The sequence below is a fragment of the Rhodococcus sp. YH1 genome (assembly GCF_009939605.1).
Classification (GTDB): Bacteria; Actinomycetota; Actinomycetes; order Mycobacteriales; family Mycobacteriaceae; genus Rhodococcus; species Rhodococcus aetherivorans.
Genome location: NZ_WVTE01000097.1, coordinates 1 through 56,156 on the forward strand (window position 1 = coordinate 1; position 56,156 = coordinate 56,156).

General features: G+C 71.2%; 57 protein-coding genes (1 of these 57 running past the window's edge). 41 read left to right on the plus strand and 16 right to left on the minus strand.

Features of this window, described 5'->3' with window-relative positions; genetic code table 11:
- From AIIKEEIJ_RS09195 to AIIKEEIJ_RS09205, 3 genes are all read left to right on the plus strand, one after another.
- The coding region (locus AIIKEEIJ_RS09195) for a glycosyltransferase family 2 protein (RefSeq protein WP_161995511.1) at positions 1-614 on the plus strand (614 nt) is incomplete at its 5' end.
- On the plus strand, positions 611-1,696 hold the full coding sequence (locus tag AIIKEEIJ_RS09200; RefSeq protein ID WP_006942634.1) for a sugar phosphate nucleotidyltransferase: 1,086 nt from the start codon (positions 611-613) through the stop codon (positions 1,694-1,696). The genes AIIKEEIJ_RS09195 and AIIKEEIJ_RS09200, both read left to right, overlap by 4 nt.
- Before the next feature lie 17 nt (positions 1,697-1,713).
- Entirely contained in the window at positions 1,714-2,469 is a 756-nt protein-coding gene (locus AIIKEEIJ_RS09205) for an SGNH/GDSL hydrolase family protein (RefSeq protein ID WP_006942636.1), read from the plus strand.
- Here the strand turns inward: AIIKEEIJ_RS09205 and AIIKEEIJ_RS09210 are convergent.
- Genes AIIKEEIJ_RS09210 through cofD form a run of 3 tightly spaced genes read right to left on the minus strand, consistent with a single transcriptional unit; the run spans position 2,466 to position 5,447 of the window.
- The gene (locus AIIKEEIJ_RS09210; RefSeq protein WP_161995512.1) at positions 2,466-3,077 is read right to left on the minus strand and encodes an NUDIX domain-containing protein; all 612 of its coding nucleotides are present in this window, start codon (positions 3,075-3,077) and stop codon (positions 2,466-2,468) included. The two genes, AIIKEEIJ_RS09205 and AIIKEEIJ_RS09210, sit on opposite strands and share 4 nt — an antisense overlap.
- A gap of 1 nt (position 3,078) precedes the next feature.
- Positions 3,079-4,455 (minus strand): coenzyme F420-0:L-glutamate ligase, encoded by a 1,377-nt coding sequence (locus AIIKEEIJ_RS09215; protein ID WP_037201795.1) that lies wholly within the window; start codon positions 4,453-4,455, stop codon positions 3,079-3,081.
- A 2-nt stretch (positions 4,456-4,457) separates the two neighbouring features.
- Positions 4,458-5,447, minus strand: a complete 990-nt coding sequence (cofD, locus tag AIIKEEIJ_RS09220; protein WP_161995513.1) for a 2-phospho-L-lactate transferase — start codon at positions 5,445-5,447, stop codon at positions 4,458-4,460.
- A gap of 403 nt (positions 5,448-5,850) precedes the next feature.
- Here cofD and AIIKEEIJ_RS09225 point away from each other — a divergent pair, with 403 nt between their 5' ends.
- Positions 5,851-6,114, plus strand: a complete 264-nt coding sequence (locus AIIKEEIJ_RS09225; RefSeq protein ID WP_338020928.1) for a WhiB family transcriptional regulator — start codon at positions 5,851-5,853, stop codon at positions 6,112-6,114.
- Between the two features lie 5 nt (positions 6,115-6,119).
- Here the strand turns inward: AIIKEEIJ_RS09225 and AIIKEEIJ_RS09230 are convergent, their stop codons facing one another.
- Positions 6,120-6,614 carry a metallopeptidase family protein gene (locus AIIKEEIJ_RS09230; RefSeq protein ID WP_037201001.1) on the minus strand — a complete coding sequence of 165 codons (495 nt, stop codon included), beginning with the start codon at positions 6,612-6,614 and terminating at the stop codon, positions 6,120-6,122.
- Positions 6,615-6,702: 88 nt separating this feature from the next.
- Between AIIKEEIJ_RS09230 and AIIKEEIJ_RS09235 the strand changes: the two genes are divergently transcribed.
- From AIIKEEIJ_RS09235 to secA, 14 genes are all read left to right on the plus strand, one after another.
- A complete protein-coding gene (locus AIIKEEIJ_RS09235; RefSeq protein WP_170914101.1) occupies positions 6,703-7,098 on the plus strand; it encodes a DUF3499 domain-containing protein in 396 nt (131 codons plus the stop codon).
- Between the two features lie 72 nt (positions 7,099-7,170).
- Positions 7,171-8,538, plus strand: coding sequence for a phosphomannomutase/phosphoglucomutase (locus AIIKEEIJ_RS09240; protein WP_065922401.1), 1,368 nt, complete (start codon positions 7,171-7,173; stop codon positions 8,536-8,538).
- 82 nt (positions 8,539-8,620) lie between these two features.
- The gene (locus AIIKEEIJ_RS09245; protein ID WP_043802402.1) at positions 8,621-9,706 is read left to right on the plus strand and encodes a hypothetical protein; all 1,086 of its coding nucleotides are present in this window, start codon (positions 8,621-8,623) and stop codon (positions 9,704-9,706) included.
- Complete coding sequence (manA, locus tag AIIKEEIJ_RS09250) at positions 9,706-10,977, plus strand: mannose-6-phosphate isomerase, class I (protein WP_006942657.1); 1,272 nt, start codon at positions 9,706-9,708, stop codon at positions 10,975-10,977. The genes AIIKEEIJ_RS09245 and manA overlap by 1 nt, the downstream gene beginning before the upstream one ends.
- 209 nt (positions 10,978-11,186) lie before the next feature.
- Positions 11,187-12,671 carry an amino acid permease gene (locus AIIKEEIJ_RS09255; RefSeq protein ID WP_161995515.1) on the plus strand — a complete coding sequence of 495 codons (1,485 nt, stop codon included), beginning with the start codon at positions 11,187-11,189 and terminating at the stop codon, positions 12,669-12,671.
- A gap of 46 nt (positions 12,672-12,717) precedes the next feature.
- Positions 12,718-13,380 (plus strand): TetR/AcrR family transcriptional regulator, encoded by a 663-nt coding sequence (locus AIIKEEIJ_RS09260; protein WP_029544617.1) that lies wholly within the window; start codon positions 12,718-12,720, stop codon positions 13,378-13,380.
- A gap of 58 nt (positions 13,381-13,438) precedes the next feature.
- Entirely contained in the window at positions 13,439-14,926 is a 1,488-nt protein-coding gene (ahcY, locus tag AIIKEEIJ_RS09265; RefSeq protein WP_006942661.1) for an adenosylhomocysteinase, read from the plus strand.
- 31 nt (positions 14,927-14,957) lie between these two features.
- A complete protein-coding gene (locus AIIKEEIJ_RS09270) occupies positions 14,958-15,623 on the plus strand; it encodes a dTMP kinase (protein ID WP_029544615.1) in 666 nt (221 codons plus the stop codon).
- A gap of 5 nt (positions 15,624-15,628) precedes the next feature.
- A complete protein-coding gene (gene mtrA / locus AIIKEEIJ_RS09275; protein ID WP_006942670.1) occupies positions 15,629-16,306 on the plus strand; it encodes an MtrAB system response regulator MtrA in 678 nt (225 codons plus the stop codon).
- The gene (mtrB, locus tag AIIKEEIJ_RS09280) at positions 16,303-18,054 is read left to right on the plus strand and encodes an MtrAB system histidine kinase MtrB (RefSeq protein WP_080688640.1); all 1,752 of its coding nucleotides are present in this window, start codon (positions 16,303-16,305) and stop codon (positions 18,052-18,054) included. Before mtrA ends, mtrB begins: the two co-directional genes overlap by 4 nt.
- Positions 18,051-19,823: an MtrAB system accessory lipoprotein LpqB gene (gene lpqB / locus AIIKEEIJ_RS09285; protein WP_065922405.1), complete on the plus strand. Its 1,773-nt coding sequence runs from the start codon at positions 18,051-18,053 to the stop codon at positions 19,821-19,823. The genes mtrB and lpqB overlap by 4 nt, the downstream gene beginning before the upstream one ends.
- A gap of 43 nt (positions 19,824-19,866) precedes the next feature.
- On the plus strand, positions 19,867-20,514 hold the full coding sequence (locus tag AIIKEEIJ_RS09290; protein WP_065922406.1) for a ComF family protein: 648 nt from the start codon (positions 19,867-19,869) through the stop codon (positions 20,512-20,514).
- Between the two features lie 255 nt (positions 20,515-20,769).
- Positions 20,770-21,444: a ribosome hibernation-promoting factor, HPF/YfiA family gene (gene hpf / locus AIIKEEIJ_RS09295; RefSeq protein ID WP_006942687.1), complete on the plus strand. Its 675-nt coding sequence runs from the start codon at positions 20,770-20,772 to the stop codon at positions 21,442-21,444.
- Between the two features lie 167 nt (positions 21,445-21,611).
- Complete coding sequence (gene secA, locus AIIKEEIJ_RS09300) at positions 21,612-24,443, plus strand: preprotein translocase subunit SecA (RefSeq protein WP_029544610.1); 2,832 nt, start codon at positions 21,612-21,614, stop codon at positions 24,441-24,443.
- 44 nt (positions 24,444-24,487) lie between these two features.
- Here secA and AIIKEEIJ_RS09305 read toward each other — a convergent pair whose 3' ends face one another.
- Positions 24,488-24,991: an Rv3235 family protein gene (locus AIIKEEIJ_RS09305; protein ID WP_037201793.1), complete on the minus strand. Its 504-nt coding sequence runs from the start codon at positions 24,989-24,991 to the stop codon at positions 24,488-24,490.
- Between the two features lie 196 nt (positions 24,992-25,187).
- Here AIIKEEIJ_RS09305 and AIIKEEIJ_RS09310 point away from each other — a divergent pair, with 196 nt between their 5' ends.
- The 6 genes from AIIKEEIJ_RS09310 (at position 25,188) to AIIKEEIJ_RS09335 (ending at position 31,364) form a co-directional block, all read left to right on the plus strand.
- Positions 25,188-25,637, plus strand: a complete 450-nt coding sequence (locus AIIKEEIJ_RS09310; protein ID WP_006942692.1) for an HAD-IA family hydrolase — start codon at positions 25,188-25,190, stop codon at positions 25,635-25,637.
- Positions 25,634-27,046 carry a WS/DGAT/MGAT family O-acyltransferase gene (locus AIIKEEIJ_RS09315; RefSeq protein WP_029544608.1) on the plus strand — a complete coding sequence of 471 codons (1,413 nt, stop codon included), beginning with the start codon at positions 25,634-25,636 and terminating at the stop codon, positions 27,044-27,046. The genes AIIKEEIJ_RS09310 and AIIKEEIJ_RS09315 overlap by 4 nt, the downstream gene beginning before the upstream one ends.
- 3 nt (positions 27,047-27,049) lie before the next feature.
- Complete coding sequence (locus tag AIIKEEIJ_RS09320; RefSeq protein ID WP_006942694.1) at positions 27,050-27,562, plus strand: DUF6912 family protein; 513 nt, start codon at positions 27,050-27,052, stop codon at positions 27,560-27,562.
- A gap of 106 nt (positions 27,563-27,668) precedes the next feature.
- Positions 27,669-28,799: a ferredoxin reductase gene (locus AIIKEEIJ_RS09325; RefSeq protein ID WP_050035462.1), complete on the plus strand. Its 1,131-nt coding sequence runs from the start codon at positions 27,669-27,671 to the stop codon at positions 28,797-28,799.
- A gap of 35 nt (positions 28,800-28,834) precedes the next feature.
- Entirely contained in the window at positions 28,835-30,067 is a 1,233-nt protein-coding gene (locus tag AIIKEEIJ_RS09330; protein WP_161995516.1) for a fatty acid desaturase family protein, read from the plus strand.
- 61 nt (positions 30,068-30,128) lie between these two features.
- On the plus strand, positions 30,129-31,364 hold the full coding sequence (locus tag AIIKEEIJ_RS09335) for a fatty acid desaturase family protein (protein WP_161995517.1): 1,236 nt from the start codon (positions 30,129-30,131) through the stop codon (positions 31,362-31,364).
- A 78-nt stretch (positions 31,365-31,442) separates the two neighbouring features.
- Here AIIKEEIJ_RS09335 and rsgA read toward each other — a convergent pair whose 3' ends face one another.
- Positions 31,443-32,462 carry a ribosome small subunit-dependent GTPase A gene (rsgA, locus tag AIIKEEIJ_RS09340; protein WP_006942701.1) on the minus strand — a complete coding sequence of 340 codons (1,020 nt, stop codon included), beginning with the start codon at positions 32,460-32,462 and terminating at the stop codon, positions 31,443-31,445.
- Positions 32,429-33,715 (minus strand): 3-phosphoshikimate 1-carboxyvinyltransferase, encoded by a 1,287-nt coding sequence (aroA, locus tag AIIKEEIJ_RS09345; RefSeq protein ID WP_037200999.1) that lies wholly within the window; start codon positions 33,713-33,715, stop codon positions 32,429-32,431. Before aroA ends, rsgA begins: the two co-directional genes overlap by 34 nt.
- 65 nt (positions 33,716-33,780) lie before the next feature.
- On the opposite strand from aroA, the gene AIIKEEIJ_RS09350 reads away from it, so the two are divergent.
- Positions 33,781-34,248, plus strand: coding sequence for an SOS response-associated peptidase family protein (locus AIIKEEIJ_RS09350; protein ID WP_443217099.1), 468 nt, complete (start codon positions 33,781-33,783; stop codon positions 34,246-34,248).
- On the opposite strand, the gene ybaK is transcribed toward AIIKEEIJ_RS09350, so the two are convergent.
- Positions 34,232-34,729: a Cys-tRNA(Pro) deacylase gene (gene ybaK, locus AIIKEEIJ_RS09355; RefSeq protein ID WP_161995518.1), complete on the minus strand. Its 498-nt coding sequence runs from the start codon at positions 34,727-34,729 to the stop codon at positions 34,232-34,234. The two genes, AIIKEEIJ_RS09350 and ybaK, sit on opposite strands and share 17 nt — an antisense overlap.
- A 162-nt stretch (positions 34,730-34,891) precedes the next feature.
- Here ybaK and AIIKEEIJ_RS09360 point away from each other — a divergent pair, with 162 nt between their 5' ends.
- A complete protein-coding gene (locus AIIKEEIJ_RS09360) occupies positions 34,892-35,521 on the plus strand; it encodes a sigma-70 family RNA polymerase sigma factor (RefSeq protein WP_037200997.1) in 630 nt (209 codons plus the stop codon).
- Complete coding sequence (gene rsrA / locus AIIKEEIJ_RS09365; protein ID WP_006942706.1) at positions 35,518-35,802, plus strand: mycothiol system anti-sigma-R factor; 285 nt, start codon at positions 35,518-35,520, stop codon at positions 35,800-35,802. The genes AIIKEEIJ_RS09360 and rsrA overlap by 4 nt, the downstream gene beginning before the upstream one ends.
- Before the next feature lie 64 nt (positions 35,803-35,866).
- On the opposite strand, the gene AIIKEEIJ_RS34295 is transcribed toward rsrA, so the two are convergent.
- Complete coding sequence (locus AIIKEEIJ_RS34295) at positions 35,867-35,941, minus strand: 50S ribosomal protein bL37 (RefSeq protein ID WP_022597109.1); 75 nt, start codon at positions 35,939-35,941, stop codon at positions 35,867-35,869.
- A 96-nt stretch (positions 35,942-36,037) separates the two neighbouring features.
- Between AIIKEEIJ_RS34295 and AIIKEEIJ_RS09370 the strand changes: the two genes are divergently transcribed.
- Both AIIKEEIJ_RS09370 and AIIKEEIJ_RS09375 read left to right on the plus strand, forming a co-directional pair.
- Positions 36,038-36,253 carry a biotin/lipoyl-binding carrier protein gene (locus AIIKEEIJ_RS09370; RefSeq protein ID WP_003939128.1) on the plus strand — a complete coding sequence of 72 codons (216 nt, stop codon included), beginning with the start codon at positions 36,038-36,040 and terminating at the stop codon, positions 36,251-36,253.
- Between the two features lie 17 nt (positions 36,254-36,270).
- Complete coding sequence (locus AIIKEEIJ_RS09375) at positions 36,271-37,749, plus strand: sensor histidine kinase (protein ID WP_006942716.1); 1,479 nt, start codon at positions 36,271-36,273, stop codon at positions 37,747-37,749.
- A 186-nt stretch (positions 37,750-37,935) separates the two neighbouring features.
- Here the strand turns inward: AIIKEEIJ_RS09375 and AIIKEEIJ_RS09380 are convergent, their stop codons facing one another.
- Positions 37,936-38,190 carry a WhiB family transcriptional regulator gene (locus AIIKEEIJ_RS09380; protein ID WP_006550236.1) on the minus strand — a complete coding sequence of 85 codons (255 nt, stop codon included), beginning with the start codon at positions 38,188-38,190 and terminating at the stop codon, positions 37,936-37,938.
- Between the two features lie 226 nt (positions 38,191-38,416).
- Entirely contained in the window at positions 38,417-39,379 is a 963-nt protein-coding gene (locus tag AIIKEEIJ_RS09385; protein WP_006942718.1) for a diacylglycerol/lipid kinase family protein, read from the minus strand.
- Positions 39,380-39,426: 47 nt separating this feature from the next.
- On the opposite strand from AIIKEEIJ_RS09385, the gene AIIKEEIJ_RS09390 reads away from it, so the two are divergent.
- A complete protein-coding gene (locus AIIKEEIJ_RS09390; protein ID WP_006942719.1) occupies positions 39,427-39,855 on the plus strand; it encodes a hypothetical protein in 429 nt (142 codons plus the stop codon).
- Here the strand turns inward: AIIKEEIJ_RS09390 and AIIKEEIJ_RS09395 are convergent.
- The gene (locus AIIKEEIJ_RS09395; RefSeq protein WP_006942720.1) at positions 39,825-40,325 is read right to left on the minus strand and encodes a GNAT family N-acetyltransferase; all 501 of its coding nucleotides are present in this window, start codon (positions 40,323-40,325) and stop codon (positions 39,825-39,827) included. The genes AIIKEEIJ_RS09390 and AIIKEEIJ_RS09395 overlap by 31 nt on opposite strands.
- A 95-nt stretch (positions 40,326-40,420) precedes the next feature.
- On the opposite strand from AIIKEEIJ_RS09395, the gene AIIKEEIJ_RS09400 reads away from it, so the two are divergent.
- A complete protein-coding gene (locus tag AIIKEEIJ_RS09400; protein WP_006942721.1) occupies positions 40,421-41,209 on the plus strand; it encodes a ParA family protein in 789 nt (262 codons plus the stop codon).
- 25 nt (positions 41,210-41,234) lie between these two features.
- Here AIIKEEIJ_RS09400 and AIIKEEIJ_RS09405 read toward each other — a convergent pair whose 3' ends face one another.
- Positions 41,235-42,452, minus strand: a complete 1,218-nt coding sequence (locus tag AIIKEEIJ_RS09405; RefSeq protein WP_006942723.1) for an Rv3212 family protein — start codon at positions 42,450-42,452, stop codon at positions 41,235-41,237.
- Positions 42,453-42,461: 9 nt separating this feature from the next.
- The gene (locus AIIKEEIJ_RS09410; RefSeq protein ID WP_006942724.1) at positions 42,462-44,066 is read right to left on the minus strand and encodes a DEAD/DEAH box helicase; all 1,605 of its coding nucleotides are present in this window, start codon (positions 44,064-44,066) and stop codon (positions 42,462-42,464) included.
- 205 nt (positions 44,067-44,271) lie between these two features.
- Between AIIKEEIJ_RS09410 and AIIKEEIJ_RS09415 the strand changes: the two genes are divergently transcribed.
- Positions 44,272-44,976: a ferritin-like fold-containing protein gene (locus tag AIIKEEIJ_RS09415; RefSeq protein WP_029544591.1), complete on the plus strand. Its 705-nt coding sequence runs from the start codon at positions 44,272-44,274 to the stop codon at positions 44,974-44,976.
- Positions 44,977-45,022: 46 nt separating this feature from the next.
- Positions 45,023-45,253, plus strand: a complete 231-nt coding sequence (locus AIIKEEIJ_RS09420; RefSeq protein WP_006942731.1) for a DUF3107 domain-containing protein — start codon at positions 45,023-45,025, stop codon at positions 45,251-45,253.
- Positions 45,254-45,359: 106 nt separating this feature from the next.
- On the opposite strand, the gene AIIKEEIJ_RS09425 is transcribed toward AIIKEEIJ_RS09420, so the two are convergent.
- Positions 45,360-46,037 (minus strand): TetR/AcrR family transcriptional regulator, encoded by a 678-nt coding sequence (locus AIIKEEIJ_RS09425; protein WP_006942732.1) that lies wholly within the window; start codon positions 46,035-46,037, stop codon positions 45,360-45,362.
- 226 nt (positions 46,038-46,263) lie between these two features.
- Between AIIKEEIJ_RS09425 and AIIKEEIJ_RS09430 the strand changes: the two genes are divergently transcribed.
- From AIIKEEIJ_RS09430 to AIIKEEIJ_RS09440, 3 genes are all read left to right on the plus strand, one after another.
- On the plus strand, positions 46,264-47,310 hold the full coding sequence (locus AIIKEEIJ_RS09430; RefSeq protein ID WP_373566439.1) for a DUF3152 domain-containing protein: 1,047 nt from the start codon (positions 46,264-46,266) through the stop codon (positions 47,308-47,310).
- 49 nt (positions 47,311-47,359) lie between these two features.
- A complete protein-coding gene (gene moeZ, locus AIIKEEIJ_RS09435) occupies positions 47,360-48,535 on the plus strand; it encodes an adenylyltransferase/sulfurtransferase MoeZ (RefSeq protein ID WP_037200995.1) in 1,176 nt (391 codons plus the stop codon).
- Positions 48,536-48,631: 96 nt separating this feature from the next.
- Positions 48,632-49,486 carry a TIGR02569 family protein gene (locus AIIKEEIJ_RS09440; protein WP_006942736.1) on the plus strand — a complete coding sequence of 285 codons (855 nt, stop codon included), beginning with the start codon at positions 48,632-48,634 and terminating at the stop codon, positions 49,484-49,486.
- Here the strand turns inward: AIIKEEIJ_RS09440 and AIIKEEIJ_RS09445 are convergent.
- Entirely contained in the window at positions 49,483-50,148 is a 666-nt protein-coding gene (locus AIIKEEIJ_RS09445; protein ID WP_006942737.1) for a FadR/GntR family transcriptional regulator, read from the minus strand. The two genes, AIIKEEIJ_RS09440 and AIIKEEIJ_RS09445, sit on opposite strands and share 4 nt — an antisense overlap.
- A 55-nt stretch (positions 50,149-50,203) precedes the next feature.
- On the opposite strand from AIIKEEIJ_RS09445, the gene AIIKEEIJ_RS09450 reads away from it, so the two are divergent.
- From AIIKEEIJ_RS09450 to AIIKEEIJ_RS09470, 5 genes are all read left to right on the plus strand, one after another.
- Positions 50,204-51,505: an MFS transporter gene (locus tag AIIKEEIJ_RS09450; RefSeq protein WP_043797064.1), complete on the plus strand. Its 1,302-nt coding sequence runs from the start codon at positions 50,204-50,206 to the stop codon at positions 51,503-51,505.
- Positions 51,506-51,601: 96 nt separating this feature from the next.
- A complete protein-coding gene (locus AIIKEEIJ_RS09455) occupies positions 51,602-53,071 on the plus strand; it encodes an MFS transporter (protein WP_161995519.1) in 1,470 nt (489 codons plus the stop codon).
- Between the two features lie 44 nt (positions 53,072-53,115).
- A complete protein-coding gene (gene nirB, locus AIIKEEIJ_RS09460; protein WP_161995520.1) occupies positions 53,116-55,629 on the plus strand; it encodes a nitrite reductase large subunit NirB in 2,514 nt (837 codons plus the stop codon).
- Between the two features lie 56 nt (positions 55,630-55,685).
- Entirely contained in the window at positions 55,686-56,108 is a 423-nt protein-coding gene (gene nirD, locus AIIKEEIJ_RS09465; RefSeq protein WP_006942743.1) for a nitrite reductase small subunit NirD, read from the plus strand.
- A protein-coding gene (locus tag AIIKEEIJ_RS09470) for a uroporphyrinogen-III synthase (protein WP_006942745.1) crosses the window boundary here: on the plus strand, positions 56,105-56,156 show its 5' end (the start). 1,106 nt of this gene lie beyond the right edge of the window; the window shows 52 of its 1,158 coding nt (coding positions 1-52); the start codon lies at positions 56,105-56,107; its stop codon lies beyond the right edge, outside the window. The genes nirD and AIIKEEIJ_RS09470 overlap by 4 nt, the downstream gene beginning before the upstream one ends.

Consider the following 56,156-nt stretch of genomic DNA (forward strand, 5'->3'; position numbering starts at 1 on the left):
GGTCGCTGGGCCGGCTGCTCGAGGCGGCGCGTCGCTGGCCGCGCGCGGCGTCCCTCGGCCCGCTGATCTACGAACCCGACGGCACCGTCTATCCGTCGGCGCGCTCGGTGCCCGGGCTGGTCTCCGGCGCCGGGCACGCGCTGCTCGGCACGGTGTGGCCGAAGAACCCGTGGACGCAGCGGTACCGGCAGGAGAACGAGACCGTGTCCGAACGCCCGGTGGGCTGGCTGTCCGGGTCGTGCCTGCTGGTGCGGCGGGCGGCGTTCGACGCGGTCGACGGCTTCGACTCGCGCTACTTCATGTACATGGAGGACGTCGATCTCGGCGACCGGTTCGGCCGGGCGGGCTGGCTCAACGTATACGTGCCCTCGGCAGAGGTCACCCACGCGAAGGGGCACGCCGCAGGACGGCATCCCGAACTCATGCTGCCGGCCCACCACGACAGCGCGTACCGGTTCCAGGCGGACCGGCACCCGCATCCGTGGCAGGCGCCGCTGCGGTGGGCGCTGCGGGCCGGGCTCGCCGCCCGGTCGAGGATGTCGGTGGCCGCGGCGGCACGCGAACGGGCGCGGGCGGCCGAGGCGGGCAACACCACGGAACAGGGGACACGATGACGAACGATGCTGCGCCGCACACCGATGCGGTGATCCTGGTGGGCGGGCAGGGGACCCGGCTGCGGCCGCTGACCCTGTCCGCGCCGAAGCCGATGCTGCCCACCGCCGGCGTGCCGTTCCTGACGCACCTGCTCACGCGTATCCGTGCGGCCGGCATCAAGCACGTGGTGCTCGGAACATCCTTCAAGGCGGAGGTGTTCGAGGACTACTTCGGTGACGGCTCGGAACTGGGTCTCGAGATCGAGTACGTCACCGAGGCGGAGCCGCTGGGCACCGGCGGCGGCATCCGCAACGTGCTGCCCAGGCTGCGCGCCGACAACGTCATGGTCTTCAACGGTGACGTCCTCGGCGGCACGGATCTCGGTGCGGTGCTCGACACGCACCTGCGCACCGACGCCGACGTGACGCTGCACCTGGTGCGCGTGGGCGACCCCCGCGCGTTCGGGTGCGTGCCCACCGACGAGGAGGGCCGGGTCACCGCGTTCCTGGAGAAGACGCAGGATCCGCCGACGGACCAGATCAACGCCGGCTGTTACGTCTTCAAGCGCGAGATCATCGAGTCGATCCCCGAGGGTCGTCCGGTCTCCGTGGAACGTGAGGTCTTTCCGTCCCTGCTGGCGGAGGGCAAGCGCGTGTACGGGCACGTCGACGCCGCCTACTGGCGGGACATGGGCACGCCGGAGGACTTCGTGCGCGGCTCGGCAGACCTGGTGCGCGGCATCGCACCGTCGCCCGCGCTCGGTGGGCAGCGCGGCGAATCCCTCGTCCATCCCGGTGCCTCCGTCGCGCCCGGTGCCCTGCTGATCGGCGGCACCGTCGTCGGCCGCGGCGCCGAGATCGGCGCCGGCGCACGCCTGGACGGCGCGGTGATCTTCGACGGCGCGAGGGTGGAGGCCGGTGCGGTGATCGAGCGGTCCATCATCGGATTCGGGGTCCGGGTCGGTCCCCGCGCCCTGATCCGCGACGGGGTGATCGGCGACGGCGCCGACATCGGGGCGCGCTGCGAGCTGCTGCGCGGCGCCCGGGTCTGGCCCGGTGTGCAGATCCCCGACGGGGGGATCCGTTTCAGTACCGACGTGTGAGCACGGGGGGTCCACGAATGAAGTTCGAACGGTATGTGGCGCTGGGTGATTCGTTCACCGAAGGCGTCGGGGACCCGGATCCGGCCCGGCCCAACGGGTTGCGTGGCTGGGCGGATCTCGTCGCCGAGGAGCTCGCCCGCGACAACCCCGGGTTCGGGTATGCGAACCTCGCCGTGCGCGGACGGCTGCTGCGCCCGATCCTCGACGAGCAGCTCGACGCGGCGATCGCGATGCGACCCGACCTGGTGACGATCTACGCCGGTGGCAACAACCTCATGCGCCCGAAGCTTGACCTCGACGCGTTGGCGGCCGAGTACGACGACGCGATCGGCAAGCTTGCCGCCACGGGTGCGCGAGTGCTCGTGTGGACGGCCTACGACGGTAGCTGGGCGCCGGTGTTCGGGGTGCTGCGCGGCCGCTGGGCCGTCTACAACGAGCTGGTCCGGGCGATCGCCGACCGCCACGGTGCGGCGATCGTCGACTTCTGGCGGTTCGACGAGTACCGCGACCTGCGGATGTGGGATTTCGACCGGCTCCACATGTCGCCGGCCGGGCACCGGAACATGGCGATCCGCGTGCTCGATCTCCTCGGTGTGTCGCACACGCTCACCCCGGCCGAGTTCGATGCCGCGCCGGTGGTCTCGGCGGCCAAGCGGGCCGAGGACCGCCGGTGGGCACGCGAATTCCTGATTCCCTGGGTCGGGCGGCGCCTGCGCGGCACCTCCTCGGGCGACGGCATCGAACCGAAACGCCCCACGCTGCAACCGGTCTAACGGCCCGCCCCGGTGCGTACGGCGGGGCCCGCCCCGGTGCGCACGGCGGGGCCCGCCCCGGTGCGTACGGCGGCGAGGCCGAGCAGGTGCCCGAGGGTGTCGTGCTCGGCCTCCGGCGGCAGCGCGTCGACCGGCCACCAGCGCAGGTCGGTCGATTCCGCGCTGCGGACGGGCACGGCCCCGGGCGGCGCGACGACGAGGAACCGCAGGTCCAGGTGCCGGGTCGGGCGGCCCAGCGAGCAGGTGATCGGATGGGTGTGCGCCGAGAGCAGTTCCGGATCGATGACCAGGTTCTCGATGCCGGACTCCTCGGTCGCCTCCCGCAGCGCCGCCCCGACGACCGTCTCGTCGGATTCCTCGCAGTGCCCGCCGAGCTGGATCCACCGCCCCACCCGGGGATGCAGGGTGAGCAGCACGTGCCGGCGGTCGGCGTCGAGCACGAGCGACGACGCCGTGACGTGTCCGGGCACGTGCCTGCGGAGGCACCCCTCGGGCGCGGCGTCGAGGAACGCGAGCATGGTGTGCCGCAGCGACTCCGCGTCCACCGAGTCGGTCCGCCAGGTCTGCAGCCGGTCGACGGCCGAGGCGTGCAGCGTGGACGCGGTCACCTCAAAGCTCCAGCAGCAGGTCGCCGGCCGCGGGGGCGACGCGCGGTGTCGCCGGCTCGAGGGGGTGCCCGACCGCGATCGCGCCGAGCGGCGACCAGTCCCCGGGCAGGCCGAGTTCACGCCGCACGACGTCCGGGGCGAAGATCGTCGACCCGATCCAGCAGCTGCCGAGCCCGCGCACGGCGAGCGAGACCAGCAACCCCTGCACGGCAGCGCCGGCGGCGACGGTGAACATCGTGGCCTCGGCGGCGGTGCGGCGGGCGTCGGGGTAGCTGTGTGCGCCGTCGGGAACCCAGAACGGGATCACCATTTCGGGGGCGCCGTAGAGGATGGCGCCGCGGCCGACCCGGCGGTCGATCGCCGCCGGGTCGAGCCCGTCGCCGGCGAGGTCGGCGGCCCAGCGTTCGCGCATGCGGTCGAGCAGCCGCCGGCGGACCTGCTCGGTGCGGACCCAGACGAACCGCACCGGGTGGGTGTGGTGCGGCGCCGGAGCGGTGAGCGCCTCGGCGACCGCGTCCCGCAGATCCTCGGGATCGACCGGTTCCGAGGAGAATTCGCGCACCGACCGGCGCAACAGCAGCGCCTCACGGCGGCCCTGCTCGAGTGCCTCGGCGGTGCCGAGCCAGAACAGGTCGTCCTCCCCGCCGCGGATCAGTTCCTGTGCGGTGGAACCGTTGTCGGGCAGGTCGAGACCGCGGACCACCGCGACCGGTACCCCGCCCAGCTTGCCCTTGACGAGGTCGCCCGCGGCGGCGATCTCGTCGGCGACGGCGACGGAGGTGACGAACAGCTCGTTGCCCTGTGCGTCCCGGGATCCGGCATATTCGTGCAGGACCGGGATCCCGGCCGCACCGATCGCGGCGTCGGTCTGGCCGACGCGCCAGGCCCGACCCATCGTGTCGGTGACGACCACCGCGACCGTCACGCCGAGCAGGGTCCCCAGGCGCTCCCGCAGCGCCGCGGCGCTCGCGTCCGGGTCCTCGGGCAGCAGGGCGAGCTCGGACGCGGCGACGTTGGAGCCGTCGATCCCGGAGGCTGCCTGCACGATCCCGAGCCGGTTCTCGGTGATGAGGGTGCGGCCCTTGCGGGCGAGCACGCGTACGGCCTCCTGGTCGACGAGGCGGCGCCGGAGCGTGTCGCGGGCCTCGGGATCGGTGGGGGCGTCGACGATGCGGCCCTCGACCTTGGAGAAGACCTTGCTGGTGACGACGAGGACGTCCCCGTCGGCGAGCCAGGGTGCGGCGGTGGCCACTGCGGCGGCGAGGTCGTCGCCGGGCCGGAACTCGGGCAGGCCCGGCACCGGGAGGATCTCGATCGGCCGCCCGGGGGAGTGGTCGCGCACTCCGGCGGCGGTCCCGGTGGCCGTGTCGGTGGGCATGCTCACGGGGTCACTCCTGCCAGTTCTAATGCGGCGCGAGCCATCTCGGCTGTCGCGTCCGGATCGGTCATGAGCAGCGGCACGCTGCGCACCTCGACGCCGGGCACATCGGCGGTGTCGGTGGAGTGGATCAGCCACCCGTCGAGCAGGCCGGCGCCGCTGCGGGCGCCGTAGTGCCGCCCCACGCCCTGGGCGGTCGACTCGACGCCGATCACGTCGAGGCAGGCATCGGCCATGCCGCGCAACGGCTTTCCGTCGATCACCGGCGAGAGGCCGACGATCTTCGCGGACGTGGTGCGCAGAGCGCCGCGCAGGCCGGGGATCGCGAGGAGCGCGCCGATGCTCACCACCGGGTTCGACGGGGCGAGGATCACCACGTCCGCCGATTCGATCGCCGCGAGCACTCCGGGAGCGGGGACGGCCTTCTCGGCGCCGATGTGCGCGAAGCTGTGCGTGGGGACCTGCGCGCGGTGCCGGACCCACCATTCCTCGAAGTGCACGGCGCGCTGCTCGCCGTCGGCCGGATCGGTGATGACCACGTGGGTCTCGCTGCGGTCGTCGGAGACCGGGAGCAGGGTGACGCCGGGCTTCCACCGGTCGCACAGGGCCTCGGTCACGGCCGAGAGCGGGTATCCGGCGCTCAGCAACTGGGTGCGCAGCAGGTGGGTCGCGATGTCGCGGTCGCCGAGACCGAACCAGTCGGGTGTGGCGCCGTAGGCCGCCAGTTCCTCCTTCGCGTGCCAGGTCTCGTCGGCCCGGCCCCATCCGCGTTCGGTGTCGATCCCGCCGCCGAGGGTGTACATGCACGTGTCCAGGTCGGGGCAGATCCGCAGCCCGTGCATCCAGACGTCGTCGCCGATGTTGACGATCGCGGTGACCCGGTGTGCGGCGTCGGGGTCGAGGTCGCGGCCGGGTTCGATGCCGAGGAGCCGGCGCACGCCGGTGAGAAAACGCGCACCTCCGACGCCGCCGACCAATACAGTCACGTTCACAGGGCAAGCCTAGGCGGTGCGCCGGGTGGGCTGCCGGGGTGCCTGCGCGCCCGGGCGGCGGGTGCGCACCGGCACGGTGGAGAACCCCGGATGGTAAGGCAGCGGCGCCGCTCGGCTTGACCGCGACACGCCCCACGTGTCTAATCACATAAGTGTCATTTCCAGTGAACCGGGGCCGAGATCGGTTGTGGTGAACTGCATTCGAACGCATGTTCGACCGGGGATGGCGCGGAGTGGGCCGGTTTCGACGAGAGTTGCAGCGCTGCAGGTGAGGAGGCGAACGATGGCCGACGAGCGCGAATGGTTCGAGAGCTCTCGGATCGACACTGCAGGCATCGACACTGCAGGCGAGGACGTTCGGGACGACATCGACGGCATCGGGGGGGACGCGCCCGCGCGACCCGTGCTCAGCCTGATCGATGGTTTCGGCGACCCGTCCGACGGTGGCGACGACCAGTGGCAGGAACGCGCGCTGTGCGCGCAGACGGATCCCGAGGCGTTCTTCCCCGAGAAGGGCGGATCGACCCGGGAGGCGAAGCGGATCTGCTTGGGCTGCGAGGTCCGGGACGAGTGTCTCGAATACGCGCTGGCCAACGACGAGCGCTTCGGCATCTGGGGCGGTCTGTCGGAGCGGGAGCGCCGGCGCCTCAAGCGCGGCATCGTCTGAGGACGTCAGTCCTCGTCGAAGCCGCCGAGCTCGGGGTCGATGACCTCGGGTTCCACGCCGAGGTAGGTGGCGACCTGGTGCACGAGCACGTCGTGGACCAGATCGGTGAGATCCTCGGGATCCTTCGCCCGCAGTTCGAGCGGGCGGCGGAAGAGCACGATCCGGGCCCGCGTCGCGGCGCCGCGGCGGTCGATCCCCGCGGGCACGAGTCGCGACAGCGGCACCGGACCGTCCGCGACCACCTCCGACGGCCAGTTCACCGAGTCGGGGTCGAGGGCGCGGATCTTGGGCACCTCGTCGACGGCGATATCGAGCTTGGTCAGCCGGTCGTGCCACTGCGCGTCGATCGGGGCGAACGCCCCCAGCACGAGCAGGTCGAACTTCTCCGCCCGTGAGCGCCACGCCGGCAACTCGTGCGGGAACAACGGCCCGCGCACGCCGCGGCCGCGTCGCGCGACCGAGCGGGACGTCACGGGGCGGGAACGGCGCGATCGGTGCATGCTCTGGACAGTACGACACGAAAATCCGTACCGGGTTCTCCGGTGTGTCCGGATAGTCCCCGGGCGGACGGCGCGCTACTCTCCGACTGTGAGATCACTGCGTCGATGCTGCCGGCCTGGGTGCAAGAACCCTGCTGTTGCGACGCTGACCTACGTGTACTCGGACTCCACCGCGGTCGTCGGTCCGCTGGCGACGGTCGCCGAGCCGCACTCGTGGGATCTGTGCGAATCGCACGGCTCGCGGATCACCGCGCCGAAGGGGTGGGAGCTGGTCCGGTACGAGGGTGCCTTCACCACCGGCACTCCGGACGAGGACGACCTGACCGCCCTGGCCGAAGCGGTGCGTGAGGCCGGTCTCGGCGAGCGTGCCCGAACCGACTCCGACGACACCGATTCCGGTGTCCCCACGGCGCTGGCCGCGCCGCCCACGGCCCGCACCGGCCGCCGTGGCCACCTGCGCGTGTTGCCCGATCCCACGTCCTGATCGTCGCCCACTAGGCTGACCGTGCCCCGCCGCGGAGGCGGCGGTGCCAGTCGACGATCAGGAGCAGCAACAGTGGCGAGATCTGCCGAGTCCGTGTCCGCCGTGGTCAAGGCATACGACGTGCGTGGCGTGGTGGGAGAACAGCTCGATGCGGGGTTCGTCCGTGATGTCGGAGCCTCCTTCGCTCGCCTGATGCGCGACGGCGGCGCCACCCGCATCGTGATCGGCCACGACATGCGCGAATCGTCCCCGCAGCTGTCGCAGGCCTTCGCCGCCGGCGTCACCGCCCAGGGACTCGACGTCGTGCACATCGGACTCGCCTCCACCGACCAGCTGTACTTCGCCTCCGGCATCCTCGAGGCCCCCGGCGCCATGTTCACCGCGAGCCACAACCCGGCGCGCTACAACGGCATCAAGCTGTGCCGGGCCGGGGCGAAGCCGGTCGGGCAGGAGACCGGCCTCGCCACCATCGCCGCCGAACTCGTCGCCGGCGTCCCGGACTTCGACGGCGCCCCCGGCACCGTCTCCGAACGGGACGTGCTCGCCGACTACGCCGCGTTCGTCCGCTCGCGGGTGGAACTGTCGGCGATGCGTCCGCTGAAGGTCGCCGTCGACGCCGGCAACGGCATGGGCGGGCACACGGTGCCGGCGGTGTTCGGCGCGCTCCCGATCGACCTCGTGCCGCTGTACTTCGAACTCGACGGCACCTTCCCCAACCACGAGGCCAACCCGCTCGATCCCGCCAACCTGGTGGACCTGCAGAAGCTCGTGCGCGAATCCGGTGCCGACCTCGGACTCGCCTTCGACGGCGACGCCGACCGCTGCTTCGTCGTCGACGAGCGCGGCGAGCCGGTCACTCCGTCGGCGGTCACCGCGCTGGTGGCCGCGCGGGAACTCGCCAAGGAACCCGGGTCGACGATCATCCACAACCTCATCACCTCGCGCGCCGTGCCGGAACTGGTCGCCGAACTCGGCGGCAAGCCCGTCCGCACCCGCGTCGGGCACTCGTTCATCAAGCAGCAGATGGCCGAGACCGGGGCCGTGTTCGGGGGGGAGCACTCCGCGCACTACTACTTCCGCGACTTCTGGGGCGCGGACTCGGGCATGCTCGCCGCGCTGCACGTGCTCGCCGCGCTCGCCGGGCAGGACCGGCCGCTGTCCGAGCTGATGGCCGGCTACGACCGGTACGCGGCGTCCGGGGAGATCAACTCCACCGTCGCCGACGCCGCGGAGCGCACCGCCGCCGTGCTCGAGGCATTCGGCGATCGTGCCGAATCGGTCGACCGGCTCGACGGCGTCACCGTCGACCTCGCCGACGGCGCCTGGTTCAACCTGCGCGCCTCCAACACCGAGCCGCTGCTGCGGCTCAACGTCGAGGCCCGCACCGCCGAACAGGTCGACGCGCTGGTGAGGGAAATCCTGGCAATCGTGCGCGCGTGACGGAAGTATCCGTGGCGGGGATAATCGAGTTCCCGGGGCCCGGCGCCGGGACGGTTCGAGTCGGAAGGATGGTGGCGCAGCCATGACGGCTCCCTCTTCGTTCCTCGACTTGGACGACACGGACGCCCTGATCGACGCGGACGTCGACGGGATCCTGCGGTTCGCCGCGCTCGGTGGGGCCCAGATCCGGGCCACCGCCGCGGCCGTCGACGAGCAGATCCTCGACCGCCTGCACGGCCTGCACCCCCGCAGCGTGGTGCTCGTGTGCGGCGACGCGCGCGCCGCGCGCGCGGGCGAGCTGGTCGTCGCGATGCTTGCGGCCCGCTCGGCTGTGCCGCTGGTCACGGCCCCCGTCACGCCGCCGTGGGTCGGCCCGCTCGACGTCGTCGTCGTCGCGGGCGACGACGCGGGCGACCCGCAGCTCGCCGAGTCGGTCGCCGCGGCCCTGCGGCGCGGGGCCGAGGTGGTCGTCGACGCCCCGGACGAGGGGCCGATCCGGGCGGCGACCGCCGGCCGTGCGACGCTGCTGCCCCCGCGGATCCGGGTGCCGGTGGCGTACTCACTCCTGCGGCACCTCGCCGTGTTCCTCGCGGTGGTGGTCGCGATGGAGGCCACCCGCACGGCGGGCGCGGTTCCCCCGCTGGCCGACCTCGCCGATTCGGCGGACGCGGAGGCCGGTCGCGACCAGCCGGGCAGCGAGGTGTTCCACAACCCGGCGAAGGCGCTCGCGGCCCGCATCCAGTCGCGTCGGGTAGCGCTGGCCGGCGACTCCGCGGTGACGGCCGCGCTGGCCCGGCACGCCGGGGAGTCCCTGTTGCAGGTGGCCGGGGTGATCGCGTCGGCGTCGGCGTTGTCGGACGTCCTCGCGGCCCGGGACCGGCTCATCGCGAGGCCGTCGGCGAGCGGGGAACCCTACGATCCGTTCTTCCACGACGAACAGCTCGACGGGCCGGTGCCCGCACCCCCGGCGCGGGTGTTCGTGCTGAGCGTGGAGGAGGATCGGCGGCAGGCGGAGCGGCGCGCGGCAGCGCTGCCGGACATGGAGTTGGTATCGGTGGTGGGGGAGTTCGAGGCGAAGGCGGTGCCGCCGGTGCCGGAGCAGGTGGCGGTGCTGGCCGTGCGATTCGAGATGGCCGCGGCCTATCTGCGGTTGGTCGGTGGTTGCTAGTGCTCCGACTCGAAGGTGCGCTGCGTTCGTATGCCTGGGGTTCGCGCACCGCGATCGCGGCGCTGTGCGGCCGTACCGTGCCGTCCGCACATCCGGAGGCGGAACTGTGGCTCGGTGCGCATCCCGCGGACCCGGCGCGCGTGGTGAGCGCCAACGGCGACAGCCCGGGCGGGAGCGCATCGCTGCTCGACGTGCTCGAGGCCGATCCGGGCGGGCATCTGGGGCCGGCGACACTGAGCCGGTTCGGACCCCGGCTGCCGTTCCTGCTCAAGTTGCTCGCCGCCGAGGAGCCACTGTCGTTGCAGGCCCATCCGAGCGCCGAACAGGCCGCCGAGGGCTTCGCCCGGGAGGAGGCCGCGGGCCTGCCCCTCGAGTCGCCGGTGCGGAACTACCGCGATGCGAGCCACAAGCCCGAACTCGTCGTCGCGCTCACCCGCTTCGAGGCGCTCGCCGGTTTCCGGGATCCGCACCGCACCGTCGAGCTGCTCGGCGCCCTCGAGGTTCCCGAGCTCGACCCGTACATCGGGTTGCTCGCCGGGCAGCCCGACTCGGACGGCCTGCGGGCGCTGTTCACCATCTGGATCACCCTGCCGCAGTCGGTGCTGTCGGCGTTGCTGCCGCGGGTGCTCGACGGCTGCGTGACGTACCTGGCGACGCACAACGGCAACGGCACGGCCTCGTTCGCCGAGGAGGTGCGGACCGTGCTGCAGCTGGCCGAGTTCTACCCGGGCGACGCGGGGGTGCTCGCTGCGGTACTGCTCAACCGGATCACGCTCGAGCCGGGACAGGGCCTGTTCCTCGCCGCCGGGAACCTGCACGCGTACCTGCACGGCATGGCCGTGGAGATCATGGCCAACTCGGACAACGTGCTGCGCGGCGGCCTCACGCCGAAACACGTCGACGTGCCGGAGTTGCTGCGGGTGCTCGATTTCCGTCCCGTGGACGTGCCGATCCTCGAACCGGAGCCGTCCGGGCCGGGCGAGGTGCGCTACCGGACTCCGGCCCCGGAGTTCGCGCTGTCACGCGTCGATGTCGCCGCCGGCTCCGGTGCCGCACCGGACGCCGTCACCCTGCCGCCGTGCGGCCCGCAGATCCTGTTGTGCACCGCCGGGGTGGCCGGGGTGGAATGCGGTGGGCGGAGCCTGCAGCTGTCGGCCGGCCAGGCGGTGTGGCTGTCGGCCTCCGACCCGGCCGTCACGGTGCGGGCGGCCGGCGAGCCGGCGCAACTGTTCCGCGCGCGGTTGGCGGACACCGGCGCTCCCGTCGACTAGCAGAAACACGCTCGTTTCCGATCGATGAGGGGGTGCTGTTCTCCCTCGGCTCGTTGTCCGCGATCGACGACCCGATGCCCGGGTCGGGGCCGCCGTCCCCGCCGTTCGGCTGATCCACCTCGAGCCCGACCTGTTCCGTACCCCCCGTGGCTTAGGCGTGGGAGGGCGCCACTCCGGGTACTTCCGCTCCGGAGAAAGGGGAGTGCCCGATGACCGAGACCGGCGGCGTATCCCGCAGCGGACTGTTCCGGACCAAGTCGGTGGAGCGATCCATCCTCGACACCGACGAACCGGATTCCCGTCTGCGCAAGGACCTCACAGCGTGGGACCTGATCGTGTTCGGCGTGGCCGTCGTCATCGGCGCCGGCATCTTCACCCTCACGGCCCGGACGGCCGGGAACGTCGCCGGCCCGTCCGTGTCCCTCGCGTTCGTGCTCGCGGCTGTGGCCTGCGCGCTCGCGGCGCTGTGCTACGCCGAGTTCGCGTCGACCGTGCCCGTCGCCGGGAGCGCCTACACCTTCTCCTTCGCGACGTTCGGCGAGTTCGTCGCATGGATCATCGGCTGGGACCTCATCCTCGAGTTCGCTCTCGCCGCCGCCGTGGTCGGCAAGGGCTGGTCGCTGTATCTCGGCGAGGTGCTCGGCGGCCTGTCGCCGGTGGCTTCTCTCGGGCCCGTGAAGGTGGACTGGGGTGCGATCCTGATCGTCGTGGTGATCGGCGTCCTCATAGCCACGGGCACGAAGCTCTCCTCGCGCGTGTCGCTGGTGATCACCTCGATCAAGATCGCCGTCGTCCTGTTCGTTGTCGCGCTCGGCGTCTTCTACATCGACACCGACAACTACACCCCGTACGTCCCGCCGTCGGAATCTGCCTCGACCGGTGAGGGCCTGCGGCAGTCGCTGTTCTCGTTCCTCACCGGGGCCGGGGGCAGCACGTTCGGGTGGTACGGCCTGCTCGCCGCGGCGAGCCTGGTGTTCTTCGCATTCATCGGGTTCGACGTGGTCGCCACCACCGCGGAGGAGACGCGGCATCCCCAGCGGGCCGTGCCCATCGGGATCCTGGGCTCCCTCGCGATCGTCACCGTGCTGTATGTGGCGGTGAGCCTCGTCCTCACCGGGATGGTGAACTACAAGGAACTGGCCGGAGACGAGTCGACGCTCGCGACGGCGTTCGCGCTGAACGGGATGGACTGGGCCAAGAACCTCATCTCGGTCGGTGCCCTCGCCGGCCTGACCACCGTCGTGATGGTCCTGATGCTGGGTCAGACCCGGGTGCTGTTCGCGATGGCACGCGACGGCCTCGTCCCGCGACGGTTGTCGCACACCGGCCGGCACGGTACCCCGGTGCGGACGACCGTGCTGGTGACGGTCGTGGTTGCCGTCCTCGCCGGCCTCATTCCGCTCGGCACCCTCGAGGAGATGGTCAACATCGGGACGCTCTTCGCGTTCGTCCTGGTCTCGATCGGGGTGATCGTGCTGCGCCGGACCCGTCCGGATCTCGAGCGCGGATTCCGGGTGCCCGCGGTGCCGCTCGTGCCGATTCTCGCGGTACTCGCGTGCGTGTGGCTGATGGCCAACCTGTCGGTGGAGACGTGGTTGCGGTTCGTGGTGTGGATGGTGATCGGCGTGGTCGTCTACTTCACCTACAGTCGCCGGCACTCGGTACTGGCGGAAACGGCGGCGCCGCGCCGCTAGCTCCCTTCGTGTTGACGGGACCCGCCCCGCGTGAAAACGTCGCGGCATGTCGATCGTGCACGAATCGTCCCCCGCCGGGGAGCCCCCGCGAGCCGGGGAACCCGAGGACCGGCAACGCGTACCGTTCCACGAGGCCAGCCGGATGCTGCTGCGCAACTCGGTGCTCGATGCCATGCGGGACCTGCTCACCGCCCGCGACTGGTCCGCCGTCACCATGACGGACGTCGCCCGGGGCGCCGGTGTGAGCCGGCAGACGCTCTACAACGAGTTCGCCTCGCGGCAGGGCCTGGCCCAGGCGTATGCCCTGCGCCTGGTCGATCAGTTCGTCGACGCCGTCGACGACGCGATCTACAGCCATGTGGGTCAGGCGCGCGACGCCCTCGTCGAGGGATTCACGTCGTTCTTCGTCGAGAGCAGCGCCGACCCGCTGATCCAGTCGCTGCTGCGCGGCGAGGCCAAGCCCGACCTGTTGCGGTTGATCACCACCGATTCGGCGCCGCTCATCGAGCGGGCCTCCGCCCGGCTGTCGGAAACCTTCCAGCGCAGCTGGGTCCAGGCGTCCGCGTCGGATGCGGGCATCCTCGGCCGCGCGATCGTGCGCATCGCGATGAGCTACATCTCCATGCCGCCCGAGTCCGACCGGGACGTCGCCGCGGACCTGGCGGAGCTGCTCGGGCCGTTCATCGATCGCTCCGCCCGGCACGACTGAGCAGCGAGTTGTATAGCCTGTTGGCAGAACCGACTGACAACAGGAGAGGCATTCTCACGTGTCCGACACCAAGCTCGTGGCCGACCAGCTGAATGGGATCGACTTCAAGGTCGCCGATCTGTCCCTCGCCGAATTCGGCCGCAAGGAGATCCGGCTGGCCGAGCACGAGATGCCCGGCCTGATGGCGCTGCGCCGCGAGTACGCGGAGGTGCTGCCGCTGAAGGGCGCGCGGATCTCCGGCTCGCTGCACATGACCGTCCAGACGGCCGTGCTGATCGAGACGCTCGTCGCGCTCGGCGCCGAGGTGCGCTGGGCCTCGTGCAACATCTTCTCGACCCAGGACCATGCCGCCGCTGCGGTCGTCGTCGGCCCGCACGGCACCGTGGAGGCCCCGCGCGGTGTGCCGGTGTTCGCGTGGAAGGGCGAGACCCTCGAGGAGTACTGGTGGGCTGCCGAGCAGATGCTCACCTGGCCCGCCGCCGCCGACGGGACACCGCGGCCGGCCAACATGATCCTCGACGACGGCGGTGACGCCACCATGCTGGTGCTCAAGGGCGCGCAGTTCGAGAAGGCGGGTGTGGTGCCGCCGGTGGACGAGGAGCACGACTCCGCCGAGTACCGGGTGTTCCTGGCGCTGCTGCGCGAGTCCCTCGCGCAGGACGCGAAGAAGTGGACGGCGATCGCCGAGTCGGTGCGCGGCGTCACCGAGGAGACCACCACCGGTGTGCTGCGGCTGTACCAGCTCTCGGCCGGCGGCGACCTGGCGTTCCCCGCGATCAACGTCAACGACTCGGTCACCAAGAGCAAGTTCGACAACAAGTACGGCACCCGGCACTCGCTGCTCGACGGCATCAACCGCGGTACCGACGTGCTCATCGGCGGCAAGGCCGCCCTGGTGTGCGGCTACGGGGACGTCGGCAAGGGCTGCGCGGAGGCGCTGCGCGGGCAGGGTGCGCGCGTGTCCGTCACCGAGATCGACCCGATCAACGCGCTGCAGGCGCTGATGGACGGCTTCGATGTCGTCACGGTCGAGGGCTTCATCGAGCAGGCCGACATCGTGATCACCGCGACCGGCAACAAGGACATCATCACCTTCGACCACATGCGCCGCATGAAGCACCAGGCGATCCTGGGCAACATCGGCCACTTCGACAACGAGATCGACATGGCCGGCCTCGAGCGGGCGGCGGACGTCACCCGCATCAACATCAAGCCGCAGGTCGACGAGTTCCGTTTCGCCGACGGGCATTCCATCCTCGTGCTGTCCGAGGGCCGGCTGCTCAACCTCGGCAACGCCACGGGCCATCCGTCGTTCGTGATGAGCAACTCGTTCGCCAACCAGGTGATCGCCCAGATCGAGCTGTGGACCAAGCCGGACGAGTACGACAACGAGGTCTACCGCCTGCCCAAGCACCTGGACGAGAAGGTCGCCCGCATCCACGTCGAGGCCCTCGGCGGCGAGCTCACCAAGCTGTCCAAGGACCAGGCCGAGTACATCGGGGTCGACGTGGAGGGCCCGTACAAGCCCGAGCACTACCGGTACTGAGCACGGTAGCGAGGATCGCAGGACACCGCCGATGGGCGCGTTGATCGTCGTGGAGGGGCTCGACGGGGCCGGCAAGCGGACACTGTCCGCGGGCCTCGTCGAGGCTTGGCGCGCTGCGGGATTCGTCGTCGCGACGCTCGCGTTTCCGCGCTACGGCGTGTCGGTGCACGCCGACCTCGGTGCCGAGGCCCTGCGGGGCCGGCACGGTGACGCGGCCTCGAGCATCGAGGCGATGGCCCTGCTGTGGGCCCTCGATCGGCGCGACGCCGCCGACGAGTTGCGGAAGCTCCTGGCGGACAACGACATCGTGCTGCTCGACCGGTATGTCGCGTCCAACGCCGCCTACACCGCCGCGCGGCACCACGAGGACGGCTCGGGGCCGTCGGTGGAATGGGTCCGCGAGCTCGAGTTCGATCGGTTCGCGCTGCCCGTACCGGATCTGCAGCTGCTGCTGCGGGTGCCCGTGGAACTGGCTGCGCAGCGGGCCCGCAGTCGCGCCGCTGCCGACACGGCCCGCGATCGGGACGCGTACGAACGGGACTCGGGTCTGCAGGCCCGGACCGGGCAGGTGTACGACGACCTCGCACGCCGACAGTGGATGTCGCCGTGGCGGGTTGCCGGACCCGACGCCGATCCGCGACAACTCGCCGCCGAGATCTCAAATCAGCTTCACCACGGTCGAGGAGTGACACGATAGAAGCCATGAAGCCGAGGATTCTGGTTGTCGACGACGACACCGCGCTCGCCGAGATGCTCACGATCGTCCTGCGGGGCGAGGGATTCGAGCCGTACGTGGTGGGTGACGGTTCGCAGGCGCTGAACGCGGTCCGGGAGATCCGGCCCGACCTCGTCCTGCTCGACCTCATGCTCCCGGGCATGAACGGCATCGACGTGTGCCGGGTGCTGCGGGCCGACTCGGGCGTGCCCATCGTGATGCTCACCGCCAAGTCGGACACCGTGGACGTGGTGCTCGGGCTCGAATCCGGCGCCGACGACTACATCGTCAAGCCGTTCAAGCCCAAGGAACTCGTGGCCCGGGTCCGGGCGCGGCTGCGTCGCACCGAGCAGGAACCGGCCGAGGTGCTCTCCATCGGCGACATCGCCATCGACGTTCCCGCCCACAAGGTCAGCCGCGGGGACGAACTGATCTCTCTCACGCCGCTCGAGTTCGATCTGCTGGTGGCGCTCGCGCGCAAGCCGCGGCAGGTGTTCACCCGTGAGGTGCTGCTCGAGCAGGTCTGGGGCTACCGGCACGCGGCCGACACCCGCTTGGTGAACGTCCATGTGCAGCGGTTGCGCGCGAAGGTCGAGAAGGATCCCGAGAATCCCGAGGTGGTGCTGACGGTGCGTGGCGTCGGCTACAAGGCCGGACCGCCGTGATCGGTGGGTACCGACTGCGGCGGCGGATCACGAGGAGGACCCTGCCGCTGCTGAGGTGGTCACGTGCGGTGAGCAACCGGCTCGCCCACACGTGGCGGCGATCGTTGCAGCTCCGGGTCGTGGTCTCGACCCTGTCGCTGTCGCTGATCGTGATGCTCGTCCTCGGTGTCGTGCTCACCAGCCAGATCACCGAGCGGCTGCTCGAGGTGAAGATCAACGCCGCCACCGAGGAGGTCGAGCGCTCCCGCGCACTCGTCGAGGGCCAGCTCGCCGGCGCCGACGACTCCGGTTCGCTGCAAGTACGGCTCGACGGGGCCGCCGCGGCATTGACCAACCGCGGCAGCGACGCCGGCCAGGACACCGGCGTCGCGGGCACCTTCGACCCGGTGCTGATCGTGCCGGGCGACGGACCGCGCGCCCCGACGTCGAGCGGTCCTGCCGACCAGATCCCCGAGAACCTGCGCGCCTTCGTGCAGAAGGGCCAGATCTCCTACCAGTTCGCGACCGTGTCGGATCCGGACGGTTACTCCGGCCCGGCCCTGATCGTGGGCACCCCGACGGCGTCGGACATCTCCACCCTCGAGCTGTACCTGGTGTTCCCGCTGGCGGGCGAGGAGAACACGCTGTCGCTGGTGCGGGGCACGCTGCTCGTCGGCGCCGGCGTGCTGCTCGTGCTGCTCGCCGCGATCTCGATGATCGTCGCGCGCCAGGTCGTGCTGCCGATCCGCTCGGCGTCGCGCATCGCGGTCCGGTTCGCCGACGGCCGCCTCAAGGAACGCATGCCGGTGCGCGGTGAGGACGACATGGCGCGCCTGGCCATGTCCTTCAACGAGATGGCCGAAAGCCTGTCGCGGCAGATCACGCAGCTCGAGGAGTTCGGCAACCTGCAGAAGCGGTTCACCTCGGACGTCAGTCACGAGCTGCGGACCCCGCTGACGACGGTGCGGATGGCCGCCGACCTGATCCACGACGGCAGCGACGAACTCGACCCGTCCCTGAAGCGGGCCTCGGAGCTGCTCGTCACCGAGCTCGACCGGTTCGAGAGCCTGCTGGGCGATCTGCTCGAGATCAGCCGTCACGACGCCGGCGTCGCCGAGCTCGCGGCCGAGCAGCTCGACCTGCGGATGTGCGCCCGTGCCGCGGTCTCCACCGTCCGGCACCTCGCCCGCGAGAGCGGGACCGAGCTGATCGTCGACCTGCCCGGCGAACCCGTCACCGCCGAGGTGGATCCGCGCCGCGTCGAGCGCATCCTGCGGAACCTGCTCGCCAACGCCATCGACCACGGGGAGGGAAAACCCATCCTGTTGCGCCTGCGCGCCGACGACAACGCCGCCGCCTTCATCGTCCGGGACCAGGGCGTCGGCCTGCGTCCGGGCGAGGAGAAACTCGTCTTCAACCGGTTCTGGCGCTCGGACCCGTCGCGGGTCCGGCGGTCCGGCGGAACCGGTCTCGGCCTGGCGATCAGCGTCGAGGACGCCAACCTCCACAACGGCAAGCTCGAGGCGTGGGGCGAGCCCGGCCAGGGGTCCTGCTTCCGGCTGACCCTCCCGCGGGAACGGGGACGCAAGGTCGGCCGCAGTCCGCTGCCGCTCGTTCCCAGCACGGTCCGTGCGGTCCAGGGCCGCCCGCTGCCGGGAGCGGCCGCGCCGGCCGAGGCGGAGTCGGCGGATGCCGGGACCGGCGACGACGCCGGGACGGCCGCGGATTCGGCGCACGTGCCGGTCCCGCCCGAAGGAGCCGCCACATGAGGGGCACGAAGACGATCCTCACGGCGATGCTCGGCCTGACCGTCGCCGTGTCGGGGTGTGCCAGCCTGCCGGACTCGTCGTCGCCGCAGGCGGTCGGCACCATCGCCCGTGAGCCCACCACCACCTCGGTCCCCCCGCCGGCACCGGGCCGGGAACCGGACCTGCTCCTGCGCGACTTCCTGCGCGCCAGCACCGACCCGGCGAACCGCCACCTCGCGGCCCGGCAGTTCCTCACCGCCGACATGTCGGCCGGGTGGGACGACGCCGCCAGCGCGACGATCGTGGACAAGGTCGACGTGCTGCCGGAGTCGCGCAGCGCCGAGCGCGCGACGTACGTCATCCGCGCCAACCGGGTCGGGCACCTGGAGGAGGGCGGAGTCTACCGCGCCGACGAGGGACCGTTCGAAACCAGGATCACGCTCGTGCTCACGGGCGGCGAGTGGCGCATCGACGAGATGGGACCGGGCGTCGTCATGGACCGCCCGCAGTTCCTCAACGGCTACCAGCGACGCTCGCTGTACTTCGTCGACCCGTCCGGGCGCACGGTCGTGCCCGACCCCCGCTGGATCGCCGCGACCCAGGACCAGACCGCGGCACAGCTGATCGACCTGCTCATCGAGGGCCCGAAGGCGGCCCTGGCACCGGCCGTGCGCACGGAACTCGGCTCCGGGGTGTCCGTGCGGGGGCCGATCACCAAGGCCGACGGCCGCACGACCCAGGTCGGTGTCGGTCTCGGGGGCGTCCGGATCGACTTCCTGGGGTTGAAGCCCCTGGGCAAGGAGAGCCGCGAGATGCTGGCGGCACAGGTGATCTGGACCCTCGCCAACGCCGAGATCACCGGGCCCTACGTGCTGCTCGCGGACGGTCAGCCGCTGGACGAGCGGTTCCCGAACGGCTGGACCACCGCGGACGTGGCGTCGATGAACCCGCTGGCCACCTCGAGCGCCACCATCGGCCTCCACGCCCTGCGGGGCGGCGGGCTGGTCAGTGTCGCCGAGACCGGGGTGACTCCGGTGCCCGGGGCCTTCGGCGCCGCGACGACCCTGCGCTCGGTCGCGCTGTCGCACGACGGCGAGCTCGCGGCCGCCGTCGCCGACACCGGGCGTCCCGCCCCCGAAGCCACCGCCGAGCTGCTGATCGGCCCCTACCGCGACGGGACGGCGGCACGTGCCCTGCAGGGCGAATCGATCACGCGGCCGACGTGGGCGCTCGACGACAACTCCGTGTGGGCCGTGGTCAACGGCACGAACGTGGTGCGCGTGGTGCGCGAGCCGGGCACCGGCCGGGTCACCGTCCTCCCCGTCGACGCCGGCTCCGTGCGGGCCGTGGGCAACGTGATCAGCGATCTGCGGCTTTCCCGCGACGGCGTGCGCGCGGCGATGATCGTGGACGGCCGCGTGTACGTCGCGGTGGTCGTGCAGAAGTCGAACGGCGAGTTCTCGCTCACGACGCCGCGGGAGATCGCCATCGGCCTCGGCAGCCCGGCGTTGTCGCTGGACTGGAGCACCCCGGACACCGTGGTGGTGGCACGGTCCGCCTCCGACGTGCCCGTCGTGCAGGTCGCGGTGGACGGCTCCCGCATGGACGCCCTGCCGAGCCGGAACCTCACCCCGCCCGTGGTCGCCGTCGAGGCGTCGACGACCTCGGAGTTCGTGGCCGACTCGCGGGCGGTGTTCCAGCTGAACAACGCCGATCCGGCCGGCGACCGGTACTGGCGCGAGGTACCCGGCCTGACCGGGCTGCAGGCGGTCCCCGTCCTGCCGGGCTGACGGTCCGGCGCGGGATGTCGGGGCCGGCGGCCACACTGGCGCGGTGCTGACCTCGCTGCTGGATCTGGTGCTGCCCGTCGAGTGCGGCGGTTGCGGACTCGCCGGCGTCGGCTGGTGCCGGCGCTGTGCCCGGGAACTGGCGGACGTGCCTGCACGGGTCCGGCCCCGGGTCGATCCCGGCGTGCCGGTGTGGGCGCTGGGGCCGTACCGCGGCGCCCGCCGTCGCGCGGTGATCGCGGCCAAGGAACACGGCCGGCGCGATCTGGCCGGCCCGCTCGGCCTCGCGCTGGCGACCGCCGTGTCGCGGTTGCGGCGCTGGGGCGAGCTGCCCGCCGGACCCGTCGTCGTGGTGCCCGCCCCGACGAGGGCGCGGGCGGCGCGGTCACGCGGCGGCGACCCGGTGACGCGCGCGGCGCGCGTGGCCGCCGGCCACGACCGGCGGCTCGAGGTCTGCGGCCTCCTCGGCACCGGGCGCGGCGTCCGGGATTCGGTGGGGCTGTCGGCCGCCCAGCGGCAGCGCAACCTGGCCGGCCGGGTGCGGATCCGGACGGCGGCGGGTCCGCCGCCCGGGGCGGCGGTGCTGCTCGTCGACGACGTCGTCACCACCGGCGCCACCGCGGCGGAGTCGGTGCGGGTCCTGCGGGCCGCGGGCCATCGCCCGTGCGGGGTGCTGGTGATCGCCGCCGCGTAGCGAGCCGGAGGGCCCTGCGCCGCGGGACGTGGGTCCGCGAGAAAGGGGACATCGGTCCTGCCACGAGGTGACCACGGCGTGAAATTCGACGGAACGGTGGCACTCCCCGCCGTTCCGTACTACCGTCGCCCTCAGACCCGAAAACACAGGTAGCGGGCGCAAAACGCCCCTGACCGTCGTGTCGGGCGGAGCGCGTTTCGCGCTCGTCGATCATGCCGGCGCGCGAGCTGCGCCGGCCGTACTCGGGAGGTACGAGTGACGATCCCTTCGAAGTCCAAGGTTCCCGCTGCAGAGGCCGAAGCCGGTACTGCGGAGTCCAACGGTCCCCGCGCCGACATCGTCGTCAAGGGGCGCAACGTCGAGGTCCCGGATCACTTCCGGGTCTACGTGTCCGAGAAGCTCGCTCGGCTCGAACGTTTCGACCCGACGATCTTCCTGTTCGATGTGGAGTTGCAGCACGAGCGCAATCGCCGGCAGCTGAAGAGTTGTCAGAGAGTCGAGATCACCGCTCGGGCCAAGGGACCGGTGGTGCGCGCGGAGGCGTCCGCGGACAGTTTCTACGCCGCCTTCGAGTCCGTGACGGACAAGCTGGAGTCGCGGTTGCGTCGCACGAAGGACCGCCGCAAGGTGCACCACGGGGAGAAGACCCCCGTCTCGGTCGCCGAGGCCACCGCGCAACTCGCCAAGGACGACTCCCTCGGCATCTCACCGGAGATCTCGCTGGAACAGCACGAGCCCGAGCCCACAGGTCCGGGCCGGATCGTGCGCACGAAGGAGCACACGGCCGAGCCGATGACCGTCGACGACGCGCTGTACGAGATGGAGCTGGTGGGGCACGACTTCTACCTGTTCCACGACAAGGAGACCGACAGTCCCTCGGTCGTCTACCGCCGGCACGCGTTCGACTACGGATTGATCCGGCTGGTGTGACGACCGCACCGCGGAGCGGCGGCGCCTCGCGCGCCACCCTGCCGAGCGGTCGCCCGTCGTCACCTCGCTGAAAGACCGCCTACCATGGAATCCGGCCGGGGTCGATACAGGCCTCGGCCGGATTTTCGTTGCCCGTGCTGTACCCGAGATTGAGGACGAACACGCCCGTGCTGTCGCTGTCGAAGCTGCTCCGAGTCGGTGAAGGTCGCATGGTCAAGCGGCTCAAGCACATCGCCGACCACGTCGATTCCCTCTCACCCGAGTTCGAGACGCTCACCGACGAGCAGTTGCGGGCCAAGACGGACGAGTTCCGCCGGCGTTACCAGGACGGCGAGACCCTCGACGAGCTGCTGCCCGAGGCGTTCGCGACGGCCCGCGAGGCGTCGTGGCGGGTGCTGGGCCAGAAGCACTACCCGGTTCAGATCATGGGCGGCGCGGCGCTGCACTTCGGCAACATCGCCGAGATGAAGACCGGTGAGGGCAAGACCCTGACCTGTGTGCTGCCCGCCTACCTCAACGCCATCGCCGACGAGGGCGTGCACGTGGTGACGGTCAACGACTACCTCGCCAAGCGCGACTCCGAGTGGATGGGCCGGGTGCACCGGTCCCTCGGGCTCGAGACCGCGGTGATCCTGTCCGGCCTCCCGCCCGCCGAGCGGCGCGCCGCGTACGCCGCGGACATCACCTACGGCACCAACAACGAGTTCGGCTTCGACTATCTGCGCGACAACATGACGCACTCGCTCGACGATCTCGTGCAGCGCGGCCACAACTTCGCGATCGTCGACGAGGTCGACTCGATCCTCATCGACGAGGCCCGCACGCCGCTGATCATCTCGGGCCCGGCCGACGCGTCGAGCAAGTGGTACGCCGAGTTCGCGCGGATCGCGCCGCTGCTGAAGAAGGACGTCCACTACGAGGTGGACATCAAGAAGCGCACCATCGGCGTGCACGAGGCGGGGGTGGAGCTCGTCGAGGACCAGCTCGGCATCGACAACCTGTACGAGGCGGCGAACTCGCCGCTGGTGAGCTACCTCAACAACGCCATCAAGGCCAAGGAGCTGTACCAGCGCGACAAGGACTACATCGTCCGCAACGGCGAGGTGATCATCGTCGACGAGTTCACCGGCCGCATCCTCGTCGGACGGCGCTACAACGAGGGCATGCACCAGGCCATCGAGGCCAAGGAAGGCGTCGAGATCAAGGCGGAGAACCAGACGCTCGCCACGATCACGCTGCAGAACTACTTCCGCCTCTACGACAAGCTCTCCGGCATGACGGGCACCGCCGAGACCGAGGCCGCGGAGCTGCACCAGATCTACGAGCTCGGCGTGATCCCGATCCCGACGAACAAGCCGATGGTCCGCGCGGACCAGGGCGACCTGATCTACAAGACGGAGGAGGCGAAGTTCGCGGCCGTCGTCGACGACGTCGCCGAGCGCCACGCCAAGGGCCAGCCGGTCCTGATCGGCACCACCAGCGTCGAACGCTCCGAATACCTGTCCAAGCAGTTCACCAAGCGCGGCATCCCGCACAACGTGCTCAACGCCAAGTTCCACGAGCAGGAGGCGACGATCATCGCCGAGGCCGGCCGGTCCGGCGCGGTGACCGTCGCCACCAACATGGCCGGTCGCGGTACCGACATCGTGCTCGGGGGCAACCCGGACATCCTGGCCGACGTGGAGCTGCGCAAGCGGGGTCTCGACCCGGTCCACACGCCCGAGGAGTACGAGGCGGCCTGGGACGAGGTGATCGAGCGGATCAACGCCGAGGTCAAGGCCGACGCCGACAAGGTCCGGGCGGCGGGCGGCCTGTACGTCCTCGGCACCGAGCGGCACGAGTCCCGCCGTATCGACAACCAGCTGCGCGGCCGTTCCGGCCGGCAGGGCGATCCGGGTGAGTCGCGCTTCTACCTCTCGCTCGGCGACGAGCTGATGCGCCGCTTCAACGGCGCGGCGCTCGAGTCGATCATGACCCGCCTGAACCTGCCCGACGACGTGCCGATCGAGGCGAAGATGGTCTCGAAGGCCATCAAGAGCGCGCAGACGCAGGTCGAGCAGCAGAACTTCGAGATCCGCAAGAACGTCCTGAAGTACGACGAGGTGATGAACCAGCAGCGCACCGTCATCTACGACGAGCGCCGCCGCATCCTCCGCGGGGAGGACCTCGAGGGCCAGGTCGAGCACATGATCGCGGATGTGGTCACCGCGTACGTCGACGGCGCCACCGCCGAGGGCTACGTCGAGGACTGGGACCTCGAGCAGCTGTGGACGGCGCTGAAGACCCTCTACCCGGTGGGCATCGACCACAAGGAACTCACCGTCTCCACGAACGGCGAGCCCGCGGACCTCAGCCGCGAGGAACTGCGCGAGGCCCTGCTGGAGGACGCGCGCGCCGCGTACGCCCGTCGCGAGGCGGAGATCGACGCCGTCGCCGGCGAGGGCGGCATGCGCGAGCTCGAGCGCCGCGTCCTGCTGTCGGTGCTCGACCGCAAGTGGCGCGAGCACCTCTACGAGATGGACTACCTCAAGGAGGGCATCGGCCTGCGGGCGATGGCGCAGCGCGACCCGCTCGTCGAGTACCAGCGGGAGGGCTACGACATGTTCATCGGCATGCTCGAGGGCCTGAAGGAGGAGTCCGTCGGATTCCTGTTCAACCTGCAGGTCGAGGCGGCGCAGCCGCAGCCGGCCCCGGGCGTCAGCGTCACCGCCGCGTCCGCGGCCGTCACGGCGCAGGCCGCCCCCACCCTGGCGAAGCCCGCTCCCGCCCCGGCACCTCCTGCTCCCGCGCCCGCTCCGGCCGCGCTGCGCGCGAAGGGGCTCGACGAGGACGAGGAGCGCAACCTCACCTACACCGGGCCGGCCGAGGACGGCAGTGCCCAGGTGCGGCGCAGCCCCGCGACATCGTCGCCGGCCGCGTCCGCGCCCGGGACGACGGGCACCCGCCGGCAGCGCCGGGAGGCGGCACGCAAGCAGACCAAGGCGCAGCGCCGCCGCTGACGACCCGGTCCGGGCCGGAGCGCCGGCCCGGCCGCGTCGTCCGGTCAGCCCAGCCACACGGTGGTGATCAGCCAGCCGTGTGGCGTCCGGCGTGTCGTGGGATGGCGCGAGACCCGGCCGGCCAGCGCGAACACGCGGTGGCCGCGGCCGTAGGAGCCGAACAACTCGGCGGTGTCGGCGTCGACCGCGCGCAGCCGGGTCCGCAGGAGCACCGCGGTCCCCGTGTCGCCCGACTTCGCCACGGCGGCGACGGTCGCGTGCAGCGACGAATGCAGCACCGCGGCGAGTTGGGTCTCCGGGCGGCGCCGGTCGGCCACCTCGAGGATCAACCGGGCCGCGAGGTCGGCGAACCGTCGCGCCGCCGGATCCACCTCCGGCAGCGGCCGGCCGGCCGGCGGCGCCGAGGCGCGCACCGAGCGGCCGTCGTGCGGGGTGAGGCGGCGCCGCGCGTGCCGGCGATGCGGTCCGGCCGGGCAACAGCGCTGCACCGGCGGCTCGAACGGAACGATGCGCCGGACGTAGTGGGCGTCGCCGTGCGGAGATGTCATCGGTTCTCCCGGATCCAGGGGGGCGACGTCGGCGCGGAACGGCCGACGCCCGGTGTGCGGACCCCGGGAGAGGACGGAGTCGCCGGTCATGGTGCCACATCCGCGCCGAGGAGGCGCGAGCATGGCGGGTCCGGTGTCGCCGCGTCGTTCGGGCTGTTGCATCGCCGAACCGGTGCTCGCGAACTAGGGTGAGGCGATGCGTGGACTGGTGCTCGATTTCGGTGGGGTGCTCGCGGGCCCCGGCACGGACGCGGCCGCGCTCGGTGGGGTGCTCGCCGAGGTGCGCCGGCGCGGCGTGCGCACCGCGATCCTCAGCAACGATCCGGGTGGTCCCGCGGCCGGCCCGCTGCGCGATCTCGGGCGCGGCCGGCTGGTGGACGAGGTGGTGCTGTCCGGAGACGTGGGCACCGCCAAACCGGACCCGCGCAGCTACCTGCTGGTGGCCCGGCGTCTCGGGCTCGAACCGTCGGCGTGCGTGTTCGTCGACGACCTGCGGGTGAACGTGGACGGCGCGGTCGCGGCGGGGATGGTCGGCGTGCATCATGCCGATGCCGCCGAGGTGGTGGCGGAATTGACGGTGCTGTTCGGCCTCGGCGAGTCGTCGCGGGCCGGGGCGCCGCGGGACGAGGGGGATGTCGGGCGATGACCAACCGGATGTCGGCTCAGGACGCGTCGTTCTACTTTCTGGAGACGAGCAATACGCCGATGCACATCGGCTCGCTCGCCATCCTGGAGCAGCCGCGCGGTGGGCTCGACTACGAGGACGTGCTGCGGCTGGTGGAGCGACGTCTCGCGGCGGTGCCGCGGTACCGGCAGAAGGCCCGCGAGGTCGCGCTCGGCCTGGCGCGGCCCGTGTGGGTCGACGACCGCGACTTCGACATCACCTACCACGTGCGGCGCTCGGCATTGCCGCGGCCCGGCTCCGAAGCGCAGCTGCACGACCTGTTGGCCCGGCTGATCTCCCGTCCTCTCGACCGTTCGCGCCCGCTGTGGGAGATGTATCTCGTCGAGGGCCTGGCCGGCGACCGGTGCGCCCTGTTCACCAAGACCCACTCGGCCCTGGTGGACGGCGAGGAGGCACTCGAGATCGGGCAGGTGCTCTTCGAGCCCACCGAGACTCCCCGGGTGGATCCGGAGGAGCTGTGGATGCCGGAACCGGAGCCGAGCGACTCGGCGCTGGTGTTCGGCGCGCTCGCGGAGCTGGTGGCCCGCCCCGGCGAGGCCGTGTCGGGGTTGCGGGCGGCCGTCGGCGATCTGGCCGCCACCGCCGGCGAGGCGCTGGATGTGGTGGGCCGGTTGGCGCGCACCGCCGCCCAGTCCGCGCCCGGCAGCCCGCTGAATGCCTCGATCTCGCGCAACCGCCGGTTCGCGGTGGTCAAGGCCGATCTCGAGCTGTACCGGAAGATCCGGGCCCGCTACGGCTGCACCATCAACGACGTCGTGCTGGCGGTGATCGCGGGGGCGCTGCGGTACTGGCTGCTCTCACGCGGGGAGCCGCTGACGGAGGCGACGGTGGTGCGGGCGATGGTGCCGATGTCGGTGTACACGCAGGACCCGGATGCGCCCGACGAGGGTGGGGACGTGTCCGCGGCGGGGCCGCGCGGGGAGGTCTCGACCTTCCTGGTGGACCTTCCGGTCGGTGAACCGAACGCGGTCGTCCGCCTGTCCCACATCTCGCACGCCGGGGAGGCCTACTCGCGGCAGGGCCGGCGGGTGCCGGCGCGGTCGATGATGCGGCTGTCCGGGTTCGCGCCCGCGACCATGCACGCGGTCGGGGCGCGTGTCGCGAGTGGTTTCTCCCAGCGCATGTTCAACCTGATGATCACGAACGCACCGGGTCCGCAGCATCCCCTCTACCTCGCCGGGGCGCGGGTGCTCGAGATGTACCCGATCTCGCCCCTGCTGAAGAACCAGGCACTGAGCGTCGCGTTGACGTCGTACGACGGCAACGTCTACTACGGTCTGAATGCGGACCGCGACGCCATGCCCGATGTGGAGGTGCTGACGTCGCTGCTGCACGAGTCGCTCGAGGAGTTGTTGGATGCCAGTAGGTGAGTTGTGACACGGGTGTACGTGCCGGCCACGATCGAGACGTTGAAGCGGTTGGTCGCCGACGGCGAGTTCGAGGCGGTGAGCCGCACCGCGTTCGCGGTCACCCCCGCGTTGCGCGAGGCGTACACCTCCGGCGACGACGAGGAACTCGCCGAGGTCGCGATGGCCGAGGCGGCCCGCGCCTCGTTGCGGTTGCTCGCCGGCCGGGCCGACGACGACCCGGCTCCCGAGTTCGGCCTGCGCCGGGTGGTCGTGGCCGCGGACGTCGACGGGGTGACTTTGCGCCCGGATCTCGACGATGCGGTGGTCCGGCTGCCCGGACCGGTGCCGCTGTCCGCGGTCGCGTCGGTGCACGTGGACCTCGCCGCCGCGGAGCCGGACATCGCCCGTGCCCTCCCGGTCGTGGACGCGGCCGACCTCGGCGACGAGGAGGCGGAGTTCGTGCTGGGCGACGCCGAGGACCACGAACTCGCCTGGTACGCCGCCCAGGAACTGCAGTTCCTGCTCGAGTTGCTCTGAGCTGCTCCCGGCCCCGAGTGTGACGGCTGTCTCGCCGCAACCTACGCCTCCGTAGGGAGCTGGTAACCTACGGAGGCGTAGCCCCTGGACGAGGAGAAGTGATCGGATGGGTCTGAAGGACTGGATCGAGCGGCCGGCGGCGCATGTCGCGACGAGGGACCGATCCGTGTCGAATCTCCTGCGCGGCGCGGCCGCGCGGTTGACGACACCGCTCCTGCCCGACGACTACCTGCACCTCGCCAACCCGCTGTGGTCGGCGCGTGAGCTGCGCGGCCGCATCGTCGAGGTCCGCCGCGAGACCGCCGACTCCGCGACGCTCGTCATCAAGCCCGGCTGGGGCTTCGACTTCGGGTACGCGCCGGGCCAGTACATCGGCATCGGGCTGCACGTCGACGGCCGCTGGCACTGGCGTTCGTACTCGCTGACCTCGTCGCCCACCTGGGACCGCAAGCTCATCTCGATCACCGTCAAGGCCATGACCGACGGTTTCCTGTCGAGTCACCTCGTGAGCGGCGTGCCCGCGGGCACGATCGTGCGGCTCGCCGCGCCCAAGGGCGAGTTCGTCCTGTCCGACCCCCCGCCGCCGAAGATCCTCTTCCTCACCGCGGGCAGCGGCATCACCCCGATCATGTCGATGCTGCGCACCCTCGACCGCCGGTCGCTGCAGGCGCATGCCGAGCTGCCCGACGTCGTGCACGTGCACTCGGCGCCCACCGCCCCCGAGGTGATGTTCGCCGACGAGATCGCCCGCTTCGGTGCGGACCACGAGCAGTACCGCCCATACGTGCGGCTGACGCGGGAGCAGGGCAAGTTCACCCTCGCCGAGCTGGACACGGTGTGCCCGGACTGGCGGGAGCGCCAGGTGTGGGCGTGTGGCCCGCAGGCGATGCTCGACGACATGGAGCGGTTCTGGGATGCCGCGGGCCTGCCGGAGCGGCTCCATCTGGAACGCTTCGCCGTCACCCGGGCGGATACCTCCGGCGCCGGCGGCACGGTGACCTTCGCCAAGTCGGGCAAGACCGTCACCGTCGACGGTGCGACGACCCTGCTCGAGGCGGGTGAGAGCGCCGGCGCCCTGATGCCGTTCGGCTGCCGGATGGGAATCTGTCAGACTTGTGTGGTGCCCCTGGAGAAGGGGCACGTCGTCGATCTCCGGTCCGGCAAGGAACACGCCGAGGGGGAGCGGGTTCAGACCTGCATCTCCGCGGCTGCCGGAGACTGCACGCTCGGCGCCTGACGCACTACCGACCCGGACCAGGGGGAAGGACCCCGGTGGCAATCACCGACATCACCGAGTTCGCGCACCTCACCGACGCGGACATCGAGGAACTCGGCCGCGAGTTCGACGCGATCCGTCGCGACATCGAGGACACCCGGGGGCTGCGCGACGCCCGCTACATCCGCAACACGATCCGGCTGCAACGCGTGCTCGAGATCGGCGGCCGGGCGGCGCTGTTCGGCAGCCGCCGGCGTCCGCTGTGGCTGCTCGGCACGGGCTTGCTCTCCCTGTCGAAGATCATCGAGAACATGGAGCTCGGGCACAACGTGATGCACGGGCAGTGGGACTGGATGAACGACCCGGAGATCCACTCGACGTCGTGGGAGTGGGACCAGACGGGTCCGTCGCAGCACTGGAAGCGCGCCCACAACTACGCGCACCACACCTATACGAACATCGTCGGCATGGACGACGATGTGGGATTCGGCATCCTGCGGATGACGCGCGACGAGAAGTGGCGGCCGATCAACCTGCTGCAGCCCGTGGCCAACCTGATCTTGGCGGCCACCTTCGAGTGGGGCATCGCCCTGCACGACCTCGGAGCCGAGAAGAAGGCGTGCGGTGTGCCGCCGGGGCAGCGGAACTCCCAGCCCACCAAGGACTTTGCCCGGAAGATCGCGCGGCAGCTGGGCAAGGACCTGGTGCTGTTCCCGGCCATGACGGGCCGGGCGTGGCGCAGCACGATCACCGCGAACCTCACGGCCAACCTGGTGCGGAACCTGTGGGCGTACGTGGTGATCTTCTGCGGTCACTTCCCCGACGGCGCCGAGAAGTTCACCGTGGCGCAGTACGAGAACGAGACGCAGGGCCAGTGGTACCTGCGGCAGCTGCTCGGTAGCGCCAACATCGATGCCGGTCCGGTGATGGCCTTCATGACCGGCAACCTGAGCTACCAGATCGAGCACCACCTGTTCCCGGACCTGCCCAGCAACCGCTACCCGGAGATCGCGGAGCGGGTGCGCACGCTGTGTGCGAAGTACGACCTGCCGTACACGAGCGGTCCGCTCGGCAAGCAGTACCTGCTGGCGCTGCGCACGATCCACAAGCTGGCGTTGCCGGACGCGTGGTTGCGGGCGACGTCGGACGACGCCCCGGAGACCTCCTCCGAGCGCAAGTTCCGGCGTCCCGATCTGCCGCGGGTGCGGTCGGTGGGGGAGCGTCGCGAGGGGCTGGCGACCGCACTGCAGACATTGCGCGCCGCCAAACGCTCCGCCCGGCGGAAGTGATCTGCCGCACAAGCTACATCTCCGTAACCTACGGACTCGTAACCTACGGTACGGTAGGCGCATGGCCATTTCGGACATCAAGGAGTACGCGCACCTCACGGAGGCGGACGTCGAGGCCCTCGGCCGAGAACTCGACGCCATCCGGCGAGACATCGAGGACTCCCGCGGCGAACGCGACGCCCGCTACATCCGCAACACGATCCGGCTGCAGCGCGGCCTGGAACTCGGCGGGCGCGCGGCGCTGTTCGGCAGCCGCCGGCGTCCGCTGTGGCTGCTCGGTGCGGGCCTGCTCGGCGTCTCGAAGATCATCGAGAACATGGAGCTCGGGCACAATGTGATGCACGGGCAGTGGGACTGGATGAACGATCCCGAGGTCCACTCCGCCAGCTGGGAGTGGGACAACGCCGACCCGTCCGCGCACTGGAAGCAGACCCACAACTACCTGCACCACAAGTACACCAACATCCTCGGCATGGACGACGACGTGGGATACGGCCTGCTGCGGGTCACGCGGGACCAGCGCTGGTCGCCGTTCAACTACGGCAACATCGTCTACAACGCGCTGCTCGCCCTGCTGTTCCAGTACGGCGTCGCGGTCCAGCATCTCGAGCTCGGCAAGGTGGCCAAGGGCCGCGACGACCGCGCCGAGACCAAGCGCAAGCTGCGCGAGGTCGGGGACAAGATCGGTCGCCAGATCGTCAAGGACTACGTGGTCTACCCGGCGCTGACGGGCAAGGCCTGGAAGTCCACGCTGACCGCGAACATGACGGCGAACGTCATCCGGAACCTGTGGACCAACGCGGTCATCTTCTGCGGGCACTTCCCCGACGGCGCCGAGAAGTTCACCAAGGCCGACGTCGACAACGAGTCGCAGGCGCAGTGGTACCTGCGGCAGATGCTCGGCAGCGCCAACATCTCCGGTGGTCCGTTGATGGATTTCATGACGGGCAACCTGAGCTACCAGATCGAGCACCACCTGTTCCCGGACCTGCCGTCCAACCGGTACGCCGAGATCGCGGTGAAGGTCCGGCAGCTGTGCGACAAGTACGACCTGCCGTACACCACCGGCCCGCTCGCGGTGCAGTACTTCAAGTCGTGGCGCACCATCGCCAAGCTGTCGCTGCCGAACAAGTACCTCGCCGACACCCCGGACGCCGCACCCGAAACCGCGTCCGAACGCGGCTTCGGCGGCACCGCCGTGGTGGACCCCGCGACCGGCCGGCGACGCGGTCTGGCGACCGCGATCCGCGAGAACCGCCGGGTCCGCGGCGTGCGCCGCCTCCTGGGCATGCGCTGATCCCGAGCCCGCATCGAGCGCCCGGCGTCCCCGTGACGCCGGGCGCTCGGCGTCACGGGCCGTATCACCGGCTCTCGGTCACCAGGTCTCGTTCGCGGCGATCGCGGTCAACAGAGCCCGCACCGCCATCGCGCGGCGCCGGGACTTGCCCTCGAGTTCGTCGAGCGCGCACTCGGGATCCGCAGGCGGGCCCAGGTGGGTGCAGCCGCGGGGGCAGGCCTCCACCGCCTCGGCAAGATCCGAGAAGGCGGCGATCACGTTGTCGGCGCCGATGTGCGCGAGTCCGAACGACCTGATACCGGGCGTGTCGATCACCCAACCACCGCCCGGCAGCGGCAACGCCACCGACTGCGTGGAGGTGTGCCGGCCCTTCCCGACGCCCGAGACCGCCCCGATGGCCCGGTCGGCATCCGGGACGAGTCTGTTGACCAGGGTCGACTTCCCGACGCCGGAGTGGCCGATCAGGGCCGTCACCTTGCCGGTGAGCATCTCCCGGAGTTCCGTCAGGTCCCGATCCTGTCCGGCCAGCATCACGCGGACGTCCAGGTCGGCGAATTGCGCGGTGAACTCGGCCGGATCGGCGAGATCGCTCTTGGTCAGGCACAGCACCGGGTCGAGACCGCCCGCGTACGCGGCAACCATGGACCGTTCGACCAGCCCGGTCCGCGGCGGCGGATCGGCCAGCGCGACGACGATCAGCAGTTGCTCCGCGTTGGCCACGACGATCCGCTCGAACGGGTCGGTGTCGTCGGCGGTGCGGCGCAGCACCGTGGTGCGCTCCTCTACCCGCACGATCCGCGCCAGGGTGTCGGGCCGTCCCGACAGGTCCCCGACCACGGCGACCCGGTCGCCGACCACGACGGGGGTGCGGCCGAGCTCACGGGCCCGCATCGCCACCACCGGCCGTGCCGGATCGCCGCCCAGCACGCAGCCCCACCGACCGCGGTCGACCGAGACCACCATCGCCTCGGCGGCGTCGAGATGAGCCGGCCGGTCCTTCGTGCGCGGACGCGAGCCCTTGCCCGGACGGATCCGGACATCGGACTCGTCGTAGGTGCGCCGGCTCAGGAGCGTGCTCCCGTCAGCATCCCGGCCCACAGCTCGGGGAAGTTCGGCAGGGTCTTGGCGGTCGTGCCGATGTCCTCGACCTCGACGCCGTCGACCACGAGGCCCACGATCGCGCCCGCCGTGGCCATCCGGTGATCCGCGTACGAATGCCAGCGCCCGCCGTGCAGTGGCGCGGGCACGATGTGCAGGCCGTCGGCGGTCTCGGTCGCGGCGCCGCCGAGCTTGCCGAGCTCCGTGGCCAGGGCGGCCAGGCGGTCCGTCTCGTGCCCGCGCAGGTGCGCGATGCCCCGCAGCGTGGACGGGGTCGTCGCCAGCGCCGCGAGCGCTGCGACGGTGGGGGCGAGCTCACCCACGTCGTGCAGGTCGATGTCGAGGCCGCGCAGGCGCTCCGGGCCGCGCACGGTGAGCGTGCCGCCGGACAGGGCGACGTCGGCGCCCATCTGCTGGAGGATGCCGCGGATCGCGTCGCCGGCCTGGGTGGTGCGCTGCGGCCACCGCGGCACCGACACCGTGCCGCCCGTGACGGCCGCGGCCGCCAGGAACGGGGTCGCATTGGACAGATCCGGCTCGACCACGCGGTCCACCGCGCGGATCGGGCCCGGCGCGACCCGCCAGGTGTCGGGCACGGTGGTGTCCACCGTCACCGCGGACTCGCGCAGCATGTCGACGGTCATGTCGATGTGCGGCATGGACGGCACGGCCGCCCCGGCGTGCCGGACCGTGACGCCCTCGTCGAACGCCGCGGCGGACAGTAGCAGCCCCGAGACGAACTGCGACGAGCCGGACGCGTCGATGGTGACGACACCGCCGCGCAGGCGGCCGCGCCCGTGCACGGTGAAGGGCAGGGTGTCGCCGTCGACGTCGGCGCCGAGCGAGCGCAGGGCCTCGAGGACCGTGCCCATCGGCCGCGTGCGCGCCTGCTCGTCGCCGTCGAAGAAGACGTCGCCGTCGGCCAGTGCCGCGACGGGCGGCACGAATCGCATCACCGTGCCGGCCAGGCCGCAGTCCACCCGGGCGCCGTGCAGCCGGCCGGGGGTGACGTGCAGGGTGGTGCCGTCGTCGCGTTCGTCGATCGTCGCGCCGAGTCCGCGCAGGGCGCCGATCATCAGGTCGGTGTCGCGGCTGCGCAGCGCGCCGGTCACGGTCGACGGGCCGTCCGCGAGGGCGGCGAGGATCAGGGCGCGGTTGGTGATCGACTTGGACCCGGGCAGCGTGACGGAACTGTCGACGGGTGACTCGGCTCGGGGCGCACTCCACGGATTCACCCGTCCATCTTCGCCCATCCGCGCGCGAGGGCCACACCTGCCACACTTCGAAGCCGTGTGCGGCCGGCATGCGGTGACGGCGGATCCGGCGGATGCGCTGGGGGACCGTCCCGTCGTTCGCCGCCGAGATCGACCGGAGCGCAACGCTTTTCAACGCCCGCTCCGAATCGACCGCGCTCGAGCCCGCTTTCGCGCGGCCGGTGCGGCACCGGCGGTGCCTGGTGCCGACGGACGGCTGGTACGAGTGGCAGCACGACCCGTCGTCGGCCGACGGCAGGGCCGGCCCTGCCGGCAAGGCTGGCAGGGCCGGGCGGATCCCGTACTACATGTCCCCGCGGGACGGCTCGCGCCACTGCACGGCCGGGCTGTGGTCGCGGTGGTCCGATCCGAAGTCGAGCCGCGAGGCGGTGGCCTCGATCACGATCCGGCGTGTGTCGGCCGTGGTCGGCAGCGTCCGCAACCACGGTCCCGGACTGCTCGCCCCCGCCCGCCCGCCGCCGAGCAGCTCACCCTGCTCTGACGCCCGGCGCCGAATCAGGCCCCGGTGGTGATCGGCGCCACCACCGCGCCCGCCAGCCGCACCAGGTCCGCCGGCGCGAGTTCGATCTCGAGGCCGCGGCGTCCCGCGCTGCACAGGACCCGATCCCACTGTTGCGCGGAGGCGTCGACGGCGGTGCGCAGCCGGCTGCGCTGGCCCAGCGGTGAAATCCCCCCGAGGACGTAGCCGGTGGCGCGCTCGGCGTCGCTGCGCTCGGCCATGACCGCCTTACCGCCACCGAGGGCGGCCGCCGCCGCCTTGAGCGAGAGGGTCGCCGGGACCGGGATCACGGCCACCGCGAGCTTGCCGTCGGAGAGCTTGATCACCAGGGTCTTGAAGACCTGCGCGGGGACCACCCCGAGCCGCTGCCCGAGCATCTCGACGGCCTCGGAGCCGAAGGAGCCGGCCCGCGGGTCGTGCGGGTACTCGTGGACGCGGTGGGTGACGTTCTCGCGCAGCAGCAGCTTCGTCGCGGGAGTGGAGGTCGAGGCCATGCGCGCCAATGTAGGGAACAAGGGCCGGACCTGTCGTGTTGATTCCGGGTGGCCGCCCCGATCGGGCGCGGCCGGTGACCAAGAGCGAGGGAGTACCGCGTGCCTGTGCTGTGCCCGCCCCGACCGGTAGCCTTCACGGATACGGCAAGTGAAGGGATCGGTGTGGTCGAGGAGTCTGGTGCGGAACTGGCCGAACGGTTCGAGCGGGATGCACTGCCCCTGCTCGATCAGCTCTACGGCGCGGCCCTGCGGATGACCCGCAACCCTGCGGACGCGGAGGATCTGGTTCAGGAGACGTATATCAAGGCGTTCTCCGCCTTCTCCTCGTTCAAGGAGGGCACCAACCTCAAGGCGTGGTTGTACCGCATCCTGACGAACACCTACATCAACTCCTACCGCAAGAAGCAGCGCCAGCCCGCGCAGTACCCGACGGAGGAGATCACCGACTGGCAGCTCGCGGCGACCGCCGAGCACAGCTCCACCGGTCTGCGGTCGGCCGAGGTCGAGGCGCTCGACGCGCTTCCCGACGACGACGTCAAGGCTGCGCTGCAGGAGCTGCCCGAGGAGTTCCGGATGGCGGTGTACTACGCCGACGTCGAGGGCTTCCCGTACAAGGAGATCGCGGAGATCATGGGCACCCCCATCGGCACGGTGATGTCGCGGCTGCACCGCGGCCGCAAGCAGTTGCGCGGCCTGCTGGCCGATGTCGCGCGGGAGCGGGGATTCAACCGGAGCGGAGCCGTCGACGCGGCCGTCGGAGACGGTGCGGACAAGAAGGAGGTCTCGAGGTGAGCGAGTCGGCCGACTTCGATCAGCTCGACTGTTCCGCGGTGATCGCGGACGTCTACCTGCTGCTCGACAGCGAGTGCGACGATCGGTCGCGTGAGCGCCTGCAGCGCCATCTCGACGACTGCGGGTCCTGCCTCGAGGCGTACGGGCTCGAGTCCCAGCTCAAGTCCCTGCTGAGCCGCAAATGCGGCGGCGAGCACGCTCCGGAGGGCCTCCGGGAGCGGCTGCTGATAGAGATCCGGCGGACCGTCGTCGTGACGACCCGCACCGACGTCCGGGATTGAGCCACCAACGAGTGAGGGGGCCGGAAGCAGCTGCTACCGGCCCCCTCACGCGTGTGCGCGCGCCTCAGGCGTTGGGACGCTTGCCGTGGTTGGCGGCGTTGCCCTTGCGGCTGCGCTTCTTGCGGCCTCGCTTACCCATGGTCCGATCTCCTTTCTGGTTCATTACAGTGTTTCACGTGTGGTCCGGTGGCCCTGAAAGCAGGGCCACCGTCTTCTTCGTGGAATGAGGTGCCCGATGGCCGAGGACGTGCGCGCCGAGATGGTCTCCACCGTGTTCGAGGTGGTCGTGCAGGAGGGGGACGTCGTCGCCGAAGGCGACACACTGGTGATCCTGGAGTCCATGAAGATGGAGATCCCGGTGCTCGCCGAGACGTCGGGCACCGTGACATCGCTGGACGTGGTCGTCGGCGACGTCGTCCAGCAGGGCGATCTCATCGCGGTCATCTCCTGAGTCCGCACGTGCCCCCCGTGTCCACCCTCAGTGCCCTCCTCGCCGAGCACACCGACCTGCCGGGCGGTGCGGTCGATCACCTCCAGCGGGTCGTCGGCGAATGGCAGTTGCTCGCGGACCTGTCCTTCGCGGACGTCCTGTTGTGGGTGAGCGCGGAGCCGGGTGGGGTGGTGTGCGTGGCGCAGTGCCGGCCCACCACCGCCTCGACCGTGCTGCCCGAGGACATGGTGGGTTCGGTGGTCTCCGAACGGGAGCACCCACACGTGCTGCGGGCCCTCGAGACCGGAGTGGTCGTCTCCGCGGACTCACGGCCCAGCCACGTCGCGCCCCTGCGCCGTCAGGCCGTGCCGGTCCGCTGGGACGGGCAGGTCATCGCGGTCCTGAGCCGCGACGCGGCGACCGTGGCGCGGCGCACCAAGAGCGCCCTCGAGACCGCCTACCTCGAATGCGCCGACGCCTTGTTCACGATGATCTGCGAAGGCACCTTCCCGAATCCGGAATCCCGATCCGACACCAAGTCCAGTCCGCGGGCCGGGGACGGCTTCATCCGCCTCGACCGGTCCGGCCGGGTGGTGTACGCGAGCCCGAACGCCCTGTCCGCCTACCACCGGATGGGCCTGAACTCCGACCTGCTCGGCCAGAACCTGATCGAGACGACGCGCGCGCTGGTGACCGATCCGTTCGAGAGCGAGGACGTCGAGACCTATCTGCGCGGAGCGGTGCACGGCAAGCTGGGACGGCCCATGGAGATCGAGGCCCGCGGCGCCACCGTGCTGCTGCGCGCGCTGGTGCTCGCGCCCGGCGGCCGGCTCGAGGGCGCTGCGGTGGTCATCCGCGACGTCACCGAGGTCAAGCGGCGCGACCGGGCGTTGCTGAGCAAGGACGCCACCATCCGGGAGATCCACCACCGGGTGAAGAACAACCTGCAGACGGTCGCGGCCCTGCTGCGGCTGCAAGCACGGCGCACCGGCAACACCGAGGCCCGGCAGGCCCTCGCCGAGGCGGTACGCCGGGTGACGTCGATCGCGCTCGTGCACGAAGCGCTGTCGATGTCGGTGGACGAGGAGGTCGATCTCGACGACGTCGTCGACCGGCTGATCCCCATCGTCGTCGACGTCGCGGCCGTGGGCAGCCAGGTCCGGGTGCGCCGGGAGGGCAGCCTCGGGGTCTTCCCCGCCGAGCGGGCGACACCGCTGGTGATGGTGCTCACCGAACTCGTGCAGAACTCCGTGGAACACGCCTTCGACCCGGGTGCCTCCGGCACCGTGACGCTGCGCGCCGAGCGGTCGGCCCGCTGGCTCGACGTGGTGGTCCACGACGAGGGCAAGGGTCTGCCGGAGGGGTTCGACCTCGGCAGCTCGGACCGCCTGGGCCTGCAGATCGTGCGCACGCTCGTCGCCGCGGAACTCGGCGGGACGTTGCGGCTCGAACGGGCTGCGCCGACCGGCACGGACGCGCGGCTGCGGGTTCCGCTGGGCCGGGTGACACTCGGCTGAGACGGTCTCGCCGTGTCCCTGCTGGGACGGTGTCGCCGTGTCCCTGCCGGGACGGTGTCGCCGTGTCCCTGCCGGGACGGTGTTGCCGTGTCCCTGCCGGGACGGGGGAGCGCGGCCTCCGGACGCGGGAAGGCCCGGCACCGAAACGGTGCCGGGCCTTCCCGGAGCTCTGTGGCGTAGGTCGCGTCAGACCGCGGTGCGTGCCCGGGTACGGGCGTTGCGGCGCTTGAGGGCGCGACGCTCGTCCTCGCTCATGCCGCCCCAGACGCCCGCGTCCTGGCCGGACTCGAGGGCCCACGAGAGGCACTCGGCGGTGACGGGGCAGCGGTTGCACACGAGCTTGGCGTCGGCGATCTGCGCGAGGGCCGGACCGCTGTTGCCGACGGGGAAGAACAGCTCGGGATCCTCGTCGCGGCAGATGGCCTTGTGGCGCCAGTCCATGCTTCTACTCTCCTTCGATAGTGCTCGTCGCACCGGCTGATCGTGGTGGCAAGTTCATGTGCGCGTCGGCAAGTGTTTCCGCGCGGTTACTTGTGAATGCTTTCACGAACCAGCGTGAAGTCAATAGAAAACGTCACGACCGTGGGGAAGCTCACGCCGACGGTGTCCCGGGTATTTGGGTTCGAACTTCCTTTGTACACCTCGGGAAACGAAAATGTAACCCGGATCACGTACGGGCGTCGGCGCGCCCGGGACACGGGGCCACGACGTCGAGCACGGCGGGCACCGACACGAACTCCACTTCGGTGCGAAGGCCCAGGTAGTCGCCGTCGACCTGCAGGCCGATCGGCCGGGACGACACCGCCTGCACCCGCGCGACGTCGTCGACGCGCACCAGGCGACGGGAGTTCGGATCGCCGCGCCGCGCGAGCAGCTGGCGGACCACCCGCAGGCTCGCGAACACCGCCGTCGTCGTCATCGCGAAGACTCCGAGCCCGGTCTCGAACGAGGTGCCCGGGTTGGTATGCACCGGGCGCTTGTCGAGGTAGGTCCATGGGCTCGAATTGGAGACGAACGCGTAGTACACGCCCGGGATCGGTGGCCGGCCGGGCAGCGTCAACGTCAGCGCGGGTTCGGCGCCCTTCGACTTGAAGAACTGCGTGATCGAATGCGCGACGTAACGCGCGGTGGTGACCTTCCGCCCGCCCAGCCGGCTCAGGTCGATGGCCTCGCACACCTGCGCGTCGAGCCCGAGTCCCGCATTGAAGACGAACCACCGGCCGTCGCAGTGGCCGAGGCCGATCCGGCGGGTAGTGCGCTGGGCCAGCAGGTCGAGCAACTGCTCGGTCGCCGTCACCGGATCGGCGTCCACGCCCAGCGACCGGGCGAAGACATTGGCCGAGCCGCCGGGGACCACCGCGAGCAGGGGGAGAGTGGGGTCGGCCACCCGTTCCGACGGGGTGCCGAGCAGGCCGTTGACGATCTCGTTGACGGTGCCGTCGCCGCCGTGCGCGACGACGACGTCCATCCCGTCGGCGTGCGCCGAGCGGGCCAGTTCGGCGGCGTGCCCCCGATGGGTGGTGTGGGCGACGGTGAGGGAGACCCGGTCGGCGAGCGCACGGGCCAGCCGGTCGCGACCGGCCGGAGTGGTGGTCGTCGCGTTGGGGTTCACGATCAGCAGTGCGCGCACGGAGCATCAGCCTAAGTGGTCTCGTACGGGTCCACTACGCTGGCCGGGTGTCCACCGAGTCGCCACGCAGCACCGTTCCGTCGACCGTTCGAGCCGCGGGTGGTCTCGTCGTCCTCGAAGGCGTGATCGCCATCGGCTTCGCTGTGGTCTCGGTGGTCCGGGCCCTCACGGGCGGGCACGACCAGACGGTCGGCAACGGCTACGGCCTCGCACTGTGGCTGGGGATCCTGTTCGGCGGCGTGCTCGCGGCCGGGATCGCGCTGCTGCGGGGCAAGCGGTGGGGGCGGGCCGTGGCGATCGTCGCCCAGCTGTTGCTGCTGCCGGTGGCCTGGTCGCTGCTGACGGACTCCCACCAGGTCGTGCTCGGCATCCTGCTCGCCCTGATCGTGGTGCCGGCGCTGGTGCTGCTGTTCAGCCCGCCGACGACGCGCTGGCTGGCGCAGGACTACGCCCCGGACGCCGACGACGTGGCCTGATCTCCGCCGAGCGCGGCGAGTGCCTGCCCGCTGAGGCGGAAGGTGGTCCACTCGTCCTGCGGGACGGCGCCGAGCGAGCGGTAGAACCCGATCGACGGCGTGTTCCAGTCCAGCACCGACCAGCTCAGGCGGCTGTAGCCGCGGTCGACGCATTCGCGGGCCAGTGCCGCGAGCAGAGCGCGGCCGTGGCCGTGGCCCCGGTGCTCGGGCCGGACGTACAGGTCCTCGAGGTAGATGCCGTGCACCCCGTCCCAGGTGGAGAAGTTGCGGAACCACAGCGCCATGCCCACCACCGTTCCCTGTGCGTCCTCTGCGACGTGGGCGAACGCGGCGGCGTCCCTGCCGAACAACGCCGTGTGCAGCTGCTCGGGCACGACGGTGCACTCGGCGCGGGCCTTCTCGTACTCGGCCAGCTCGTAGACGAGGGCGGTGAGGGCGTCGACGTCGGCGGGACGGGCGCGGCGGATCACGATCGGGGGCCTTTCGTGGGGATCGGCGACCCGCCGGACGGCGGAAGTCGCGGTCGATTCTCGCGTTCGGACGACTTTTAGGCGAGGATCGTTCCGTGACAACGGTACTTGCGGTGGCAAATCAGAAGGGTGGCGTCGCGAAGACGACCACCGTCGCGTCTCTGGCGGCCGCCCTGGCCGGGTTGGGGCAGCGGGTGCTCGTCGTCGACCTGGACCCGCAGGGATGCCTGACATTCTCGCTCGGGCACAACCCCGACCGGCTCGAACGCTCGGTGCACGACGTGCTGGTCGGGGCGGCGGAGGCCAAGGAGGTTCTGCTCGACACGGACGAGGGCTTCACGTTGCTGCCCGCGACGATCGACCTCGCCGGGGCCGAGGCGCTGCTGCTGATGCGGCCGGGGCGGGAGTTCACCCTCCGGCGGGCGCTGGCCCCGCTGCTCGACAGTTTCGACGTCGTCGTGATCGACTGCCCGCCGTCGCTGGGCGTGCTCACGCTCAACGGCCTGACCGCCGCGCAGTCCGTGCTCGTGCCCCTGCAGTGCGAGACCCTCGCGCACCGCGGCGTCGGGCAGCTGCTGCGTACCGTCGCCGAGGTCAAGCAGATCACCAACCCCGACCTCGAGCTCCTCGGTGCCCTGCCGACGCTCTACGACGCCCGCACGACGCACAGCCGCGACGTGCTCGCCGACGTCGCCGACCGGTACGACATGCCGGTGCTCGCGCCGCCGATCCCGCGCACCGTGCGCTTCGCGGAGGCGTCGGCGTCGGGGGCGTCGGTGCTCGCCGGCCGGAAGAACAAGGGCGCCGAGGCCTATCGCGAGCTGGCCGAGAACCTGCTCGCCCACTGGCGCGACGGCAAGAAGCTGGTCACCTTCACGTCGTGAGGTGCGCGGTGAGTTCCTCGGGGGCTCATCGCAGCACCACGACCTGCGGCCCGCGCTGCTCGAGCACCGAAGTCCCGGCGACCGCCACGTTCACCACTCCCGCCTCGTCGCGCACGACCGGAATCCGGCCCTGCACCGCCCCGGTGGCAGGCTCGACCACCGCGAGGGCGTCGCGCACCGGCAGCAGCAGGGCCCCGGCCATGGCGGCGCCGGTGCCCGTCGTCCCGGGCAGCGTCCACCGCGGCACCAGGTCGTCGCCGCCGAGGGCGACGGTCTCCGTGCCCGACCACCACGTGAGGAACGAACCCTGCACCGCGGCGGGGAACACCGCGTCCGGCGTCGCCGCGGCCGACAGCGGGTGCCGGGCGGTCAGCGTGCCGGCGGCGTCGTATCCGGCGAGAACGGGCCCGGACGAGGCGGTGGGCGGCAGGTACAGCACCGTGCGCTCACCGCTCACCGCGACGACGCGCGTACCCATGTCGTCCGGCCCCAGTTCCGGCAGCACCGACGAGGCGATCTCCTTCGGCTGGGAGTCTGCCTCCGGGGTCGTCTCGAGCAGCGTCAACCGGTCCGCCTCTTCGCCCGGGCAGCGTTCGACGACCGCCAGCCGGGTGCTGCTGGCCGCGGCCGAGCGCAGCGTGCACCCGTTGCGGGGTTGCGCCCCCGGCACGACGGGCGCGTCCACGCGCCCGTACTCGAGCGTGCGCACGAGATCCGACCGCCACAGTTCGAGGCGGGTGTCGCCCCGCGAGATCACGTGGGTGTCGGCGGCGGTGAGGGTCACTGCGTCGTCGGCGTCGCTGGAACGCTGCGCCCCGCGCATCCCCGAATCGGGGACCAGCTGGGTCACCTGGCTGCATCCCCGCTGGTCGCGGTACACCGCCACGGCGGTGCGCCAGTCCTCCACGACCCCGCACAGCGGCATGTCGCGGCCGTAGCGCCACAGCTCGGCGCCCGAGTCGAGGGCGCGGCCGGTGACCGTGCCGCCGTCGCCGGTGACCACGACACCTCCGACCGCGATCGGACGGGACGTCGCACCGCTGGGGGCCCGCCACGCCTCCGTCAGCGTCGACGGCACCGCCGTCGCGGACGCCGGCGCCTCGGGTGCCGCGTCGGTCGTGACGGACACGGTGCCGCGTGCGTCCGACCGCAGCCAGACGACGCTCGCCGCCGCGACGACCGCGACGGCGAGCAGGAGGGCTGCGATCAGGTCCGCCCGGGTTCTGCGCTCCGGTGCGAGCATCGCGGCCGACTACTGGGCAGCCGAGGCCGTGACCGTGTCGCTCTTCGCCGTCGCGGAGGAACCGCCGCGGCGCCGGCGCCGGCGCCGGCGTGCGGGCGCCGCCGTCCCGTCCCCGGAGTCCTCGGCCTGCTCCGACGCGGCGCTCGTGTTCTCGGGTCCGGTGTTCTCGGCACTTCCGGAGTCGGGCCGGCCACCGCGGGTGCGCCGGCGGACCCGGGTGCGCTTGGGTCGTGCCGCGTCCTCGGCGGCCTCGGCGGCCTCCTCGCGGGCGGGCCGCTCCGCCGGCGCCTTGCGGACCGTGCCGGTCGTGCCTTCGGGGATGCCCAGCTCCTCGAACAGGTGCGGCGAACTCGAGTACGTCTCGACCGGGTCGGACAGGCCGAGGTCGAGGGCCTTGTCGATGAGCTGCCAGCGCGGGATGTCGTCCCAGTCGACCAGGGTGACGGCGATGCCGGTGCGCCCCGCCCGGCCGGTGCGGCCGATGCGGTGGACGTAGGTCTTCTCGTCCTCGGGGCACTGGTAGTTCACGACGTGGGTGACGTCGTCGATGTCGATGCCGCGGGCGGCCACGTCGGTGGCGACGAGCACGTCGATCTTGCCCTTGCGGAACCTGTCGAGGGCCTTCTCCCGGGCGATCTGCCCCAGGTCGCCGTGCACGGCTCCGACGGCGAAGCCGCGCTCGGCAAGCTCGTCGGCGACCTTCTGCGCGGTGCGCTTGGTGCGGGTGAAGATCATCGTGGCGCCCCGGCCCTCGGCCTGCAGCACCCGCGCCACCAGCTCCGCCTTGTCGAGTGCGTGCGCGCGGTAGACGAGCTGGTTGGTGCGCTCGTGCACCGCGGAGGACTCCGGCTCCTCGGCCCGGATGTGCGTCGGGCGCGTGAGGAAGGTGCGGGCGAGCGTGATGATCGGGCCGGGCATCGTCGCCGAGAACAGCATCGTCTGGCGGCGGTCGGGCACCATGCCGAGAATGCGCTCGATGTCCGGGAGGAAGCCGAGGTCGAGCATCTCGTCCGCCTCGTCCATCACCAGGATGCCGATCTTGCCGAGGATCAGGTGACCCTGGTTGGCGAGATCCAGCAGGCGGCCCGGGGTCCCGACAACGACGTCGACGCCCTTCTTCAGCACGTCGACCTGTGTCTCGTACGGGCGCCCGCCGTAGACGGACAGGACCTTCAGCGGTCCGTCGGCGCCGCGGAGGTACTTGGCGGCGTTCTCGAGGTCCTGCGTGACCTGCAGGCACAGCTCGCGCGTCGGCACGATCACCAGGGCGCGGGGCGTTCCGTCGAGGGCGGTGGTGCCGGACGCGGTGGTGGTGAGGCGGTGCAGCAGCGGGACACCGAACCCGAAGGTCTTGCCCATGCCGGTGCGCGCCTGTCCGATCAGGTCGTCGCCGGCGAGGGCGAGGGGGAGCGTCAGCTCCTGGATGGCGAAGGTGCGCTCGATGCCCATCTCGGCGAGAGCGCGGACGATCTCGTCCCGCACGCCCAGCTCGCCGAACGTGGGCGGGGTGTGGGTGGAGTCGAGTTGTGCCGACACCGTGGTTTCGGTGGCGTCGTCTTCGTGGTCGACAGTGATCTTGCTCAGGGGTCTGGCCTTCCTGGTCTCGGCACGCACGCACGAGTGGAGAGGCGACCGGCCTGCGCCTCAGCGAGAGCGACCGGAACGGGCTCTGCGAGGCGCGGCAGCGATCTGCGATCGGGTGCGCGCACATCATCGGTGAAGTCCGCGGGGCCGGTGGTCGGCGCCTCGAGGCGCGGCCTTCCAGGACCATTGTACCGTGAGCCGCGCGGTCACCGGCTGGGTACTACGCTGTGTCGTCATGGGAGCCGAAACGTCGCCGTCCGCCGCAGAGTCTCGTCCACCCGCCGCTCCGGCGCGCGTCCCGGCCGATCATCCCGGCGTCGCCGAGTTGTTCGCGGTGCTCGCCTACGGTGAGATCTCGGCCTTCTACCGCCTCGCCGACGATGCACGGATGTCGCCGAGCCTGCAGGGGCGGGTGGCGTTCGCGAGCATGGCCGCCGCGGAAATGAGCCACTTCGAGACGCTGCACGCCGCGCTCACCGCGCGCGGCGTGGAGATCTACACGGCGATGGAGCCCTACCGGCGCGCCCTCGACGCGTACCACGCGTCCACGAACCCCTCGAACTGGCACGAGTCGCTGGTCAAGGCGTATGTCGGCGACGGCATCGCCGCCGACTTCTACCGCGAGATCGCCGGCACCCTCGCCCCCGAGGTGGCGGAGGTCGTGCGGGAGGTCCTCGCCGAGACCGGGCACTCGGAGTTCGTGGTGCACGAGGTGCGCGAGGCGGTGCGGCGCAGCGCGGCCGACAAGGACCGGCTGATGCTGTGGGGACGGCGGCTGCTCGGCGAGGCCATCACCCAGGCGCAGTACGTGATGGCCCAGCGTGAGGACCTCACCGATCTGGTGATCGCCGCGTCCGGTGATCTCACCGACATTGCCGCGTTGTTCGACCGGATGCAGCTCGAGCACGCCGAGCGGATGGCGGTGCTGGGACTGCACTAGCCTGGGCGGGGACAGCTGTAGAGCCCTGAGAGTTCGGAGGTCGACCGTGGAGGTCAAGATCGGTGTTGCGGACAGTCCCCGCGAGCTCACCGTGATCAGCGAGCAGACGCCCGACGAGGTCGAGTCGCTCGTGGCGCAAGCCCTGGCCGGCGAGAAGGACGGCGTGCTGACACTCGTCGACGAGAAGGGCCGCAAGCTCATCGTGCAGGCGGCGCGGGTCACCTACGTCGAGATCGGCCCCGCCGACATTCGCAAGGTCGGGTTCGCGGCGACCTAGAACGACGGCATCACGACGAAGGGCCGGGGCTGCTGCCCCGGCCCTTCTGTCGTCGCGGGCGCGGCCCCGGCCCTGGGGTCGGCGCCGTCTGGTCGGCGCCTTCCGGTTACCGCCTGCGCAGCTCCGGCTGCAGCGGCACGTGCGAGAGTCCACCCCAGGCGAGAGCGACCGTGGTGTCGACGGCGTCCTCCTTCGGAATCGGCCGGGCGGCCTCGAGCCAGTAGCGGGCGGTGAACTGGCTGGTGCCGACGAGGCCGACCGCCAGGATGCGCGCCCGGTAGGGGTCCAGACCGGAGTCGTGGCTCACCAGGTCGAACACCGCGTCGACGCATGCCTCGGTGGCCTGCTCCACGCGGTGGGCCACCTGCGGCTCGCCCATCAGGTCCGATTCGAACACCAGACGGAAACCCTGCGAGTCGTTGTCGACGAAGTCGAAGAACGCCTGCACCGCGGCGCGGACGCGCTGCCTGTTGTCGGTCGTCGACCGCAGGGCCTGGCGGACTCCGGCGATCAGGCTGTCGACGTAGCTCTGCAGCACAGCGCAGTACAGTTCGAGCTTGCCGGGAAAGTGCTGGTACAGCACCGGCTTGCTGACCCCGGCGCACTCGGCGATCTCGTCCATGCCGGCCGCGTGGTATCCGCGGGTGACGAAGACTTCGCTGGCTGCAGCGAGGAGCTGGACCCGGCGCTCGTCCCGCGGCATCCGGGCGCCGCGTCGAGTGCCGGTGCCGTTGCCCGAGCTGGTGGCGCGGCCGGACGATGTCCGGGCTGCGAGTTCGGTCATGTCGCTCCCAATCCGAAAAATTCGTCGAAGTGATGCCTACCACTACGACGTGCAATCGTCTCTGCACGTTACAGGCCGGGGGGCCTCGAGGTGCCGTGCACCCCTACCCACGAGTATCCCAGCCGAAGGCCCACTGTGCGCGGCGCCACATCGGCGTGGCGGCGGTCGGCGCCCGCGCTCGGCGACCCGGCACGGCCGGCGACGGCCGTATGAGAGTCTGGCAACCGTGACCGACCGAGCAGGAGCCGGCGTGACGGACACACCGCGCCGCCCGGTGCGCAGTCCGCACCGGACACCCGAGGACCGGACGTCCGACCGGCGACGCAGCCGCGCCCCTTCCCACCAGCCTCTGCGAGCTCAGTGGGATCCCGTCTCGGGCGGGGAGAAGGTTCCTCGCCCGCCGCGCCCGGACCGCGGGGTGCGCAGGCAGACCCGGCTCGGCCGGTTCGTCGCGACCTACGGATGGCGGGCCTACGCCATCCCCGTCCTCGCGGTCCTCACGGTGATCGTCCTGGTGGATGCGCTGCGTACCGGTGGCAGCACGCCCGAGGCCACGGCGGCCGGGGACGCGGCGGCCGCATCCGGCGACGTGGTGGGCGTGCCCGCGCCGGTCGCGGACGGCACGTTCCCCGCCGATCTGCCGTCCGGCGCGCTCCCGGACGGCGGGCCGTTCACGGTGGCCGGCGCCGGCACCTGGCGGGTGGTGCCCGGGACCAGCGGTCAGGTCGGCACCGGCCGCGTCTACACCTACACCGTGGAGATCGAGGACGGGGTCGACGCCACCGGCTACGGCGGCGACGCGGCGTTCGCCCGGATGGTCGACGAGACCCTGGCCAACCCGAAGAGCTGGACACAGGACCCGGCGTTCGCGTTCCGTCGCGTCGATCAGGGCGTGCCCGACTTCCGGGTGTCGCTGACGTCCCAGATGACGATCCGGCAGGGCTGCGGGTACGACATCGAGCTGGAGGTGTCGTGCTACAACCCGGGCCTGGGCCGGGTCCTGCTCAACGAGCCGCGGTGGGTGCGTGGCGCCGTCGCATTCCAGGGTGACATCGGCTCCTACCGTCAGTATCAGATCAACCACGAGGTCGGGCACGCCATCGGCTTCGCCGCCCACGAGGGGTGCGGCAGCGACGGGGGCCTCGCGCCGATCATGATGCAGCAGTCCTTCGGCACCGCCAACGACGACATCGCCGGCCTCGATCCCGAGGGCCTCGTCCCCCGCGACGGACTCACCTGCAGGTTCAACCCGTGGCCGTATCCGCGGGCGTGAGGATGGGACAATCGGGTAACCGCCCGATCGAGCCGGCCGAGGAGCTGTCGTGAGCCCATTACCACCTCTGGTGGAACCCGCTGCGGACCTGACGCGCGAGGAGGTGGCCCGCTACAGCCGGCACCTGATCATCCCCGGGGTGGGGGTGGTGGGGCAGCGGCGGCTGAAGAACGCGCGGGTGCTGTGCATCGGCGCCGGCGGCCTGGGTTCGCCGGTGCTGCTCTACCTCGCCGCGGCGGGTGTCGGCACCCTCGGCATCGTCGAGTTCGACGATGTCGAATCGTCCAACCTGCAACGGCAGGTGATCCACGGGATCGCCGACGTGGGCCGCCCCAAGGGGGAGAGCGCCCGCGACACGATCCGCGGGATCAACGACAACGTGGAGGTGCGGCTGCACCCGGTGCGCCTGGACCCCGGCAACGCCGTCGCACTGTTCGAGCAGTACGACCTGATCCTCGACGGCACCGACAACTTCGCCACCCGTTACCTCGTCAACGACGCCGCGGTCCTCGCCGGCAAGCCGTACGTATGGGGGTCGATCTTCCGGTTCGAGGGACAGGTGTCGGTGTTCTGGGAGGCCGCACCGGACGGGCGGGGGCTGAACTACCGGGACCTGTACCCGGAGGCGCCGCCGCCCGGGATGGTCCCGTCCTGCGCCGAGGGCGGCGTGCTCGGGGTGCTCTGCGCGTCCGTCGGGTCGATCATGGCCACCGAGGCGGTCAAGCTGATCACCGGCATCGGCGAGTCGCTGCTCGGACGCCTGATGATCTATGACGCTCTCGCGATGAGCTACCGGACGGTGACGTTGCGCCGCGACCCGGGCCGGGTGCCGGTGACCGAGCTGGTCGACTACGAGTCCTTCTGCGGTGTGGTGCCGGACGACGGCGCAGCCGCCCTCGCCGAGTCCACCATCACCCCGACCGAGCTGCGCCGGCTGCTCGAGTCGGACCGGGAGATCGAGCTGATCGACGTGCGCGAGCCGGTCGAGTGGGACATCGTCCACATCGAGGGGGCGCGGCTGATCCCGAAGGACCGCATCCTCTCCGGCGAGGCGCTGGCGGAGCTGCCGCAGCACAGGCCGATCGTGCTGCACTGCAAGACGGGGATCCGCTCGGCCGAGGCCCTCGCAGTGCTGAAGGAGGCCGGTTTCGCGGACGCCACGCATCTGCAGGGCGGGGTGCTCGCGTGGGCGCAGCAGGTGGACCCTTCGCTGCCCGTGTACTGAGGGGAATACGGGGAAGATAACGATGCGGGAATGGTGTCCCCGGGTAACGGAGTGCCTTCCCCTCAACGGGGCGGCGCCGACTGTACGGTGTGCCCCGTGAGTCCCCTCGAACCCCCGCAGCACGTGCGCTCGACCTTCGGCCTCCGCGACGTCGAACCGGTCCCGCTCGGGGCGGACTGGGACGGTGGCTGGCGGTGCGGCGACGTGGTGCTCTCGCCGGTCGCCGACCATGCCCGCGCAGCGTGGTCGGCGAAGGTGCGCGAGACCCTCGGGGTCGACGGGGTGCGACTGGCGCGGCCCGTCCGCTCCACCGACGGCCGCTACGTCGTCTCCGGTTGGCGCGCCGACACCTACATCGTGGGCACCTCCGAACCGCGGCACGACGAGGTGGTGGCCCTGTCGCTGCGGCTGCACGCGGCCACCGCCCAGCTGGAGCGGCCGCGCTTCCTCATGCAGCCGCCCGTGGCGCCGTGGGAGGACGTCGACGTGTTCGTCGCCGCCGACCGCGCGGCGTGGGAGGCGGTGCCCCTGCGCACCGCCCGCGCCGCCGGCGCCCCGGAAACCGTCACTCCCGACGGACGCAAGAGCATCGACCTGATCAACCAGCTCGCGACGCTGCGCAAGCCGGTCCACCTGCCCGATCAGCTCGTGCACGGTGACCTGTTCGGCACCGTGCTCTTCGCCGGCAGCGCCGCGCCGGGCCTGACCGACATCACCCCCTACTGGCGGCCCGCGTCGTGGGCGGCCGGTGTCGCCGTCGTCGACGCGCTGTCGTGGGGCGGGGCCGACGACGAGCTCATCGGCCGGTGGGAGGACCTGCCGGAATGGCCGCAGATGCTGTTGCGCGCGGTGATGTTCCGGCTCGCCGTGCACGCCCTGCATCCGCGCTCCACGGAGGAGGCGTTCCCGGGGCTGGCACACACCTCGGATCTGGTGCGGCTGCTCCTCTAGCCTTCGCCGCCGCGCAGCTCCCCGAACATCGCGAGCGCGGCGGCGGTGGCGCGGCCGGGCTCTCCCGCGACGACGGCGAGCACCAGCTCGCGGTGCTCGTCGTGGAACCCCGCCCCCGTCTCGTCGACGCGGCGCCGGATCGTCTCCTCGATGACGGGCAGCAGCGAGTCGTAGAACTCGAGGTACACGGCGTTGTGGCTGGCCTCGACGATTGCGCGGTGCAGGGCGACGTCGGCGGCGAGAGCGGCGGCCGAACGCGGGTCGGCCCACGCGCGCATCCGCGCGTCGAACAGTTCGGTCAGGTGCGCGGCGTCCGCGTCGGTGCGGCGCCGGGCGGCGAGCGCTGCGGCGGTGACGTCCAGCGCCTGCCGCAGTTCGAGCACGTCCTGCTCGTGGGCGTCGGCGAAGTAGGTGCCGAGAGCGCTGCCCACCTCCGAGGTGGCGACGACGTAGGTGCCCGAGCCCTGCCGCCGCTCCAGCAGCCCCGAGTGCACGAGCGCCTGCACGGCTTCGCGCACGGTGTTGCGGCCCGTCCCGGTCAGCTCGGCCAGGGCGGGTTCGGGAGGGATGCGGGTGCCCACCGCCCAGGCGCCGGTGCGGATCTGGTCGCGCAACTGCTCGGTGACCTGGGCGATGAGGCTGGTGCGTCGCACGGTGCGCATGGGGATCCTTCCTGCATCCGGAAAACACCTTCGACGATAGACGTCGGGTCATCCTATGATTTCGCTCGTGGCTGTCACCGGTGCCGGATCCTCGTCCCCGTCCCTCCTGCGGGGACGGCTCCTGGTCTTCGTTGCGATCGTGATGTCCGCGCTCACGTTGCGCCTCGCCGTGACCTCGTTCAGCCCGCTCGCCGAGCAGATCCGCGCCGAGCTCGGTTTCGCGCCCGCCGTGGTGGGCGTGTTCGGCATGGTGCCGACCGCGATGTTCGCGGTGTTCGGGCTGCTCACCCCCGTCATCGCGCGCCGGGCCGGGCTCGAGGCCACGGCCCTCGTCGCGATGCTGGCCGCCGGATTCGGCATGGCAGCGCGCGCGCTGACCCACGAGACGTGGACACTGCTCGCGTTCTCCGCGCTCGCGCTCGCCGGGATGGGGGTCGGCAACGTGGTGATCCCGCCACTGGTCAAGAGGTACTTCTCCGACCGGCTCGCGGTCGTGAGCACCGTGTACATCGTCGGTGTCCAGATCGGGACGGTGCTGCCGGCCCTCGCGGCGGTCCCCGTCGCCGAGGCCGCCGGGTGGCGCTGGTCCATCGGGCTGTGGGCGGCGTGGGCGTTCGCCGCGGCGATCCCGTGGATCGGCGTCCTGTACCGGGCCCGCGGCACGCGTCCGGCTGCCGGCGACGCGCCGCACTCCCAGCCCACGCCCGGCCGGGTGTGGCGCTCGCCCGTCGCGTGGGGCATGGCCGGCATGTTCGGCATGACCTCGCTGATCACCTACTCGATGTTCACCTGGATCCCCGCGGTGCTGCTCGACGCCGGCGGCAGCGAGGCGCTCGGCGGCGCCATGATCGCCCTGTTCTCGTTCGTCGGCCTGACCGCCTCGTTCGTCGCTCCCGCCGCGTGCGCCCGCATGCGGGATCCGTTCCCGCTCGTCGTCGTGTGCGTGGCGTGCTACGCGGTGGGGTTCACCGGTCTGCTGCTCGCGCCGCTGACGGCCACGGCGCTGTGGGTGCTGGCGATCGGCGTCGGGCCGACCACGTTCCCCATGGCGCTCACCCTGATCAATCTGCGCACCCGCACCCACGCAGCGTCCGCCGCCCTGTCCGGCTTCACCCAGGGTCTCGGCTACACCGTCGCGTGTCTCGGCCCGGTGCTGGTCGGTGTGCTGCGCGAGGCCACCGGCGGCTGGACGGCGCCGTTCGCGTTCCTCGGGTGTGCGGCGCTCGTGGTGCTCGTCGCCGGCCGGGTCGCCTGCCGGCCCCGGTACGTCGAGGACACCTGGGGCGGTTCCGGTGCCGGTCCACAGCCCGCGAGCACCCGCGGCGCCGACCTCACGGAGGCCTCCTGCCGCAGGTGAGCATCTCTTGACGCGGCAGTCACCGAGGGCAGCACCGCGGCAACACCCGTTTCCTACCTTGGGTCCATCGATACCGACCCGAGGAAGGGGCATGGGGTGGCCGCAACGACCGGAGTATCACCGACCGAAGGCCTGCGTGCGAAGTTCGCGCGCAAGCACCGCATCGAACACTGGGACGCCGAGGACACGGCGGCATGGGAAGCCGGCGGCAAGGAGATCGCGAAGCGGAACCTGATCTGGTCCGTCCTGGCCGAGCACGTCGGCTTCTCCGTCTGGTCCATCTGGTCCGTGATGGTGCTGTTCATGCCGGCCGACGTCTACGGCATCGATCCCGCCGGCAAGTTCTTCCTCGTCGCGGTGCCCACCCTCGTGGGCTCGCTGCTGCGCATTCCCTACACCGTCGCCACGGCCCGGTTCGGCGGTCGGAACTGGACGGTGTTCAGCGCGCTGGTGCTGCTGATCCCCACCCTCGCGGCCCTGTACCTGATGCTCAACCCCGGCTTCTCGTACACCACCTTCCTGGTGGTGGCCGCGGTCGCCGGACTCGGCGGCGGCAACTTCGCCTCGTCGATGACCAACATCAACGCCTTCTACCCGCAGCGGCTCAAGGGCTGGGCGCTGGGCCTGAACGCGGGCGGCGGCAACATCGGCGTGCCGGTGGTCCAGCTCGTCGGCCTGCTCGTCATCGCCACCGTCGGCAACACCGAGCCGTGGATCGTGTGTGCCGTCTACCTGGTGCTGTGTGCCTTCGCCGCGCTCGGCGCGGCCCTGTTCATGGACAACCTCGGTGACCAGCGCGCCGACCTGCGGGCGATGGGCGAATCCCTGAGGTACCGCGACTCGTGGATCCTCAGCTTCCTCTACATCGGCACCTTCGGCTCCTTCATCGGCTTCAGCTTCGCGTTCGGGCAGGTGCTGCAGATCAACTTCCTGGCCGGGGGCGCGACCGCCGCCGAGGCCTCCCTGCACGCCGCGCAGATCGCGTTCATCGGCCCGCTGCTCGGCTCGATCGCCCTGCCCCTCGGCGGCAAGCTGGCCGACCGGATCGGGGGCGGCCGGATCACGCTGTACACGTTCGCGGCAATGGCCCTCGCGGCGGGACTGCTCGTCACCGCCGGCACCCTCGACGACGCCACCGCCGGCGCCGCCACCGGCGGCATCATGGTGACCTTCGTCCTCGGGTTCATCGCCCTGTTCCTGCTCTCGGGCATCGGCAACGGCTCCGTCTACAAGATGATCCCGTCCATCTTCGAGGCCAAGGCGCAGAGCCTCGACTCGCTCGACCGGGCCGGGAAGGCCGCATGGGCGCGCAGCATGTCCGGCGCCCTGATCGGATTCGCCGGCGCCATCGGCGGACTCGGCGGCGTCGGGATCAACCTGGTGCTGCGCGCGTCCTACAGCAGCGAAGCCAAGTCGGCGACCATGGCGTTCTGGGTGTTCCTCGCCTTCTACCTGGTCTGCATCGTCGTCACCTGGGCCGTGTTCCTGCGCCGACCCACCGCCCCGCCCGCGGAGACGCCCGCACCGCGCGACGTCACCGCCGACACGGTGGCCACCCGCGTCTGACCGCGGCCGGCCCCCATCACGTACGCAAGGAAGAAGGAAACGGTATGAGCCACAAGTCTGTTGTCGTCGTCGGACACGGCATGGTGGGCCACCGCTTCGTCGAGGCGCTGCGCGCCCGCGACGAGAAGAACCTCTGGTCGGTGACGGTGCTGTGCGAGGAACCGCTGCCCGCCTACGACCGCGTGGGACTGTCCTCCTATGTCGGCTCGTGGGATTCGAAGGAACTCGCCCTCGCCGGCAACGAGTACGAGGGCGACGACCTGGTCGAGCTGAGGATCGGCACCCGGGCCGCGGCGATCGACCGTGCCGGGCGCACCGTCACCACCGACGCCGGTGAGGTGATCGGGTACGACGCGCTCGTCCTGGCCACCGGCTCGTACCCCTTCGTCCCGCCGATTCCCGGCAAGGATCTGGCCGGGTGCTTCGTCTACCGGACCCTCGACGACCTGGACGGCATCCGGGCCGGCGCGGAGCGGGCCGCTCCGGGAGCGGTCGGCGTCGTCGTCGGCGGCGGGCTCCTCGGCCTCGAGGCGGCCAACGCGCTGCGGATGCTGGGCATGACGCCGCACGTCGTCGAGTTCGCCCCCCGGCTCATGCCGCTGCAGGTCGACGAGGGCGGTGGTGCGCTCCTCGCCCGGCTCGTCACCGATCTCGGGCTGACGGTGCACACGGGCGTCGGCACCGCCGGCATCACCGAGGGTCCCGGCGGGTTGAGGGTGGAACTGTCCGACGGGTCGGTGATCGACGCCGCGCTGCTCGTGTTCTCCGCAGGCGTCCGTCCCCAGGACGGGCTGGCCCGCGACGCGGGGCTCGAGCTGGGCCCGCGCGGCGGTGTCCGCACCGACCTCGGCTGCCGCAGCACGACCGACGACGCGGTCTACGCGATCGGCGAGTGCGCGGCCGTCGAGGGCACCTGCTACGGCCTCGTCGCCCCCGGCTACAGCACGGCCGAGGTGGTGGCCGACCGGCTCCTCGGCGGCGCCGCCGAGTTCCCGGGCGCCGACCTGTCCACGAAGCTCAAGCTGCTCGGCGTCGACGTCGCGAGCTTCGGCGACGCGCACGCCACCACTCCCGGCGCCCTCGAGGTCGTGCTGTCGGACGCCGCGAAGGGCACCTACGCCAAGCTGGTCGTCTCGGACGACGCGAAGACACTGCTCGGCGGCATCCTCGTCGGCGACGCCTCCGCGTACGGGTCGCTGCGGCCGCTCGTCGGCCGGGAGCTGCCCGGCGACCCCGCGGCGCTGATCTCCCCGGCGGGAGAGAAGCCGGGCGCCGGGTCGCTGCCCGACGACGCCGAGGTGTGCTCCTGCAACGGAGTCACCAAGGGGACGATCTGCGGTGCCATCGCGGACGGCGCGTGCGACATCGCCCAGGTCAAGGCCTGCACCGGCGCCGGCACCACGTGCGGCGGCTGCCTGCCCACCGTCAAGCAGCTCCTCGCGGCGTCCGGTGTGGTCATGTCGAAGTCCTTGTGCGAGCACTTCGAGCAGTCCCGGGCCGAGCTGTTCCAGATCGTGCAGGCCACGAACACCCGCACGTTCTCGGCACTGATCTCCAAGTACGGCCAGGGGACCGGCTGCGACATCTGCAAGCCCGTCGTCGCCTCGATCCTCGCCTCGACCGACTCGGACCACATCCTGGGCCGGCAGCAGGCGGCGCTGCAGGACACCAACGACCACTTCCTGGCCAACATCCAGAAGAACGGTACCTACTCGGTGGTGCCGCGGATGCCCGGCGGGGAGTGCACCCCCGAGCAGCTCATCGTCATCGGCGAGATCGCCCGCGACTTCGGCTTGTACGTCAAGATGACCGGCGGCCAGCGCATCGACCTGTTCGGTGCGCGGGTCGAGCAGCTGCCGCTCATCTGGCAGCGGCTCGTCGACGCCGGCATGGAATCCGGCCAGGCGTACGGCAAGTCCCTGCGCACCGTGAAGAGCTGCGTGGGCTCGACGTGGTGCCGGTACGGCGTGCAGGACTCGGTCGGCATGGCGGTCGACCTCGAGCTGCGCTACCGCGGGCTGCGCTCACCGCACAAGCTCAAGTTCGGCGTTTCCGGCTGCGCCCGCGAGTGCGCCGAGGCGCGCGGCAAGGACGTCGGGGTGATCGCCACGGAGAACGGCTGGAACCTGTACGTGTGCGGCAACGGCGGCCAGTCGCCCAAGCATGCGCAGCTGCTCGCCGGTGGTCTCGACGACGAGACGCTCGTCAAGTACATCGACCGGTTCCTGATGTTCTACGTGCGCACCGCCGATCGCCTGCAGCGCACCGCGCCCTGGCTCGAGTCCCTCGAGGGCGGGCTCGAGCACCTCCGGGCGGTGGTGTGCGAGGACAGCCTCGGCATCGGCGACGAGCTGGAGGCGGCGATGGCCAAGCACGTCGCCGGGTACCGGGACGAGTGGAAGGGAGTGCTCGAGGACCCCGAGAAGCTGTCCCGGTTCGTGTCGTTCGTCAATGCGCCCGAGGTGGCCGACCCGACCGTGCGGTTCGACGACTCGGGCAGGCGGAAGGTGCCGGTGCTGGTCGGAATGCCCTCTTACCGTGAGGGAATCTCGGGTTAACGCCCGAGAAACACCGGCCCCGGAGAATTCCGTCCGTAGTTCCAAGGAGGACATTCATGACCGTCATCGAGACGCACACCCCCGAGCGCGCGTCGCGTGCCAGCGTGTACGACGGGCGTCTGGAGTGGACGTCGGCGTGCCCGCTCAGTCACCTCATCCCCGGCCGCGGCGTCGCCGTGCTGTTGCGCGGCGGCGAGCAGGCCGCGCTGTTCCGGCTCGACGACGGCAGTCTGCGGGCGGTGGGCAACTTCGATCCGTTCGGCCGCGCCGCGGTGATGTCGCGTGGGATCGTCGGCGACCGCAGCGGCGAGCCCACCGTCGCCTCGCCGCTGCTCAAGCAGGTCTTCTCGCTGGACGACGGACGCTGCCTCGACGATCCGTCGGTCCGCCTGCCCGTGTACGACGTGCGGGTGTGGGCCGGTGTCGTCCAGATCCACAGCCTCGTGCCCGTGCACCGCGGTTACGGCGAGCGTTCGTGAGCGAGGACAACGCGCCGCTGCACGGCTTCACGATCGGCATCACCGCCG

Excerpts from the sequence above, each read along its gene's own strand:
- AIIKEEIJ_RS09200 (WP_006942634.1), top strand. The coding sequence starts at position 611 with ATGACGAACGATGCTGCGCCGCACACCGATGCGGTGATCCTGGTGGGC.
- AIIKEEIJ_RS09205 (WP_006942636.1), top strand. The coding sequence starts at position 1,714 with ATGAAGTTCGAACGGTATGTGGCGCTGGGTGATTCGTTCACCGAAGGC.
- AIIKEEIJ_RS09215 (WP_037201795.1), bottom strand. The coding sequence starts at position 4,455 with ATGCCCACCGACACGGCCACCGGGACCGCCGCCGGAGTGCGCGACCAC.
- AIIKEEIJ_RS09230 (WP_037201001.1), bottom strand. The coding sequence starts at position 6,614 with ATGCACCGATCGCGCCGTTCCCGCCCCGTGACGTCCCGCTCGGTCGCG.
- AIIKEEIJ_RS09245 (WP_043802402.1), top strand. The coding sequence starts at position 8,621 with ATGACGGCTCCCTCTTCGTTCCTCGACTTGGACGACACGGACGCCCTG.
- AIIKEEIJ_RS09255 (WP_161995515.1), top strand. The coding sequence starts at position 11,187 with ATGACCGAGACCGGCGGCGTATCCCGCAGCGGACTGTTCCGGACCAAG.
- AIIKEEIJ_RS09260 (WP_029544617.1), top strand. The coding sequence starts at position 12,718 with ATGTCGATCGTGCACGAATCGTCCCCCGCCGGGGAGCCCCCGCGAGCC.
- AIIKEEIJ_RS09270 (WP_029544615.1), top strand. The coding sequence starts at position 14,958 with ATGGGCGCGTTGATCGTCGTGGAGGGGCTCGACGGGGCCGGCAAGCGG.
- mtrA (WP_006942670.1), top strand. The coding sequence starts at position 15,629 with ATGAAGCCGAGGATTCTGGTTGTCGACGACGACACCGCGCTCGCCGAG.
- lpqB (WP_065922405.1), top strand. The coding sequence starts at position 18,051 with ATGAGGGGCACGAAGACGATCCTCACGGCGATGCTCGGCCTGACCGTC.
- AIIKEEIJ_RS09305 (WP_037201793.1), bottom strand. The coding sequence starts at position 24,991 with ATGACATCTCCGCACGGCGACGCCCACTACGTCCGGCGCATCGTTCCG.
- AIIKEEIJ_RS09310 (WP_006942692.1), top strand. The coding sequence starts at position 25,188 with ATGCGTGGACTGGTGCTCGATTTCGGTGGGGTGCTCGCGGGCCCCGGC.
- AIIKEEIJ_RS09315 (WP_029544608.1), top strand. The coding sequence starts at position 25,634 with ATGACCAACCGGATGTCGGCTCAGGACGCGTCGTTCTACTTTCTGGAG.
- AIIKEEIJ_RS09325 (WP_050035462.1), top strand. The coding sequence starts at position 27,669 with ATGGGTCTGAAGGACTGGATCGAGCGGCCGGCGGCGCATGTCGCGACG.
- AIIKEEIJ_RS09335 (WP_161995517.1), top strand. The coding sequence starts at position 30,129 with ATGGCCATTTCGGACATCAAGGAGTACGCGCACCTCACGGAGGCGGAC.
- aroA (WP_037200999.1), bottom strand. The coding sequence starts at position 33,715 with ATGGGCGAAGATGGACGGGTGAATCCGTGGAGTGCGCCCCGAGCCGAG.
- ybaK (WP_161995518.1), bottom strand. The coding sequence starts at position 34,729 with ATGGCCTCGACCTCCACTCCCGCGACGAAGCTGCTGCTGCGCGAGAAC.
- AIIKEEIJ_RS09370 (WP_003939128.1), top strand. The coding sequence starts at position 36,038 with ATGGCCGAGGACGTGCGCGCCGAGATGGTCTCCACCGTGTTCGAGGTG.
- AIIKEEIJ_RS09380 (WP_006550236.1), bottom strand. The coding sequence starts at position 38,190 with ATGGACTGGCGCCACAAGGCCATCTGCCGCGACGAGGATCCCGAGCTG.
- AIIKEEIJ_RS09405 (WP_006942723.1), bottom strand. The coding sequence starts at position 42,452 with ATGCTCGCACCGGAGCGCAGAACCCGGGCGGACCTGATCGCAGCCCTC.
- AIIKEEIJ_RS09415 (WP_029544591.1), top strand. The coding sequence starts at position 44,272 with ATGGGAGCCGAAACGTCGCCGTCCGCCGCAGAGTCTCGTCCACCCGCC.
- AIIKEEIJ_RS09425 (WP_006942732.1), bottom strand. The coding sequence starts at position 46,037 with ATGACCGAACTCGCAGCCCGGACATCGTCCGGCCGCGCCACCAGCTCG.
- AIIKEEIJ_RS09445 (WP_006942737.1), bottom strand. The coding sequence starts at position 50,148 with ATGCGCACCGTGCGACGCACCAGCCTCATCGCCCAGGTCACCGAGCAG.
- AIIKEEIJ_RS09450 (WP_043797064.1), top strand. The coding sequence starts at position 50,204 with ATGATTTCGCTCGTGGCTGTCACCGGTGCCGGATCCTCGTCCCCGTCC.
- nirB (WP_161995520.1), top strand. The coding sequence starts at position 53,116 with ATGAGCCACAAGTCTGTTGTCGTCGTCGGACACGGCATGGTGGGCCAC.
- nirD (WP_006942743.1), top strand. The coding sequence starts at position 55,686 with ATGACCGTCATCGAGACGCACACCCCCGAGCGCGCGTCGCGTGCCAGC.